Annotated in this window: 62 protein-coding genes and 1 pseudogene (2 of these 63 cut by a window edge); 35 read left to right on the plus strand and 28 right to left on the minus strand. The window is 64.8% G+C overall.

Translation table 11 applies throughout. The annotated features are described in order from the left end of the window. The 7 genes in view from ACQY6T_RS16065 to ACQY6T_RS16095 are tightly spaced (at most 55 nt apart) and all read right to left on the minus strand, a layout consistent with a single transcriptional unit that may run on beyond the window. Window positions 1–634, minus strand: the 5' portion of a protein-coding gene (locus tag ACQY6T_RS16065; protein WP_428632394.1) for a TrmH family RNA methyltransferase. 179 nt of this gene lie to the left of the window's left edge; only the first 634 of its 813 coding nucleotides appear in the window; it begins with the start codon at window positions 632–634; its stop codon lies beyond the left edge, outside the window. A gap of 4 nt (window positions 635–638) precedes the next feature. Then, a complete protein-coding gene (locus ACQY6T_RS16070; protein WP_293841373.1) occupies window positions 639–917 on the minus strand; it encodes an HPr family phosphocarrier protein in 279 nt (92 codons plus the stop codon). Further along, window positions 914–1,318, minus strand: a complete 405-nt coding sequence (locus ACQY6T_RS16075) for a PTS sugar transporter subunit IIA (protein ID WP_428632692.1) — start codon at window positions 1,316–1,318, stop codon at window positions 914–916. Before ACQY6T_RS16075 ends, ACQY6T_RS16070 begins: the two co-directional genes overlap by 4 nt. A 38-nt stretch (window positions 1,319–1,356) precedes the next feature. Continuing rightward, the gene (rapZ, locus tag ACQY6T_RS16080) at window positions 1,357–2,295 is read right to left on the minus strand and encodes an RNase adapter RapZ (protein ID WP_428632396.1); all 939 of its coding nucleotides are present in this window, start codon (window positions 2,293–2,295) and stop codon (window positions 1,357–1,359) included. Further along, the gene (locus ACQY6T_RS16085; RefSeq protein ID WP_428632398.1) at window positions 2,292–2,738 is read right to left on the minus strand and encodes an HPr kinase/phosphorylase; all 447 of its coding nucleotides are present in this window, start codon (window positions 2,736–2,738) and stop codon (window positions 2,292–2,294) included. Before ACQY6T_RS16085 ends, rapZ begins: the two co-directional genes overlap by 4 nt. Window positions 2,739–2,793: 55 nt before the next feature. Then, complete coding sequence (locus ACQY6T_RS16090; protein WP_428632400.1) at window positions 2,794–4,398, minus strand: stimulus-sensing domain-containing protein; 1,605 nt, start codon at window positions 4,396–4,398, stop codon at window positions 2,794–2,796. After that, window positions 4,391–5,101: a response regulator gene (locus ACQY6T_RS16095; protein ID WP_428632402.1), complete on the minus strand. Its 711-nt coding sequence runs from the start codon at window positions 5,099–5,101 to the stop codon at window positions 4,391–4,393. The genes ACQY6T_RS16090 and ACQY6T_RS16095 overlap by 8 nt, the downstream gene beginning before the upstream one ends. Window positions 5,102–5,346: 245 nt before the next feature. On the opposite strand from ACQY6T_RS16095, the gene ACQY6T_RS16100 reads away from it, so the two are divergent. Next, window positions 5,347–6,948, plus strand: a complete 1,602-nt coding sequence (locus ACQY6T_RS16100) for a phosphoenolpyruvate carboxykinase (protein ID WP_428632404.1) — start codon at window positions 5,347–5,349, stop codon at window positions 6,946–6,948. A 48-nt stretch (window positions 6,949–6,996) separates the two neighbouring features. After that, window positions 6,997–7,443 carry a hypothetical protein gene (locus tag ACQY6T_RS16105; RefSeq protein ID WP_428632406.1) on the plus strand — a complete coding sequence of 149 codons (447 nt, stop codon included), beginning with the start codon at window positions 6,997–6,999 and terminating at the stop codon, window positions 7,441–7,443. Between the two features lie 55 nt (window positions 7,444–7,498). Here the strand turns inward: ACQY6T_RS16105 and ACQY6T_RS16110 are convergent, their stop codons facing one another. Both ACQY6T_RS16110 and ACQY6T_RS16115 read right to left on the minus strand, forming a co-directional pair. After that, window positions 7,499–9,373, minus strand: coding sequence for a DUF885 domain-containing protein (locus tag ACQY6T_RS16110; protein ID WP_428632408.1), 1,875 nt, complete (start codon window positions 9,371–9,373; stop codon window positions 7,499–7,501). Between the two features lie 213 nt (window positions 9,374–9,586). Continuing rightward, window positions 9,587–9,994 (minus strand): DUF3597 domain-containing protein, encoded by a 408-nt coding sequence (locus ACQY6T_RS16115; RefSeq protein WP_428632411.1) that lies wholly within the window; start codon window positions 9,992–9,994, stop codon window positions 9,587–9,589. Window positions 9,995–10,168: 174 nt separating this feature from the next. Here ACQY6T_RS16115 and ACQY6T_RS16120 point away from each other — a divergent pair, with 174 nt between their 5' ends. Then, window positions 10,169–10,816, plus strand: coding sequence for a DUF937 domain-containing protein (locus tag ACQY6T_RS16120; protein ID WP_428632413.1), 648 nt, complete (start codon window positions 10,169–10,171; stop codon window positions 10,814–10,816). A 145-nt stretch (window positions 10,817–10,961) separates the two neighbouring features. On the opposite strand, the gene ACQY6T_RS16125 is transcribed toward ACQY6T_RS16120, so the two are convergent. The 3 genes from ACQY6T_RS16125 to rplU all read right to left on the minus strand — a co-directional run bounded on the left by ACQY6T_RS16125 (window position 10,962) and on the right by rplU (window position 12,642). Further along, window positions 10,962–11,558 carry a GNAT family N-acetyltransferase gene (locus tag ACQY6T_RS16125; protein WP_428632414.1) on the minus strand — a complete coding sequence of 199 codons (597 nt, stop codon included), beginning with the start codon at window positions 11,556–11,558 and terminating at the stop codon, window positions 10,962–10,964. A 238-nt stretch (window positions 11,559–11,796) separates the two neighbouring features. Then, window positions 11,797–12,066 (minus strand): 50S ribosomal protein L27, encoded by a 270-nt coding sequence (gene rpmA / locus ACQY6T_RS16130; protein ID WP_088442948.1) that lies wholly within the window; start codon window positions 12,064–12,066, stop codon window positions 11,797–11,799. Window positions 12,067–12,114: 48 nt separating this feature from the next. Next, the gene (gene rplU, locus ACQY6T_RS16135; protein ID WP_428632416.1) at window positions 12,115–12,642 is read right to left on the minus strand and encodes a 50S ribosomal protein L21; all 528 of its coding nucleotides are present in this window, start codon (window positions 12,640–12,642) and stop codon (window positions 12,115–12,117) included. A gap of 229 nt (window positions 12,643–12,871) precedes the next feature. On the opposite strand from rplU, the gene ACQY6T_RS16140 reads away from it, so the two are divergent. Beyond that, window positions 12,872–13,393, plus strand: coding sequence for a hypothetical protein (locus ACQY6T_RS16140; RefSeq protein WP_428632418.1), 522 nt, complete (start codon window positions 12,872–12,874; stop codon window positions 13,391–13,393). 46 nt (window positions 13,394–13,439) lie between these two features. Here ACQY6T_RS16140 and pspF read toward each other — a convergent pair whose 3' ends face one another. Further along, the gene (gene pspF / locus ACQY6T_RS16145) at window positions 13,440–14,471 is read right to left on the minus strand and encodes a phage shock protein operon transcriptional activator (RefSeq protein WP_428632420.1); all 1,032 of its coding nucleotides are present in this window, start codon (window positions 14,469–14,471) and stop codon (window positions 13,440–13,442) included. Between the two features lie 178 nt (window positions 14,472–14,649). On the opposite strand from pspF, the gene ACQY6T_RS16150 reads away from it, so the two are divergent. From ACQY6T_RS16150 to ACQY6T_RS16195, 10 genes are all read left to right on the plus strand, one after another. After that, window positions 14,650–14,820 carry a hypothetical protein gene (locus ACQY6T_RS16150; protein ID WP_428632423.1) on the plus strand — a complete coding sequence of 57 codons (171 nt, stop codon included), beginning with the start codon at window positions 14,650–14,652 and terminating at the stop codon, window positions 14,818–14,820. 92 nt (window positions 14,821–14,912) lie between these two features. Continuing rightward, window positions 14,913–15,578, plus strand: coding sequence for a phage shock protein PspA (pspA, locus tag ACQY6T_RS16155; protein ID WP_428632426.1), 666 nt, complete (start codon window positions 14,913–14,915; stop codon window positions 15,576–15,578). A 12-nt stretch (window positions 15,579–15,590) separates the two neighbouring features. Then, on the plus strand, window positions 15,591–15,866 hold the full coding sequence (gene pspB / locus ACQY6T_RS16160; RefSeq protein ID WP_428632428.1) for an envelope stress response membrane protein PspB: 276 nt from the start codon (window positions 15,591–15,593) through the stop codon (window positions 15,864–15,866). A gap of 1 nt (window position 15,867) precedes the next feature. Beyond that, entirely contained in the window at window positions 15,868–16,248 is a 381-nt protein-coding gene (pspC, locus tag ACQY6T_RS16165; protein ID WP_137754208.1) for an envelope stress response membrane protein PspC, read from the plus strand. Window positions 16,249–16,282: 34 nt separating this feature from the next. Then, a complete protein-coding gene (locus ACQY6T_RS16170) occupies window positions 16,283–16,582 on the plus strand; it encodes a hypothetical protein (RefSeq protein WP_428632431.1) in 300 nt (99 codons plus the stop codon). A gap of 14 nt (window positions 16,583–16,596) precedes the next feature. Further along, window positions 16,597–16,914, plus strand: coding sequence for a hypothetical protein (locus ACQY6T_RS16175; protein WP_428632434.1), 318 nt, complete (start codon window positions 16,597–16,599; stop codon window positions 16,912–16,914). A 13-nt stretch (window positions 16,915–16,927) separates the two neighbouring features. Beyond that, a complete protein-coding gene (locus ACQY6T_RS16180) occupies window positions 16,928–17,176 on the plus strand; it encodes a hypothetical protein (RefSeq protein WP_428632437.1) in 249 nt (82 codons plus the stop codon). A gap of 33 nt (window positions 17,177–17,209) precedes the next feature. Beyond that, the gene (locus ACQY6T_RS16185) at window positions 17,210–17,476 is read left to right on the plus strand and encodes a hypothetical protein (protein ID WP_428632438.1); all 267 of its coding nucleotides are present in this window, start codon (window positions 17,210–17,212) and stop codon (window positions 17,474–17,476) included. Window positions 17,477–17,499: 23 nt separating this feature from the next. Then, complete coding sequence (locus tag ACQY6T_RS16190) at window positions 17,500–17,745, plus strand: hypothetical protein (protein WP_428632441.1); 246 nt, start codon at window positions 17,500–17,502, stop codon at window positions 17,743–17,745. Window positions 17,746–17,889: 144 nt separating this feature from the next. Next, window positions 17,890–18,300, plus strand: coding sequence for a SufE family protein (locus ACQY6T_RS16195; RefSeq protein WP_428632694.1), 411 nt, complete (start codon window positions 17,890–17,892; stop codon window positions 18,298–18,300). Between the two features lie 103 nt (window positions 18,301–18,403). Here ACQY6T_RS16195 and ACQY6T_RS16200 read toward each other — a convergent pair whose 3' ends face one another. From ACQY6T_RS16200 to ACQY6T_RS16230, 7 genes are all read right to left on the minus strand, one after another. Further along, on the minus strand, window positions 18,404–21,853 hold the full coding sequence (locus tag ACQY6T_RS16200) for a TonB-dependent receptor (RefSeq protein ID WP_428632442.1): 3,450 nt from the start codon (window positions 21,851–21,853) through the stop codon (window positions 18,404–18,406). Window positions 21,854–22,132: 279 nt separating this feature from the next. Continuing rightward, entirely contained in the window at window positions 22,133–22,729 is a 597-nt protein-coding gene (locus tag ACQY6T_RS16205; RefSeq protein WP_428632443.1) for a hypothetical protein, read from the minus strand. Further along, window positions 22,729–24,000 (minus strand): ATP-dependent Clp protease ATP-binding subunit ClpX, encoded by a 1,272-nt coding sequence (gene clpX, locus ACQY6T_RS16210; RefSeq protein ID WP_428632446.1) that lies wholly within the window; start codon window positions 23,998–24,000, stop codon window positions 22,729–22,731. Before clpX ends, ACQY6T_RS16205 begins: the two co-directional genes overlap by 1 nt. A gap of 180 nt (window positions 24,001–24,180) precedes the next feature. Next, on the minus strand, window positions 24,181–24,831 hold the full coding sequence (locus ACQY6T_RS16215; RefSeq protein WP_428632448.1) for an ATP-dependent Clp protease proteolytic subunit: 651 nt from the start codon (window positions 24,829–24,831) through the stop codon (window positions 24,181–24,183). Between the two features lie 275 nt (window positions 24,832–25,106). After that, complete coding sequence (gene fdxA / locus ACQY6T_RS16220; RefSeq protein ID WP_428632451.1) at window positions 25,107–25,445, minus strand: ferredoxin FdxA; 339 nt, start codon at window positions 25,443–25,445, stop codon at window positions 25,107–25,109. Between the two features lie 113 nt (window positions 25,446–25,558). Continuing rightward, window positions 25,559–25,918, minus strand: coding sequence for an RNA-binding S4 domain-containing protein (locus tag ACQY6T_RS16225; RefSeq protein ID WP_428632454.1), 360 nt, complete (start codon window positions 25,916–25,918; stop codon window positions 25,559–25,561). Further along, a complete protein-coding gene (locus tag ACQY6T_RS16230; protein WP_428632455.1) occupies window positions 25,918–28,722 on the minus strand; it encodes a helicase-related protein in 2,805 nt (934 codons plus the stop codon). The genes ACQY6T_RS16225 and ACQY6T_RS16230 overlap by 1 nt, the downstream gene beginning before the upstream one ends. 275 nt (window positions 28,723–28,997) lie before the next feature. Between ACQY6T_RS16230 and ACQY6T_RS16235 the strand changes: the two genes are divergently transcribed. The 5 genes from ACQY6T_RS16235 to ACQY6T_RS16255 all read left to right on the plus strand — a co-directional run bounded on the left by ACQY6T_RS16235 (window position 28,998) and on the right by ACQY6T_RS16255 (window position 34,572). Further along, window positions 28,998–30,539, plus strand: a complete 1,542-nt coding sequence (locus tag ACQY6T_RS16235) for a M23 family metallopeptidase (RefSeq protein ID WP_428632456.1) — start codon at window positions 28,998–29,000, stop codon at window positions 30,537–30,539. 213 nt (window positions 30,540–30,752) lie between these two features. After that, window positions 30,753–31,751, plus strand: a complete 999-nt coding sequence (gene hemB, locus ACQY6T_RS16240) for a porphobilinogen synthase (protein WP_428632457.1) — start codon at window positions 30,753–30,755, stop codon at window positions 31,749–31,751. Window positions 31,752–31,769: 18 nt separating this feature from the next. Continuing rightward, window positions 31,770–33,638, plus strand: coding sequence for a hypothetical protein (locus tag ACQY6T_RS16245; RefSeq protein ID WP_428632459.1), 1,869 nt, complete (start codon window positions 31,770–31,772; stop codon window positions 33,636–33,638). Then, window positions 33,557–34,021, plus strand: coding sequence for a hypothetical protein (locus ACQY6T_RS16250; protein ID WP_428632696.1), 465 nt, complete (start codon window positions 33,557–33,559; stop codon window positions 34,019–34,021). Before ACQY6T_RS16245 ends, ACQY6T_RS16250 begins: the two co-directional genes overlap by 82 nt. After that, window positions 34,018–34,572 carry a gamma carbonic anhydrase family protein gene (locus ACQY6T_RS16255; RefSeq protein ID WP_428632460.1) on the plus strand — a complete coding sequence of 185 codons (555 nt, stop codon included), beginning with the start codon at window positions 34,018–34,020 and terminating at the stop codon, window positions 34,570–34,572. Before ACQY6T_RS16250 ends, ACQY6T_RS16255 begins: the two co-directional genes overlap by 4 nt. Before the next feature lie 92 nt (window positions 34,573–34,664). Here the strand turns inward: ACQY6T_RS16255 and ACQY6T_RS16260 are convergent, their stop codons facing one another. The 6 genes from ACQY6T_RS16260 to ACQY6T_RS16285 form a co-directional block, all read right to left on the minus strand. Beyond that, entirely contained in the window at window positions 34,665–35,237 is a 573-nt protein-coding gene (locus ACQY6T_RS16260) for a urate hydroxylase PuuD (protein ID WP_428632462.1), read from the minus strand. An 80-nt stretch (window positions 35,238–35,317) separates the two neighbouring features. Beyond that, complete coding sequence (locus ACQY6T_RS16265; RefSeq protein ID WP_428632464.1) at window positions 35,318–35,989, minus strand: inner membrane-spanning protein YciB; 672 nt, start codon at window positions 35,987–35,989, stop codon at window positions 35,318–35,320. Continuing rightward, window positions 35,986–36,912, minus strand: coding sequence for a signal recognition particle-docking protein FtsY (gene ftsY / locus ACQY6T_RS16270; protein ID WP_428632465.1), 927 nt, complete (start codon window positions 36,910–36,912; stop codon window positions 35,986–35,988). Before ftsY ends, ACQY6T_RS16265 begins: the two co-directional genes overlap by 4 nt. Next, on the minus strand, window positions 36,909–38,201 hold the full coding sequence (locus ACQY6T_RS16275) for a MiaB/RimO family radical SAM methylthiotransferase (protein ID WP_428632466.1): 1,293 nt from the start codon (window positions 38,199–38,201) through the stop codon (window positions 36,909–36,911). Before ACQY6T_RS16275 ends, ftsY begins: the two co-directional genes overlap by 4 nt. After that, entirely contained in the window at window positions 38,198–39,004 is an 807-nt protein-coding gene (gene dapF, locus ACQY6T_RS16280; RefSeq protein WP_428632468.1) for a diaminopimelate epimerase, read from the minus strand. Before dapF ends, ACQY6T_RS16275 begins: the two co-directional genes overlap by 4 nt. Before the next feature lie 80 nt (window positions 39,005–39,084). After that, window positions 39,085–40,728 carry a putative bifunctional diguanylate cyclase/phosphodiesterase gene (locus tag ACQY6T_RS16285; protein ID WP_428632470.1) on the minus strand — a complete coding sequence of 548 codons (1,644 nt, stop codon included), beginning with the start codon at window positions 40,726–40,728 and terminating at the stop codon, window positions 39,085–39,087. A 248-nt stretch (window positions 40,729–40,976) separates the two neighbouring features. Between ACQY6T_RS16285 and ffh the strand changes: the two genes are divergently transcribed. The 3 genes and pseudogenes from ffh to rimM all read left to right on the plus strand — a co-directional run bounded on the left by ffh (window position 40,977) and on the right by rimM (window position 43,652). Then, entirely contained in the window at window positions 40,977–42,413 is a 1,437-nt protein-coding gene (gene ffh / locus ACQY6T_RS16290) for a signal recognition particle protein (protein ID WP_428632472.1), read from the plus strand. A gap of 39 nt (window positions 42,414–42,452) precedes the next feature. Next, window positions 42,453–42,926: pseudogene (rpsP, locus tag ACQY6T_RS16295) on the plus strand (30S ribosomal protein S16); the annotation flags it as partial. Between the two features lie 225 nt (window positions 42,927–43,151). Beyond that, a complete protein-coding gene (gene rimM / locus ACQY6T_RS16300) occupies window positions 43,152–43,652 on the plus strand; it encodes a ribosome maturation factor RimM (protein ID WP_428632475.1) in 501 nt (166 codons plus the stop codon). 6 nt (window positions 43,653–43,658) lie between these two features. Here rimM and ACQY6T_RS16305 read toward each other — a convergent pair whose 3' ends face one another. Beyond that, window positions 43,659–43,988, minus strand: coding sequence for a surface-adhesin E family protein (locus ACQY6T_RS16305; RefSeq protein ID WP_428632476.1), 330 nt, complete (start codon window positions 43,986–43,988; stop codon window positions 43,659–43,661). A gap of 198 nt (window positions 43,989–44,186) precedes the next feature. Between ACQY6T_RS16305 and ACQY6T_RS16310 the strand changes: the two genes are divergently transcribed. Together ACQY6T_RS16310 and ACQY6T_RS16315 are read left to right on the plus strand one after the other, a co-directional pair. Further along, complete coding sequence (locus ACQY6T_RS16310; RefSeq protein WP_428632478.1) at window positions 44,187–45,695, plus strand: serine hydrolase domain-containing protein; 1,509 nt, start codon at window positions 44,187–44,189, stop codon at window positions 45,693–45,695. Between the two features lie 135 nt (window positions 45,696–45,830). Beyond that, window positions 45,831–46,781, plus strand: a complete 951-nt coding sequence (locus ACQY6T_RS16315; protein WP_428632481.1) for a nitrilase-related carbon-nitrogen hydrolase — start codon at window positions 45,831–45,833, stop codon at window positions 46,779–46,781. Here ACQY6T_RS16315 and ACQY6T_RS16320 read toward each other — a convergent pair. After that, window positions 46,744–46,926 (minus strand): hypothetical protein, encoded by a 183-nt coding sequence (locus tag ACQY6T_RS16320; protein WP_428632483.1) that lies wholly within the window; start codon window positions 46,924–46,926, stop codon window positions 46,744–46,746. The genes ACQY6T_RS16315 and ACQY6T_RS16320 overlap by 38 nt on opposite strands. Before the next feature lie 101 nt (window positions 46,927–47,027). Between ACQY6T_RS16320 and ACQY6T_RS16325 the strand changes: the two genes are divergently transcribed. The 11 genes from ACQY6T_RS16325 to ACQY6T_RS16375 form a co-directional block, all read left to right on the plus strand. Further along, the gene (locus tag ACQY6T_RS16325) at window positions 47,028–47,948 is read left to right on the plus strand and encodes a LysR substrate-binding domain-containing protein (RefSeq protein ID WP_428632484.1); all 921 of its coding nucleotides are present in this window, start codon (window positions 47,028–47,030) and stop codon (window positions 47,946–47,948) included. Between the two features lie 46 nt (window positions 47,949–47,994). Further along, the gene (locus ACQY6T_RS16330) at window positions 47,995–48,360 is read left to right on the plus strand and encodes an AbrB/MazE/SpoVT family DNA-binding domain-containing protein (RefSeq protein ID WP_428632487.1); all 366 of its coding nucleotides are present in this window, start codon (window positions 47,995–47,997) and stop codon (window positions 48,358–48,360) included. Further along, window positions 48,357–48,731, plus strand: a complete 375-nt coding sequence (locus tag ACQY6T_RS16335) for a type II toxin-antitoxin system VapC family toxin (RefSeq protein ID WP_428632488.1) — start codon at window positions 48,357–48,359, stop codon at window positions 48,729–48,731. The genes ACQY6T_RS16330 and ACQY6T_RS16335 overlap by 4 nt, the downstream gene beginning before the upstream one ends. 1 nt (window position 48,732) lies before the next feature. Then, window positions 48,733–49,029, plus strand: a complete 297-nt coding sequence (locus tag ACQY6T_RS16340) for a hypothetical protein (protein ID WP_428632490.1) — start codon at window positions 48,733–48,735, stop codon at window positions 49,027–49,029. Between the two features lie 2 nt (window positions 49,030–49,031). Then, window positions 49,032–49,769: a tRNA (guanosine(37)-N1)-methyltransferase TrmD gene (trmD, locus tag ACQY6T_RS16345; RefSeq protein WP_428632493.1), complete on the plus strand. Its 738-nt coding sequence runs from the start codon at window positions 49,032–49,034 to the stop codon at window positions 49,767–49,769. Between the two features lie 5 nt (window positions 49,770–49,774). Next, window positions 49,775–50,152: a 50S ribosomal protein L19 gene (gene rplS / locus ACQY6T_RS16350; protein ID WP_088442879.1), complete on the plus strand. Its 378-nt coding sequence runs from the start codon at window positions 49,775–49,777 to the stop codon at window positions 50,150–50,152. Window positions 50,153–50,266: 114 nt separating this feature from the next. After that, window positions 50,267–51,292, plus strand: a complete 1,026-nt coding sequence (locus tag ACQY6T_RS16355) for an aspartate-semialdehyde dehydrogenase (RefSeq protein WP_428632496.1) — start codon at window positions 50,267–50,269, stop codon at window positions 51,290–51,292. A gap of 2 nt (window positions 51,293–51,294) precedes the next feature. Beyond that, window positions 51,295–51,711: a hypothetical protein gene (locus ACQY6T_RS16360; protein ID WP_428632498.1), complete on the plus strand. Its 417-nt coding sequence runs from the start codon at window positions 51,295–51,297 to the stop codon at window positions 51,709–51,711. Further along, window positions 51,708–52,490, plus strand: a complete 783-nt coding sequence (locus ACQY6T_RS16365) for a dimethylarginine dimethylaminohydrolase family protein (protein ID WP_428632499.1) — start codon at window positions 51,708–51,710, stop codon at window positions 52,488–52,490. The genes ACQY6T_RS16360 and ACQY6T_RS16365 overlap by 4 nt, the downstream gene beginning before the upstream one ends. Window positions 52,491–52,664: 174 nt before the next feature. Beyond that, window positions 52,665–53,294: a DUF2238 domain-containing protein gene (locus ACQY6T_RS16370; RefSeq protein WP_428632502.1), complete on the plus strand. Its 630-nt coding sequence runs from the start codon at window positions 52,665–52,667 to the stop codon at window positions 53,292–53,294. A gap of 3 nt (window positions 53,295–53,297) precedes the next feature. Continuing rightward, window positions 53,298–53,772, plus strand: partial view of a hypothetical protein gene (locus ACQY6T_RS16375; RefSeq protein ID WP_428632505.1) — the 5' portion only. The gene runs 137 nt beyond the window's last position; only the first 475 of its 612 coding nucleotides appear in the window; it begins with the start codon at window positions 53,298–53,300; the stop codon falls past the right edge of the window.

Raw genomic sequence — 53,772 nt, forward strand, 5'->3', positions numbered from 1 at the left:
GCACCGCCTGATAATCCTGCGTGTCGTCGCCGAGCCAGGTCGCGACGAGCTGTCCCGGCCCCTGCCGCAGCCAAGGCAGGAACTCGTCCCAGCGCGCCTGCACCAGCGCCTGCGTAAAAATCGCCCCCATGCTCGCGCGCACCGCCTCGACCGCATAGGGATCGGTGCTCTCGTCGAGCAGGATAAGCCCCCCCGCACCCACGGCATCGCCGGTGCGCAGGGTGGTGCCGAGGTTGCCGGGATCGCGGAGGCGCTCGGCAACCAGCCAGATCGGCGCGGCGTTGCGGTCGAGATCGGCGAGGGTCGTCTTCGGTTCGACGTAGATGCCGACGACGGTCTGGGCATTGTCCTTGCCCGACAATTTCGAAAGGATCGCGGGGGTCGTGTCGATCACCTCGCCGCCCGCCGCGAGCGTGTCGGCGACCAGCGCGGCGGCAAGAGGGTGCTTATCGCCTTCGGGACCGAGGAACAGCCACTGCGGCAATACCCCCGCCTCGCGCGCTTCGGTCGCGATGCGCAGCCCTTCGGCCAGGAACAGCGCCTCGGCGCGGCGATGACGCTTTTCGCGCAGCAGCCGCATCCGCTTGACCAGCGGGTTCGACAGGCTTTCGATTTGAGAACGGCGACCGGTCATCCGGTCAATCCTCGCCGAAGCTGTCCTTGACCAGCCCGACGAGTTTCAGCAGCGCGGCATCGGCGCCGTCGCCGCTGGTGTGGATGGTGATCGTGTCGCCCTTGGCGGCGCCCAGCATCATCAATCCCATGATCGACGTGCCGTTGACCCGCGATCCGCCCTTTTCGACCTCGACCGATACGCTTTCGGGCAAGCGGCTGACGAAGGTCACGAACTTGGCGCTGGCGCGCGCGTGCAGGCCGCGCTGGTTGGTGATCTCTACCGTTTCGGAAATTTCGCTCATGGCCCGACCCCCAGCATTTCGGATGCGACCGAAATATATTTCTGGCCGGCTTCCTTGGCGGCGATCACCGCCGCGCGCAGTTCCATCGATTTGCGCGCGCTCTCCAGCCGGATCAACATCGGCAGATTGACCCCGGCGATCACTTCGGTGCGCCCCGATTCGAGCAGGCTGATCGCCAGGTTCGACGGGGTGCCGCCGAACAGGTCGGTCAGCATGACGACGCCGCGGCCTTCGTCGACGGCGCGAATCGCGTCGGCAATTTCGCGGCGGCGCATTTCCATATTGTCGTTCGGACCGATGCAGACGGTCGCGATCGCGCGCTGCGGCCCGACGACATGCTCCATCGCGCGCACCATTTCCTCGGCGAGACGGCCGTGGGTGACAAGGACCATGCCCAGCAGCGGCAATGCTTTATCGGTGGGCATGAACTGCGAGACCCTTATATCTGGCCGCCGGCCGCGGATGCCGCGGGCGGGGGCCTGCCCTCAAGCCCATCTTGCGGGGCAGAGTCAAGGTTGCGGTGGGTAAGGGTCGGTTCGTGACCGGCCGTACGGAGCGTTTTGGTCACGCGGTCGGCGACATGGACCGAGCGGTGGCGACCGCCGGTACAACCAAAGGCAATGGTGACATAGCTTTTGCCCTCGGCGCGGTAGCGCGGCAGCAGGGTCAGGATCAGCTTTTCGATCTGTGCGACGCTGTCCGCATACGCCGGATCGGCCATCACATAAGCGGCGACGTCGGCATCGAGCCCGGTGCCGGATTTCAGCTTCGCATCCCAATGCGGATTGCGCAGGTAGCGCATGTCGAAAACCAGGTCGGCGTTGCGCGGTAAACCGCGGGCGAAGCCGAAGCTCAATATATTGAGCACCGGTTCGTCTTGGCCGGTCTCGCCAAAGCGCTGGCGGACTTCCTGTTGCAGGTCGTTGCTGCTGTAGTTTGTGGTGTCGATGACGTGCTCGGCCCAGCGGCGCAGCGGGTCCATCATCTCGCGCTCACGCGCGATGCCGTCGGCGGCGGGCCTGTCCTCGGCCATCGGGTGGCGGCGGCGCGTTTCGGAAAAACGCCGTTCGAGTTCGGCGCCGGCGCAATCGAGGAACAAAGTCTGGATGTTGCGCCCGCCGGCCTCGCGCAGCGCCTTGATCCGCTGCACCAACAGTGCGGGGCGAAAACCCCGGCTGCGGCTGTCGATACCGATCGCTAGCGGGCGGCCCACTTCGCCGCGCTTCACTGGCGCATCGATCAATGTTTCGAGCAGCGCGAGCGGCAGATTGTCGACGACTTCCCAGCCCAGATCTTCGAGCACCTTCAGCACCGTCGATTTGCCCGCGCCCGACAGGCCGGTGACCAGCAACAGACGCGGTTCGGCGGCGTCCTTCATTCGCCGGTCGCCAGCCGGTCGAGCGCAAGCAGGATCTTGATCGGCGCCGATGTCTCGAACGCCGACAAGGTCAGCGAGGGCAGCGCGTACCCGGCAATCTGTTCGACCGCGTTTTCGGGTGGCATGCGTTCGTACCGATCGGCCAGGCGCACCGCGAGCGCCAGCGGTACCGGCGCGGTCCACAGCTGATCGACGATGCCCAGCCCGCGCACTTCCAGCTTGCCTGCCAGTTCGGCGGGCGGGCGGCACCACAGGCGTCCGCGCTCGAACCAGATGTCGCAGCGGTCGTCGGCGACCAGCCGCGCGCCGCGATCGATCAGCCGCAGCGCGAGGTCCGATTTGCCGTGCCCTGAAAGACCGAGCAGCAAAATGCCGCGGCTGCCCGCGGCGACACAGCTCGCGTGAATATTGACGATATCGGGTCTGGTCCGGCTGGGCAGCATCGCACAAGGCTTACCGGCGACAATGCTGCGCTGCAAGGCGATAGGCAGCGCTGCGTCAGCTTGCGATTGTCCCACCTTCGGTCGCGGGCAGGGTGATCAGCAGGCTGCCGCCCGGATTGCCATCGTCGCGGTCCTTGGCGTTGATCGTCCCACTATGGCCCTCGATGATCGTTCGCGCGATCGCAAGGCCGAGGCCGCTGTGACGGCCAAACGCCTCGCCGGCGGGCCGTTCGCTGTGGAAACGGCGAAAAATCGCTTCGCGCTGCGAAGGGTCGATGCCGGGGCCGTCGTCATCGACCCGGACATGCACCTCGTCGCCGAGCCGGGTTGCCGCGATGCAGACGAGCCCCGTGGCAGGCGAAAAGCTGATCGCGTTGTCGATGACATTGTCGATCGCGCGCTCGAGCCGGTGGCCGTCGCCCATCACCAAAGTCGTCCCTTTGCGCGGCCGCGCAAAGGCAATGCGCGGGTGCGGCGTATCGGCATCGATGCGGGCCGCGCGCGACGCGAGCATCGATTCGATCATCATGCCGACGTCGATCGCCTCGAACATGGCGCGGGACAGCTGGGCATCGACGCGGCTCGCTTCGCTGATGTCATTGACCAGCCGATCGAGCCGCCGGACATCTTCGTCGGCAATCGCCAGCAGCTGTGCGCGCTGATCATCATTCTTGACGTGGCCAAGCCCCTCAATCGCAGAGCGCACCGACGCGATCGGGTTTTTCAGCTCGTGGGTGACGTCGGCGGCGAAATGTTCGCCGGCGTCGATGCGCTGCCGCAGCGCCTGCGTCATGTCGGACAAGGCGCGCGCGAGCGTCCCGATTTCGTCGCGGCGGCTTGGCAGGCGCGGGACGACGACTTCGCGGGCGCGGCCCAGCTTGACGCGCACGGCGGCGCGGGCCAGCCGCCGCAAGGGGCGCACGATCGTGCGTGCGAGGAACAAGGACAACAGGACCGACGTGATCAGCACCATCGCCACGACGATCGCAAGGCGGAAGCGTTCGGCGCGGACAGTGCGCGTGATATCGCGCGCGTTCAGGGTCATCAGCACCGTCTGCGGCTGTTCGAAATCGACGATGCGCGCCGCGCTGAGCAACGGGGTGCGTTCGGGGGCATAGCGGAAGCGGCTGGCCGCGCGGCCGCTGGTCTGCGCCTCGACGACTTCGGGCCATGACCCGGCCCGGTCGACCGCCGGTTCGTAGAAGTCGGGATAGCTGGGCGCGCCGACGATCCAGTCGATGCCGCGGTCCATCGCGCGCGCCGCATCGCGTTGCCACGCCTGCAAGTCCGGGTCGCGCAACGTATAGGTCGCGGGTCCGGCCGCGAAGCTGTCCGACAACCGCCGCCCGTCGGCGGCGTAAAAACGCAGGCGCGATTCGGTGGCGTCGGTGAATTCGCGAACCAGCTTGGCGCGCTGGTCGGGCCGCGCCGCCTCGAGCGCGCTGTCGAGCATCGCGAGCTGATCCTTCATGACCTCGATCCGCGTATCGACCAATCGGCTGCGATAGGTGTCGAGATAATAAAAGCCGCCCGCAAGCAATGCGACCGCCAGGATGTTGACCGCCAAAATGCGCGTGGTCAGCGACCAGCGTGCCGACCAGACGAGCGGCGATTCCTCCTGCTCGGCGATGCTCGCGTCGGGGTTGAGCGGATCAGGCATCGTCGGCAAACCGGTAACCCGCCCCGTACAGGGTGGCGATCGCATCGAATTCGGGATCGACTTCGCGGAACTTGCGGCGCAGCCGTTTAATGTGACTGTCGATCGTGCGGTCGTCGATATAGACATCGTCCTGATAGGCGGCGTCCATCAACTGGTTGCGGCTGCGCACGATACCGGGGCGCCCCGCCAGCGTTTCGAGGATCAGGAATTCGGTGACGGTCAGCGTCACGTCCTTGCCGTCCCACGCGACCTTGTGCCGCGCCGGGTCCATGCTCAGCCGACCACGGTTGATCGGTTCGGCAACCGCTTCATCATCGCCCTCGGGAGCGTTTTTGTTCAGCTCGACGCGGCGGAGGATCGCGCGAATGCGGGCGATCACCAGCCGTTGGGAAAAGGGTTTGGCGATATAATCGTCGGCGCCCATCGCCAGCCCCAGCGCCTCGTCGATCTCGTCGTCCTTGCTGGTCAGAAAAATGACCGGCAGCTGGCTTTTTTCGCGCAGCCGGCGGAGCAGTTCCAGCCCGTCCATACGCGGCATCTTGACATCGAAGACCGCAAGGTCAGGCGGATTGTCGATCAGCGGCTTCAACGCCGCCTCGCCATCTGAATAGACGCGCGTGACGAAGCCCTCGGCCTGGAGCGCGATGGACAGAGATTGCAGGATGTTGCGGTCGTCGTCGACCAGCGCGATGGTTGCCGTCATGCTCTTTCCGTTGGGCGGGGCTGCGACAGAGTTAGCCGATCCATGACCCACCGACAACCGCCACGGATGGCCGCACCCATGCGCTGGAATCTTTTGACCTCAACCCGCATCCTCGCTAACGCGACCCATAATTTAAGGAATCGGCGTCACGTCGGCACCCATGTCAATGCGGGCCTCTCCTTTTGTGCGGCAGGTTTCGCATACCTATGCAATGGGGCTGCGGCGCGGTTGGGAAAGGCAAGGCTATGACGAAGGTAGTGATCGGCACTGTTGCGGTCGAAACGCAGGCGGAGGTCGCGGAAAACTGGGGGACCTCGGCGCTGATCGAAGACGCGATCCGTCATGGCGAAGGCCTGCTGGCCAAGGACGGCCCGCTGGTCGTCGAAACCGGCAAACACACCGGTCGTTCAGCCAAAGACAAGTTCATCGTCCAGGACGACGAGACGCGCGATACGATCTGGTGGGGCAAGACCAATGTCCCGATGACCCCCGATCATTTCGCGGCGCTCAAGGCCGATTTCCTTGCGCATCTCGCCGCGCGCCCGCGCCTGTTCCGCCAGCAGCTGTTTGGCGGATCGCAGCCGGAGCATCGCGTCGCGGTCCAGGTCGTCACTGAATTCGCCTGGCACAGCCAGTTCATCCGCACTTTGCTCGTCCGCCCGACCGCCGACGAGCTGGCGGCGTTTGCGACCGAATATACGATCATCGACCTGCCCAGCTTCCGCGCCGACCCGGCGCGGCATGGCACGCGGACCGAAACCGTCGTCGCGGTGAATTTCTCCGAAAAGCTCGTACTGATCGGCGGCACCGCTTATGCCGGCGAGATGAAGAAGTCGGTGTTCGGCATCCTCAACTATCTGCTGCCCGTCGATGGCGTGATGCCGATGCATTGTTCGGCGAACATGGGGCCGAACGGCGACACGGCGGTTTTCTTCGGCCTGTCGGGTACCGGCAAGACGACGCTGTCGGCCGACGCGTCACGCACCCTGATCGGCGACGACGAGCATGGCTGGTCGGACACCGCGGTCTTCAATTTCGAGGGCGGCTGCTACGCCAAGATGATCCGCCTGTCGCCCGAAGCCGAGCCCGAGATTTTTGCGACGACGAAGCGCTTCGGCACCGTGCTGGAAAATGTCGTGATCGATCCGGTCACCCGCGAACTCGATTTCGACGACAACAGCCTGGCTGAAAACAGCCGCGGGTCGTACCCGATCGACTTCATTCCGAACACGTCGGAACATAATATGGGGCCGGTGCCCAAGACGGTCATCATGCTGACCGCCGATGCTTATGGCGTGCTGCCCCCGATCGCGAAACTGACCCCCGAGCAGGCGATGTATCATTTCCTGTCGGGCTATACCGCGCGCGTCGCGGGGACCGAAATCGGCGTGACCGAGCCCGAGGCGACCTTCTCGACCTGTTTCGGCGCCCCCTTCATGCCGCGTCACCCGTCGGTCTATGGTAACCTACTCAAGGACCGCATCGCCAAGGGCGGCGTCCAGTGCTGGCTCGTCAACACCGGCTGGACCGGTGGCATGGCGACGATGGACGGCATCAAGCGCATGCCGATCAAGGCCACGCGAGCTCTGTTGAATGCGGCGCTCGACGGCAGCCTGAACGACGCCGAATTCCGCAAGGACCCGAATTTCGGTTTTGAATATCCGGTCGCGGTTCCCGGCGTCGATAGCGCCATCCTCGATCCCCGCAACGCGTGGGCCGACAAGGCCGCCTATGACCGCACCGCGCAAACTTTGGTCCAGCAATTCATCGACAATTTCGCGCAATTTGCGGACCATGTCGACGAAGGCGTCCGCCAGGCCGCACCGCAGGCGGCCGTCGCAGCATAATTGACCCGGATCTCGTCCGGGTGCTCAATCACCCGGAGGAACCGGACAATGACCACCGACCATAAACCGCGCCTCTTTGCGCGCGACTCAGAAATCCGCGCGCTCGGCGAAGGCCTGATGGCCTGCACCCTGCCGCGCGAGGCGTGGACGCACGAGGCGCATCTCGGCGCTTGCCTGTGGCTGCTCAGCGAGCGGCCCGATATCGACATCGATGCCGAGATCGGCGGCATCATCCGCCGCTTCAACGAAAGCGTCGGCGGCATCAACGACGATACGCAGGGGTACCACGACAGCATCACCCGCGCCTATATCGCGGGGGTGCGGCTGTATCTGTCGGACACAGCGGAAACGGGGCTGGCGGCGCGCGTCAATGCGCTGCTGCTTTCCGACGTCGGCCGCCGCGACTGGCCGCTGCGCTTCTACAGCCGCGAGCTACTGTTTTCGGTCGCGGCGCGGCGCGGGTTTGTGGAACCGGACTTGGCGCCATTACCCTGACGGCGAAAGGCAGGCCCCGGGGCGAGCCCGGGGTGACGATGCGGCGAGGGCCGATCTAACCCCTCGCCCCCGCGACATAGTCCGCGACATTCAGCGCCAGCACGTCGAGCGGGACATTGCCGCCCTTCACCACCACATCGTTGAAATCGCGCAGGTCGTATTTCGGCCCCAGCGCGGTTTGCGCCAGCCCGCGCTGCCGCACGATCTCGCTATGCCCGACCTTGTACCCGCACGCCTGCCCGGCCCAGCTGCAATAGCGGTCGACTTCGCTCGCGACCTCAAGCGGGTTCGAGCCGTTTTCCTTGACGAAAAACGCGACGCCCTGTTCGCGCGTCCATCCCTTGGCGTGCAGGCCGGTATCGACGACGAGGCGGCAGGCGCGGAAGGCCAGCGACTGGAGATAACCCAGCCGCCCGACCTCGAAATCATCGTACAGCCCCAGCTCGTCGGCCAGCTGCTCGGCATAGAGCGCCCAGCCTTCGGAATAGGCGTTGAACGCCAGCATGGTGCGGATCAGCGGCATCTGATTGGCATATTCGCCCTGCCACACATGCCCCGGGATCGCCTCGTGCATTGTCAGGTCGGGCAGCGAATATTTGCTGTGGAGTTCGGTGGTGCGCAGGTTGATCCACATCCGGCCGGGGGTCGAACCGTCGATCGATCCGGCACCGCCATAGGCCGCGGGGGCGCCGGGTTCTTCCGCGAGCGGCAGGCGCTTCACCTCGACATTGCCTTTGACCAAGGTGCGGAAAGCGCGCGGCAACTGCGCGCGGATATTGCCGAGCCAGGTCTGGATATAGGCGACGATCTCGGCGCGGCCGGCGTCGTTGTCGGGGAATTTATAACGCGGATCCTTGGCCAGCGCGTTCATCCGGTCGCCGACCGATCCTTGCGTGTAGCCAAGCTTTTTCAGGATCGGGTCCATCCGGCCATGGAGCTCTGCCAGCTCGGCGCGGCCCATCGCATGCACTTCGTCGGGGGTCATCCGGGTTGTTGTGCTTGCGCGCAGTCCCCACGCATACCAGGCATCGCCGCCGGGCCGGGCGCCGATACCGGCGTCCATCGTCGCCTTCGGTCGCTGCGCTTTGAGTTCGGCGAGCTGGCGTTCGAGTGCGGGAACGACGGCGCCCTTGGTGATGCGTTCGGCGCGCGGTCCCCAGTCACCGGCAATTTTCGCGTCGCGGGTGCGCTTGGCCAGGCTGTCGACCAGCCCACCGCCGGCGCGCGCATCGGCCAGGCTCGCCTCCATCTGCTTGACCGCCTTGTCGATCAGAAAGGCGGGGGCGATCAATCCCTGGCTGCCCGCGGCCTTGAGCCGGTCGGTCTCGCCGTCGAGGACACTGGGATAAGCGTTGAGGCGCGACAGATAGGCTTCGGCATCGGCGGCCGTCTTGACCGGGTGATCGCTGTCGAGAAACTTGGGGACGTCGAGATAGGCGCCGACATTCTGGCTCACGACATAGGGCGTGTTGCGCCACCCGCCGACCGCGACATCGCCGTAGGGCAAGGCAAAGCCGTCGAGCGCGACGCCATAGGCGCTTTCGACGACCGCGAGGCTGGTGCGCGTCTTGTGATCGAGGCCGGCTTTGTCGAACGCGCGCACGCGTGCGACGTCGGCCTTCAGTGTGTCGGCGACCGCCCTTTGTCCCGCTGCCGACCGATCGGAAAGCTTGCCGCGCTCGGCGGCGCGCGCGCCGGTGTCGATGCCGAGTGAGGTGGCGCCTTCGGGTGACAGCGCGAGGAGATTGTCGGCGACCGAGGAGAGCAGCGCTTCGGCCCCGGCTTGTCCCGTCGCCGCGGGCGGCGGGGCGGGCGCCGCGATACCGGCGGGACCGCGGCCGCACGCGGTCAGTGCAAGGCTCGCCGCGCCCGTGCCGAGCGTGGCGATCGTCTGGCGGCGGGTGAACGGGGTGGACAGGCGGTGATGCACGCGGCGGCTCCCTTGCGACTTTGTTTCTGCTGAAACCTGTCTAGGCGGGCGAACGCGTCGGTCAATGGCCGGAACAAAAGCCCCTCCCCTTGGGGGAGGGGTTCGGGTGGGGGCTGTCAGGTTGGCGCTAGGCCGATGGCCCCCACCCGCTGCGACATAGCCAGCAAGCTGGCAAGTCTCGCTGCCCTCCGCTGAAGGGGAGGGTGAGGTAGGTCAGTCGGTCAGGTCGGCGGGTACTTTGCCGCCGTTTGCGGCGAGTTCACGCATCACCGCCTTGATCAGCCAGACGTTCATTTCGGCGCTGCCGTCGAGCGCGCCGGTGTAACCCAGTTCTGTCGCCAGTTCCTTGCGGTTGGCGAGACTTGAATCGAGACCGAGCAGCTTCATCAGGTCGACAATCGAGGTCCGCCAGTTGAGATCCTGGCCGGCTTTTGCGGCTTCGGCGGTCAGGATCGCTTCGACATCGACTTCACCAATCGGGGCCGGGGTTGCCGCGGCAGCGGCCATTGCGCTGGTCGCGGCGTCGAGCGCGCTACCAACCGGGTTCGGTGCGGCGGCGGGTTCGGCGGCGACAGCCTTCTTGCCAAAAATCGCGTCTTTGATGCTGCTGAAAATGCCCATGAATTTACTCCCACTATGGCGCGGCCCAACCCGGAAAGGGTGAGTCGGTTGGCCGCAGGCTAGGACTATGCATCTGGAAATGACAGCCAAATGAACGACTCGTCCTCCGCCCGTCCGCTGCTATACTCGGTCCGTCGGCGCGGTCCGGTCCGCGCCCGAGCGGGAGCTATATCAATGAACCTCACCGACATTTTGGCGCAAGCCGGCGGCATCGAATCGATGGCGAAGGAGCTGGGCGTACCGCCCGCGGTCGCCAAGCAAGGCGCCGATGCATTGCTGCCCGCGATCCTCGGCGGGTTCAAGAAACAGGCGCAATCGGGCGGCATCGAGGGGCTCGGCGGCCTGCTCGGCCAGCTTGGCGGCGGCGGCCTGCTCGATTCGGTCCTCGGATCGCAGCCCACTCCGGTCGATCAGGGCAATGACGTGCTCGGCCAGATTTTCGGATCGAAAGATGTCAGCCGCACCGTGGCGGGACAAGCGGCCACCCAGACCGGGCTTGATTCGGGCCTGCTCAAAAAGATGCTGCCGATCCTGGCGATGATGGTCGCAGGTTATATGGCGAAGCAAGGCGGCACGTCCGAGGGCGGTGGCGGCGGATTGGGCGGTATGCTTGGCGGCCTGCTCGGCGGTTCGGGCGGCGGGGCAGGCGGCCTTGGCGGCATGCTCGGCAATGTGCTCGGCGGCGCGGTCGGTGGCGGCGCGGCGCCGTCGGCCGGCGGCGCGTCCGGCGGTTTGGGCAGCCTCGTCAACATGCTCGACCTCAACGGCGACGGCAATCCGCTCGACGACATCATGGGCATGGCGGGCAAGCTGCGGGGGTAACCTCTTTTCCCTCCCGCCTGCGGGAGGGGCAGCGAGACTTGCGAACTTGTTCGCTAGTCGCAGCGGGGTGGGCATGTGCGAGGTCAGATGCTCGCTACGCTCGCGCCCACCCCCAACCCCTCCCGCAGGCGGGAGGGGCGTTTTATCAAGCCGCCATCAACCGCAATTCCTCGCGGAAATCCTCGTCCACCCCGATGCGGCTTCGCATCGGGGTGACGGTAGCATCGGCGCCCGCTTCACCCTCTTCGAACAGCGCCACCGCGGCATCGCCGCCGCGCGCCAGGCTGAAGCGCTGCGCAACGCGGCCGGTCGGCTTGAAACCCAGCTTACGCAGCACCGCGCCGGATGCCGGATTATCGACGAAATGGCCCGCCGACAATTTTGGCAGGTGCATCGCGCGCGCGATGTGGATCAGCTGGCGCCCGGCCTCGGTCGCAAAGCCCAGACCCCAATAGGGACGCGCGATCCAATATCCCATTTCGAGTCCGTCATCGGGGCTCGGCGAAATGCCGCAGCCGCCGACGAGGCGCGGGGCGCCGCCGGTGCGGGCAAAGATCAGGAAGCGCGGCTGCGTCGGGTCGAGCGGTTTGCTCAGAAACTCGCGCGCTTCGCTTTCGCCATAGGGCCAGGGCGCGGTTGCCAAATTGCGGACGACGGCTTCCTCGCCGATCGCCCGGGCCAGCGCCGGGGCGTCTTCCTGCCAGCCGGGCCGCAGCAACAGTCTTTCGGTACGCGCAAACATTGTCTTCACTCCCAATTGCCTGTCGCCGTGGCGTCAGATGGTGACGCTTTGACGACAATCGATATGGAGGGAGATGGATGGCCCGATTTTCACGCCTGTCCGCTAGCACACGGTTTTCAGACAAGAAAAAAGGGAGCCCGGGGTGACCCGTCTCCCTCTTTTCGAACTTTGTTTCCGCCTCAAGCGGAAAGGACCGTCCCGGGTCATCCCTTGGTGGGCGACCCGTGCAGATCGTCCTTTATTCGGCGGCTTCCGCCATAACGTCGACCGACACAAATTTGCGGCCAAGCTTGCCATCATGGAATCGGACATGGCCTTCGGCGGTGGCGAACAGCGTATGGTCCTTGCCCATGCCGACATTGGCACCCGGGTAAACCTTGGTACCGCGCTGACGCACGATGATGTTGCCGCCGATCACTTCCTGACCGCCGAACTTTTTCACGCCAAGGCGGCGGCCGGCTGAGTCGCGACCGTTGCGCGATGAACCGCCTGCTTTTTTATGTGCCATGACTGATGCTCCTTAATTCGTTTCAGGGGCCGAGCCGCGTTGCCGCGCTCAGGCGTCCTTCTTGGGGGCTGCCTTCTTGGCAGCGGGCTTCTTGGCAGGTGCAGCCTTCTCGGCGGCAGCTTCCTTTTTGGGCGCAGCAGCCTTCGGGGCAGCGGCGGCCTTCGGCGCAGCAGCCTTTTTCGGTGCGGCTTCCTTGGCAGGTGCAGCGGCCTTGGCTTCGGTCGCCGGAGCGGCCTCTGCCTTCGCAGCGGCTTCCTTCTTCGGCGCGGCCTTCTTGGCTTCGCCGACGGCCAGGATGCGCAGCAGCGTCAGCGACTGGCGATGACCGTTGCGACGGCGGTAGTTGTGCCGGCGGCGCTTCTTGAAAACGATGACCTTTTCGCCGCGCGTCTGGGCAATGATTTCGGCCGAAACGACGAGGCCGTCGGCGCTCTTCACTTCGCCGCCGTCACCGGCCAGCAGGATGTCGCCCAGCGACACGGTGTCGCCAGCTTCGCCGTCGATCTTTTCAACGGCGATCTTGTCTCCGGCGGCGACGCGATACTGCTTGCCGCCCGTGCGCACGATTGCGAACATGGTCTTCCATCCAATCAAAAAACTAAGTCACCCGCGCACCAATCCCCCACCGAGGCGAGCGATTTTTCCGGCATGCGGGAAAGTCAGCGCCACTAGCGAGCCAGCGCTTCGCTGTCAACCGCCAAATCCCGTGCTTTTCGCTCGAAAAGAGGGTCTGGCACCGATTGCGTAGGTGCTCCGCCGATTCGGCACTTGCTGCGCCGCCTGCGCGCCCATATCAGGGTCGGCGATGAAGCGCACTCTTCTTGTCCTGCCGCTGGCTCTTGCCGCATCGTTGTCGTTTTCGGTCTCTGCCGCAGCGCAGAAAACGGCCGCGCCCTCGCTCGCCAAACGATCGGTCGAGGGACGCTTCGACGTTGCGCCGCCCGCGGTGGTCGTGGCCCCGCCGGGCCCGCTGCCCGCCGACCTTGGCGGACGGCTGGCACGGTGGGAAGCGGACGCCGCCGGGGCGCAGCAGGCTTTCGCTGCCGAACGCAATACGACAGCGTCGCTGGTGTCAGCGGCGGCGGGTGCGCCGGTCGCCAGCGAGCGCTGGGTCGTCGCGCAGCAGGCGATTTCGCGCCTGACTGCGACGCGCGCGCCGCTCACCGCGGCGCTGGCTGACATCGACCGGCTCTATCTCGATCGCAGCGTGGATGACGCGATCGACGGCCTCCCCGACATTTACGCGCTGCGCGACCGGCTGGCCGAAACGGTGTCGACGCAGGATGCGCTGCTGGAGGCGCTAAGCAGTCAGCTGCCGGGGCAGTAATTGCCCGTTGCCTCCGCGAGCGGCCCCGCCTTGGCAGCGGCGACAGTTACTGATTCAACCCATGCTTCTTCAACGCGTGGCGGATCTGGTCATAACTCAGCCCCAACGCTTCGGCGGCAACCTTCTGGTTGAAGCGGCAGCGGGCCATCGTGTCGGACAAGATCTGCCGTTCATACGCGTCGACCGCGGCGCGCATGTCGCCCACCGGGCCGGACGGCGGCGCCATCGGCGCGGGCGCGGCGTCGGCGGTCGCTGCGGGTGCGCCGCCCTCCGTCCGCGCCTGCGTCTGGCGCACCACGGGCTGCCACGGGCTGGCAAAGGGATCGAAGTTCACCGCGTCAACGGGTTTTTCGGGATCGGCCCAGCGATAGATGGCGCGTTCGATGACGTTGCGCAGTTCGCGGACATTGCCCGGCCAGTCATGCCCCTCCATCGCCGCGAGCGCGCGCGGTCCGAACCCCGGCCATTCTTCCCAGCCAAGAATCGCGGCCATACGCTGGCCGAAATAGGTGGCGAGCACCTCGATGTCCCCCTCGCGAGCGCGCAGCGGGGGCAGGGTGATCACCTCGAACGACAGCCGGTCGAGCAAGTCGGCGCGAAAACGGCCCGCATCGACCAGGGCGGGCAGATGCTCGTTGGTCGCCGCTACGATGCGGACATCGACGCGAATCGGGCGCGACGAGCCAACGCGGGTGACCTCGCCATATTCGACCGCGCGGAGCAGCCGTTCCTGCGCGCCCATCGACATCGTCGCCAGCTCGTCGAGGAAAAGCGTGCCGCCGTCGGCCTCTTCAAAGCGTCCGGCGCGGGTCCGCGTCGCGCCGGTAAAGGCGCCTGCCTCATGCCCGAACAATTCCGACTCGATCAGCGTTTCGGGCATCGCAGCACAGTTCAAGATGACATAGGGCCGGTCCCAGCGCGTCGATAGCCGGTGCAGGCGTTCGGCGATCAATTCCTTGCCGGTGCCGCGCTCGCCGATCACCAGCACCGGGCGGTCGAGCGATGCCGCCAAGCTGGCGCGTTCAACCGCGTCCTGAAACGCCGCCGATTGGCCGATAAATTGAGTCTCGGGCTCCATTCCCAATCATTGGCAAATTTCCCCGCTGATTGGCAAGTCAAATCGAGGAGCGCCGCAATCCAGGACCAAATTTACTCGGTTTTGCGCCGCTTTGCGCAATTGGCACGGTGTCTGCATCGTTTCTGACGAACCGGCGCAAATCGCACCGGTGCAGCGAAAAGCCAAGGAAGGTTGAACCATGAAGTCGATGTATGCCCAAGCCGCCACTTTCGTGCTGAGCACGGCCGGAGCGCTGGCCATCCTCGTCGGCGTGATCGACCAGCCGCAGGTCGCTGCCAGTGTTTCCGGCAATCTCGCCGGCCCGCTGGTCGCCGCTGTCATGTCCCCGGCGGTCAGCCATATGGCCTGACCGGCACTGGTGCCGGGGCACTCTCCCCCCTTGCCCCGCCCCGGCACCAGCCTTTCTTCAAGTCTCAAAGATTTCGACAGGAGTTTAGTCAAATGGGTATTTTTTCACGCACCCGCGACATCATCGCCGCCAATGTCACCGACCTGCTCGACCGGGCCGAAGATCCCGAAAAGATGATCCGCCAGATCATCTTCGAGATGAACGAAACGCTCGTCGAAGTTCGCGCTTCCGCCGCCCGCACGATTGCGGATCAAAAGGAAATGCGCCGTCACATCGCCAAGCTGGAAAATCTGCAGGACAGCTGGAAGGAAAAGGCCGAACTCGCGCTGTCGAAAGACCGCGAAGACCTGGCCACCGCGGCGCTGGTCGAAAAGCAGAAGGCTGGCGATATGGCCGAACGCCTGAAGAGCGAAATCTCGGTGCTCGACGACGCGCTGAAGGGTTATGAAAGCGACATCGCCAAGCTGCAGAAGAAGCTCAGCGAAGCGCGTGCCCGCCAGTCGAACGTCTCGACCCGCCTCGAAAGCGCCGAGAACAAGTATAAGCTGCGCGAAATGACCAATGGCGACCGCGTCGAAGATGCCTTCTCGCGCTTCGACATCCTCGAACGCCGCGTCGACGAAGCTGAAGGGCGCGCCGATGCGCTGAACCTGGGCTATAAGAAGTCGCTCGACGAAGAGATCGCCGAGCTCCAGGCCGCCGACAAGGTCGCCGACGAACTCGCCGCGCTCAAGGCTGCTCACGCCAGCAAGCAATAAGGAGCCAGACCGATGGAAGAAATCATCATCGTCCCGATCGTCATCGGAACGCTCTTCCTCGGTCTGCCCTGGCTGATCCTCCACTACATCACCAAGTGGAAACAGGCCAAGACGCTGACCGGAGAAGACGAACAGCTGCTCGACGAACTGTACGACACCGCGCGCCGGCTTGAGGGCCGCCTGCACACCGTCGAACGCATCATCAGCGCCGACCATCCCGACTTCCGCCCCGCGGTGCGTAGCGATGAAGACCTGGCGCAACTTGAAAACACAAGCCGGAGGAACTGAGATGTCTGCCAGCCGCACAAAATTCTACCTCGACAAGCAGAACGCCAAATGGAGCGGCGTGTGCGCCGGGATCGCGGACTATAGCGGTGTCGACGTCCTCTGGGTCCGCGTCGGCGCGGTGCTGCTGACGCTGATGGGGGGCTTTCCCTGGACGCTGATCGCTTACTGGATGGTCGCCTGGATGGGCACGCCCAAGCCCTTCGCGCTCTATGGTTCGAGAGAGGAAGCGAAATTCTGGCAGGGCGTGCGCAGCAACCCCACCGCGTCGACCCGTGACATCAAGTCGCGCTTCCGCGACATCGACCGCCGCCTTGCCGACATCGAGCAATATTACACCAGCCACAACCGCCGCCTCGCCGACGAGATCGACGCGCTGCGCTAAGCCGGGCGGGCTGGAAGCAACAGGGAGAAGTTAGATGAATTTCGGTGGTACCGGTTTTGTCCTCGCCATTATCGCATTGTCGATCGGCGGCTGGATGTTCACCACCTGGATCCGCGCCAAGCACGGCTATCCGGTGGAAAATGAATGGGGTGGCACGGTTCACCGAACCGACCCCGACGCTGATCGAAAAATTGCGCTGCTGACCGACGACAATGCCAAATTGGCGGGCCAGGTCAGCCGGCTGGAGAAACGGATTTCGGTGCTAGAACGCATCGCGACCGAAACCAACGGCCAGGCGGCGCAGCTTGCCGACCAGATCGACCGTCTGCGCTGAGAGGGAATAGACTGATGAATCTCGATGTCCTGAATACCATTGCCCCCGTTGCCGCCGTTGTCGGTCTGGCCGGGGTCGGCGGTTGGGTCTTCACCACCTGGCTGCGCGTCAAGAACGGCTATCCGCTCGAAAACAGCTGGGGCAAGGCGGTCTATCCGAAGACCGGCGACGAAGCGATGGAACGCATCAAGCTGATCAGCCAGGAAAATGCCCAGCTGCGTGCCGAACTCGGCTCGGTGAAGGATCGCCTGGCGGTGGTCGAGCGCATCGTCACCGACGAGGGCAGCCGCTTGAGCCACGAGATCGAGGCGCTGCGGCGCCCGGCCAATTGAGGAGATAGGTGTCATGGGTGACGCAATCTGGATTTTGATCCCTCTGGCTCCCTTCCTGCTCGGCGGCTTTGCCATCTGGTCGAAGCATCAGCAGAAGATGATCGAAAAGCAGTCCGAAATGACCGCCGAAAAGGCCGCCCAATATGCGGCGCATACCGAGCGGCTGGAAGCGCGGGTGCGCGTTCTTGAACGGATCGCCACCGACCGCGGCGTCGATGTCGCCGAAGAGATCGAAAAGCTGCGCGACGCGCCGCTGAACTGAAGCAACGATAAAAGATAGTCGGAAGGATTCCTCATGAACCCGTTTGAAATGGTGATCGGCATCGTCCTGATCGTGACGATCGGCAGCGTGGTCCGCGCCAAATATGGCGTTCGCCGCGACCGCAAGGGCAATGAGTTTTACGCCGCCCCCGCCGATACCGGCGAGACCAAGGTGCTGCAGGCCGAAATCCGCGCGCTCAAGGACCGCATCCAGGTGCTCGAACGCATCGCCACCGACAACAACCGCGCCGTCACGCTCGATGAGGAAATCGAGAAGCTGCGCGATCGTTCGAAAATCTGATCGTCGATAAAGGAGCCACGCTCATGGCCATCGTCACCCCCGATCTCACCGCCGCCGCCGTCGCGCTGTTGGCGCTGACCATCGTCAGCCTGGCCGGACTGCGCGGCTGGCGCGACTGGATCCAGCTCAAGCGCGAGGAGATGAACAGCGGTCATGCTGCCCTGGCGCACGACCCCGGTGTGCCGCACGCCGGCTCGCGGATCGAGATTGCCGACCTCAAGGAACGGCTGCGCAAGCTGGAAGCGATCGCGGCCGGGGTCGATCTGTAGGTCAGGAAACCCGTTCGCATCGAGCGTAGTCGAGATGCCCCTCGGCGCGGCGCAAGCTCGATGGGTGTCTCGACTTCGCTCGACACGAACGGCGATAAGAGCGGCCACTTCACACCGCCCCCCAAATATGTCACTGGCCCAGCCATGCGCAGCCTGACCGACATCCACGACGAATATGAATTCCTCGACGGCGACGATCGTTATCGCCTGCTGATCGAACTTGGCCGTACGCTCGAGCCGATGCCCGACGCGCTGAAGACCGACGCGACGCTGGTCCGCGGCTGTTCAGCGAGCGTCTGGGTCTATCCGGTACCGCAGGAGGGCGGCGCCTTGCACTTTCTGGCCGACAGCAATGCCGCGATCACCAAGGGCATCGTCGCGCTGGTGCTGGCGGCGGTGCAGGACAAGCCCGCCGCCGAGGTTGCCGCGATGGACGTCGCCGCCGCGCTCGCGCCGTTCGACCTGACCCGCCAACTGTCGTCGAACCGTACCCAGGGCGTCCCCAACATGATCGCGCTGGTCCAGGACACCGCGCGCCGCATTGCCGCGGGCTGAGCGGCCGACGCCGGCGCGGGCCGCACCGTGCTTTTCCACACAGGCATGAAAAAGGGCGCGGGAGTTGCCCCCCGCGCCCCAATTTCTTGCGTCTGTGCCGAGATCAGAACTCGTACGACACGCCAACCTTCAGGCGCCACACCGACGAGCTGACGTTGACCAGATTGTCGGCGTCGAACGTCGTGCTGCCCGCGGCGCTGGTAAAGATGTACCGGCCCTGCGCGTCGACGCCGCTGACGTTGGCGATGTCCTGACGACCCGCGAAATCGCGGCGGCGCTGGACGTTCCAGTCCTGGTCGAGGAAGTTCAGGAAGTTGTCCATCGTCGCATAGAGCTTGATCTTGTCCTTCTTGCCAAAGAAGCGGCCCGGTCCGGGCAGTTCCTGCGAGAAGGACAGATCGACGTCGAAGTACCAGTCGTTCGAGCACGTGTTACGATCGATCGTGCGGCCGATATATTTCTTGGCGCAGCCCAGATTGCTCGCGAAATCGGCGATGGTCTGAGCGACTCCCGCGGTCGAAGAGGGCGAGACGTTCGGATCGGTGGCACCCGTCGGGATATAGGCCAGCGCGTTGTCCGAACCCGAGGCGCTGTCGCCGAATACGCCCGAACCCGTGAAGGTCAGGCTGTACGGACGGCCCGAGCGGGCAACTGCGGTGAACCCAAAGCGCGTGCCGAGATCGCCGAAGAAGGTTTCCTCGAACGACGTTGACAGCGTGATGTTGTGACGGCTGTTGAAGAAGCCACGCGAGGCGGCCGGATTCTGGCGATCGAACGCGGCGGTCTGGTCATAGTTCGACCCCGCGGTCGAATTGTACATGTTGCGACGATCCTGCGAGTCCGAATAGGCATAACCGAGGCTGAAGTAAGCCGAACCATCGTCGGTGAACATGCCGCCGTCGAAGTTCTTCGACAGCACGAACGACGCCGAATGGCTGCGGAAGCTGCCGCCATTGGTCAGCATCAGTTCGTCTTCACGTGCCGTGGTATAGCAAGCCGTATTGACGCCGGTGTACACCGGGGTGGGGTTGATGTCGGTCAGCTTGGCGGTGCAACCCGCATTCAGCGGATCGATCGTCGAATAAACCGGACGACCATCGATGGCGAAGCCGTTCAGGCCGCGACGAATGTCGGGAACCTGGCTCAGGTCGACGATGGTATAGGCATCACGATATTTGCTGTAGATATAGTCGAGGTTCAGGTTCCAGCCACTGAAGAAGCCGCTGGGCGCGAAGTTCAGTTCCGACGAGAAGCCGATGTTGGCGCGCAACACCGACGGGATCTTGATGTCGGGATCGATCGACTGCGTGAAGCCTTGGCCGAGCGAAGCGGTATTCGATGCCGCCTGCTGGAAGCAGGTCGGAACACCGGTGAACTGACCATTGGTCAAGACACTGATCTGCCCCGTGGGGCAACCGGTTGCCTGCGTCGAACCCAATGCAAACGCGCTGCCGTCGTTCTGGAAGGCGTTGCCGAACCAAACGAGCGGATCGCCGCCCGAGAAGATACCGACGCCGCCGCGCAGCTGTGCGCGGCTGAATACGGCAAAGTCGTTCATGTCGTACGTCAGCGCCAGGCGCGGCATCACGATCGGGGCCAGATTGCTGAACCCGGTCGCATTGGTGATGCCGTAACGCCGTTGGAAAACCGGGTTATACTCAGGGCGACCGCCGTCATACCAATCGACGCGCACACCTGCGACGGCGCTCAGCGCATCGTTGATCTGCCATTCGTCCTGCGCAAAGACCGAGTAGAGGTTGCGGCTGAACTGCGCAGCGGCGCTGTTGATGTCGCCCGTTGCCGTGACGTTTCCGAACGCGCCTTCGGTTTGACCGCCGACGACGTTGACCGGCGTGGTCGACGTCTGGTTGTTGCCGAGGCCCGGCGACAGCAGGCCGGCGCGAAGGTCGGCGATGCTGCGGAACACCAGCGTACCGGTCGCATTCTGAACGAACAGGTTGAACAGATCGGCGCGGTTGAGCTCGGCGCCAACCTTCAATGTGTGGGCGCCCCGCTCCAGCTTGGCGACGGCGCGATACTGGTCGATGTTCGTCCGCAGGTCATTGGCCGAGCGCGAGGTGCCGGGTCCGGCGAGAACGCTGCCGTTGATTCCCGACCCGTTGCTGCCGGGGGCTCCTACGGCGTTGTTGATGCCGACGATGATGCGCGGGATCGGGTTCGCCGATTGGGCTTCGCCGCCGCCGACCGGATCCTGAAGATCCCGTACTTCCGAGCGCGAATAACGCAATTCGGTCGAGAGGCTGTCGTTCCACTGCGAATAGAGGCGCCCCGAATAATAGTTCGACTTGGTGCCGCTATTATAGAAAGTGTTGAGGCCGACCGCCTGCGGCGAGGTGCCGGTGAACAGATCGTCGGGACGGATCACCGACTCTTCGAGCCGCTGATAGGTCGCCTCGAGGCGATGCTGGTCGTTGATCTGCCAGTCGGCGCGAACGAAATACCGGTCGTTCGTGTAAGGGCGGTTGGTCACCAGCGGGCCGGTATCGACGCCATAGACGTCGCTCAAAACCTGCGAAATCTCGTTGAACTGGGTGACCGAGATGCCGGCTTGCGAGTTGGCATAGCCTGCACCCGACGGGCCGTCGTCCTGCGATTGACCGGCTTCCTGATGCTCATAGGCACCGAAGATGAACAGGCGATCCTTGATGATCGGTGCACCCAGCCAGGCGCCCCAGCGCTTGTCGGGTTTGATCGGCGCGACGGCCACGCCGCGGACGCTGTCGCCGCGCATGCCGTTGTCCGAATATTCGAAGAAGCCACCGAATTGATAATCGTTGGTACCCGATTTCGTCACGACATTGACCGCGCAGCCCGTGAACTGGCCGTAATCGACGTCGAACGGTGCGAACTGGACCTGGGTTTCGCGGACCGCATCATAGGGCAGCGGGGTCGAACTGCGCGACGAGAAGCCGGTGTCGTTCAGGCCATAGACGTCGCCTTGGCTGATGCCGTCGACGGTGAAGGCGTTACCGCGGTCGTTGGCGCCAAGGCACGAGATGCGGTCGACGCCCGAGCCACCGTCGTCGCGGTCGAGGCTGACGCGCGGGTCGAGGCGGATGATGTCGCGGATGTCGCGGTTAAAGCTCGGGGCGTTTGCCAGCACTTCGGCGCTAAAGCTTGTGCCAGGACCGACTGCGAGCTGCGTCACGCGAACGCGCGAACCAGTAACGACGATGTCGCCGCCGCCCGATGCGAGCTGGAAGCGCAGGTCGGTGGCGCCCTGAAGCGTGGTGGTGACGTCCTGAAGCGTCTGACCTTCGAAGCCATCGGCGGTCACGGCGATCGTGTAGGGTCCACCCGTGACGAGACCGGTGGCAGCGAAGCGGCCGTCGGCGGCTGTGACGATCGTGCGCGCAGAGCCGGTGCGGGTGTCGGTGATGGTGACCGTCGCGTTGCCGATCGACGCGCCGGCGTCGTCGCTGACCTGGCCCTGGATGCCGGTCGTGATCTGCTGCGCGGCGGCTGGCGCGGCGACAACGGTTGCGACGCTGATAGCCATCAGGCTAGCGGCGACCGAATAACGAAGTTTCATGGATGTCCCCTTTGGTGGTGCATTTGTCAGGCACACATATTGGGGCGCACCTGACCTGCGAGCGCCCCTGAAGCCCGCATGTGGCACGATTGTGACAGCAAATGTGACAGCGCAAGCGGCGCGCGCAGAAAGGTTCCCCAAAAGCTGAAAAAAACACCGATTTGCGTGGCGAGGCGCAAGTTATCCACAGGCTGAATTGCGTTTTTTCCGGCAACTGTTGCTGCAATGCAACAAACTTCGGATGTCGCGGCCGTCGAGTCGCCGCCGACCGGCCTCGTTTCAGCGTCCGGCGGGCAACGGCCCCATGTTGACGGCCCCGATCGCAGCGGCGACGCGCGACAGCATGGTTGGGGCTGGCGGCGAGGGCAGGGTGGCGCGTATCTTGACCAGCCAGTCGCCACGCTTGACGACATAATAGCCCGTCTTGAGGCTACGATCGCCCAACTGACCGTCGAACCAGCCGCTTTGCAGGCCGGCGCCGCGAACCGTCATGCCGGCGGGCGCCAGTGCCGGGCTGGCCGTAAAGGTTTTGGTGATCGCCGACACGATATCGGCCGCGGTTTCTTCGACCGTCCAGTCATCCGCGGGATAGACATAGACATCGACCCACGCATCACCCGCCGCGCCGCCGTTCACCGTATATTGGACCGAAACGTCGCCCGGGCCGAATATCGTGACCTTGCGCGCCGGCATGTCGCCAAGGCTGCTGGGAAAGACATAGCTCGACCCCACGTGCCGGAAGCGTTCGCCATCGCGTTGAACGTCCGCCGAATCGACGACCTCGGCAACTGGCATGGTCACCGGATCGGCGTGCGCCGGCGCAGCGGTGAACAGGGCAACCCCGACCGCGAAGGCCAGCGGCAGCGCCCGGTGCATCAAGCGGCGTCGCCTGCCGCTTCTTTCGCCTTGTCGGCATAGACCCGGACTGGGTCCTTGCGGCCCTCGACGACATCCTTGTCGACGACGATCTCGACCACATCGGTCAGGTCGGGCAGGTCGAACATCGTGTCGAGCAGGATCGCCTCGACGATCGAGCGCAGCCCGCGCGCGCCGGTTTTGCGTTCGATCGCCTTCTTGGCGACCGCAACCAGCGCATCGTCGGTAAAGGTCAGCACGACCTCTTCCAGATCGAACAGCTTGCGATACTGCTTCACCAGCGCGTTCTTGGGCTCGCCCAGAATCTTGACCAGCGCGTCGATGTCGAGATCCTCGAGTGTCGCGATGACCGGCAGGCGGCCGACGAATTCGGGGATCAGGCCGAATTTCAGCAGATCCTCGGGCTCGATGCTTTTCAGCACTTCGCCCATGCGGCGTTCGTCGGGGCCGGCGACGTGCGCGCCGAAGCCGATCGATTTGCCCTGCAGGCGGTCGCCGATGATCTTTTCCAGCCCGCTGAACGCACCGCCAGCGATGAACAGGATGTTCGTCGTGTCGACCTGCAGGAATTCCTGCTGCGGATGCTTGCGGCCGCCCTGCGGCGGAACGCTCGCGGTCGTGCCTTCCATCAGCTTGAGCAGCGCCTGCTGGACGCCTTCGCCTGACACGTCGCGGGTGATCGACGGATTTTCGGCCTTGCGGCTGATCTTGTCGATCTCGTCAATGTAAACGATGCCGCGCTGCGCCTTTTCGACGTTGTAGTCGGACGACTGGAGCAGCTTGAGGATGATGTTCTCGACGTCCTCGCCGACATAGCCCGCCTCGGTCAGCGTCGTCGCATCGGCCATGGTGAACGGCACGTCGAGGAAGCGCGCGAGCGTCTGGGCCAGCAGCGTCTTGCCGCTGCCGGTCGGGCCGACAAGCAGGATGTTCGATTTCGCCAGTTCGACATCATCGCCGCGGCCGCTGTTCGCGAGGCGCTTATAATGATTGTGCACCGCGACCGACAATACGCGCTTGGCCTTGTTCTGGCCGATCACATAGGCGTCGAGATGCTGACAGATTTCCAGCGGCGTCGGTACCGCGCCGTCCTTGCGTGCGGCAACCCCGCCCTTGATCTCTTCGCGGATGATGTCGTTGCACAGCTCGACGCACTCGTCGCAGATGAACACGGTCGGCCCGGCGATCAGCTTGCGAACTTCGTGCTGCGACTTGCCGCAGAAGGAGCAATACAGGGTGCTCTTGCTGTCCGAGCCGCTCAATTTCGTCATAAAACTTCCTCTGACAGACGCCGAAATGGCGGTGCCGTCCTTATCCTAGCCCGCGGTCACCCAATTACAATATGGCAATTGGGTGACATCGCGGCAATGTCCCGCCTAGCATCAAGGCGCCAAGCGGGCGTCAACAAATGCGGTTAAGCTCTTGGGGGATCGGCCCGCAACCGGATCGAATCAGGGCGTCGGGCCTTCGCTGATATCCTTCGGCGCGTCGTCGCCCGGGGCGCCGGGACGGCGGTCGAACACCTGATCGACCAGGCCGAACGCCTTGGCTTCATCGGCCTCGAGGAAGGTGTCGCGGTCCATCGCTTTTTCAATCTCTTTCAGCGACTTGCCGGTATATTTGACATATAGATCGTTCATCCGCTTGCGAATACGCAGGATTTCGCGGGCCTGGATTTCGATGTCCGACGCCATGCCGCGGGCGCCGCCCGACGGCTGGTGGACCATCACGCGGGCATTGGTCAGCGCGACGCGCATCCCGGGCTCGCCGGCCGCGAGCAGGAAGCTGCCCATCGATGCTGCCTGGCCGACGCATACGGTGCCGACGCGGGGGCGAATATATTGCATCGTATCGTGGATCGCCATGCCCGCCGTGACGACGCCGCCCGGCGAGTTGATATACATGTAAATGTCCTTCTTCGGATTTTCCGATTCGAGGAACAGCAACTGGGCAGTGATCAGCGAGGCCATATTGTCCTCCACCTCGCCGGTGACAAAGATGATCCGTTCGCGCAGCAGGCGGGAGAAGATGTCAAAGCTGCGTTCGCCGCGGCTCGTCTGTTCGACGACGACGGGGACTAGGGCGGCGAGCGGGTCGATCATGGGGAATGCGTCCTTCGTAATTCGGGATGCCGCACCGAGAACCGGCGGGCCAGCCCCTCCATCGCCCTACATCGTCGCCGCGCGCGATGGATTCAAGGGGGGAAAATTGGGCGCGCTTCCCAATCTCGTCACCCCGGACTTGATCCGGGGTTCCGCCTGGCGACGATGAATAGCTGGACCCCGGATCAAGTCCGGGGTGACGATGGCGGGATGTCGCGCGGTCAAAAAGATAGGGGCGGGAAAGTCCCGCCCCTATCCGATCGCCTAATTTCGGATCAGTCGCCCTCGCCGGGTTCCGGCGAAAACAGCGTCTCGAACTTGCCTTCGACGCCCTTATATTCGTCGGCGTCGGCGGGGCTTTCTTTCTTCACCGTGATGTTTGGCCATTCGGCGCTGAACTTGGTGTTCACTTCCAGCCATTTTTCAAGGCCGCTCTCGGTGTCGGGCAGGATCGCTTCGGCGGGGCACTCGGGCTCGCAAACGCCGCAATCGATGCACTCGTTCGGATTGATGACGAGCATATTCTCGCCCTCATAGAAACAGTCGACGGGGCACACCTCGACGCAGTCCATATATTTGCACCGGACGCAGGCATCGGTGACGACATAGGTCATGGTTTCAGGCTCCCTCAGGTGACGGCAACCGGGCCGTCAATCTCTCTCTTGGCTCGCCTCTATGCCGCCGGGCGGCGGTGCGTCAACGTCTAGCGAGCAGTTGCGAATCACTCTCAATGGTTAGCGTCGGATGTCTGATTTGGATGCACAGCTTTTCCATCGTCGCTGATAGCAGCGTTACCGGCGCCGCGCGGCGCGGGATCGAGACTGTGGTAGCAAGCCTGCGCCTCGGCCGCGGCGCCGCGGCGGACGGGTAGGGTAAGCAGTCGCACCACTTCGATGCGTTCGCCGACGGGCAGCACCAATGTCTGTCCGACATGCACCGCGCATGACGAGCGGGTGACGCGGCGCCCGTCGAGCCGGATATGTCCCGCCTCTACCATCGCCTGGGCCAGGCTGCGCGAGCGCGCGAATCGCAAGAACCAAAGCAGCTTGTCCAACCGGATGCTGCCTGCGGCGCCGGGGCTCGCCATCAATCTTTGCGCGCGTCCGCGAGGAGAGCCGCCAGTCCCGCGAACGGGCTGTTGGGCGACGGGCTGCGCCGCGCCGGACGGTCGGGACGCGGCGGACGCGGCGCGTCGGTACGCGGCTTGTCGGGCTTACCGCGCTTGCCCTTTGCCAAACGGGCGGGCGCCGGGTGGGCGGGCGCCGAATGGGCGGGCGGACGCCGGATATCGCCGTTGGCGGCGATGCGCGGCGGGGTGTCTGCACCCTTGCGCGGCGGCTTGCGGCGCGGTCGCTTGTCCGGCTTGCGCAGTCCCAACCAGCGCCACCGTTGCAGTACGGGTTCGCCGACGCTGCGGAACCCGAAGCTGCCCAGCAGCCCGCGCCGCGTTTCCTCGTCGAGCCCGAGTGAGGTGGCGAGCGCGGGATCGATCACAAAGCCCGGCGGCGGCGCCGCGGCAACCCCATCGGCCTCGTCGCTCGCCCCATGATCGTCGTCATGACGGTGGTCGCTGCCGGCGATCGGCGCGGTCGGCGGCGCCGATGCCTGCATCCGTGCGGCATGCGCCTGCCGCGCCAGCTTTTCCGCCATGTCGATGCGCAGCCAGCCGGTGGCGCAGCGGCGAAAACCCGCGATCGTCAGCCCGGCATGGCTGCCCGCTTTTTGCAGCACCGCGCCGTGGGGCGGCAGCGCGGGTACCGGCGATCCTTGCTGCGCCGCGATCAGCGCTGCGCGCCAACGTACTGCCTCAGGCTTCAGCAGCGTCGGATGGAAGATGTCGAGCGAGCCGATTGTAAAGCCCAGCTTGCGCAGCTGCGGTCGCTCGTCGGTGGCCAGCGCGTTCAGCTGCTCCTCGACTGCGGCGCGGCCGATCATGCCGCTGTTGTCGGTCAGCGCGGCAAGCAGGGCGCGGACGCGCGGCGGGGTGAACAGGTCTCCCGCCGCCTCGCCCATCGCGGCCAGCGGTCCGGCGTGGCGCGCCAGTTGCGCGGCGATGAAGCGGTGCAGTCGCTCGGTAATCGCCTGCACCTGGCTCGGTTCCAGCCGCCGCAGCGACGGATCGATCTGGATCGACGGCTGGACCAGCGTCGGACCCTTGGCGAGCGTTGCGATCGCATGGCCGTGCCAGGCGAGCCGCGGCGGCGCGCCCGGTTCGGCGATCAGCGACAAGGCGCTGTCGTCGCCTTCGGCCAGCGCGGTCGCGCGGCGCGCTAGCTCGGCGCGCAGATGTTTTTCGGCGGCGGCGAGCAGCATCCGGTGGTCGCTCGCCTTGGCGACCGGATCGACCTTGAACTGAAACCCTTTCAGCGTGCCGATCGCCTCGCCATCAACCGCGACGGTGCCGTCGGGACCGACCGCGACCGGCAGCGCGGCGTTGCGCTGTCCGGCATCGCGGAGCAGCAGCGCGAGGCGCCGATCGACGAAGCGCTGCGCGAGCGCCGCATGCAGCGCGTCGGACAGGCGCGATTCGAGCGCTTGAGTCTGTTCCGTCCACCCTGCCGCGCCCGCGATCCAATCGCCGCGCTGGGCGATGAAGCACAGGGTGCGGACCGCGGCGATGCGGCTTGCGAGCTGATCGATGTCACCCTCGACATCGTTCAGCTTGGCCAGCCGCCGCGCGAACCAGTCGGGGTCGATCATCCCGTCGCCGCTGGTCCGCCATTGCCAGAGTTTCAGGATCGTCCGGCTGTGATGCTCGGCGCCCAATTGCTCAAAATCGGGCAGCCCGCAAATATCCCACAGGCGCTGGACCGCATCGAAATCGCCGCCGCGCGCGCGCACCTCCATATCGCCCGCCAGATGCCGGAGCACCGCGATGTCGACGGCTTCGGGCGCGGGACGCAGTTCCGGCTGCATCGGCGGCTGCGCCAGGTCGGCGAGCAGCTGGTCGAGCGAGCCGAAGCCGGGGGTCGGATTGCGCCAGAACAGGCTGGATAGCGGCGGGAAATGATGCCCCTCGATCGCGACGATTTCCTCGGGGGTAAATCCGCCCTGCGGCAGGCCGACGGTACCGAAACTGCCGTCCTGCTGGTGCCGCCCGGCGCGGCCGGCGATCTGCGCCATTTCGGAAATCGTCAGACGCCGCAGCCGCCGTCCGTCAAATTTCTGCAGGCTGGCAAAGGCGACATGCTGGACGTCGAGGTTGAGCCCCATGCCGATCGCGTCGGTGGCGACCAGATAGTCGACCTCGCCCGCCTCGAACATCGCGACCTGGGCATTGCGTGTGCGAGGACTGAGCGCGCCCATGACCACCGCCGCCCCGCCCGAAAAACGGCGCAGCATTTCGGCAATCGCATAAACTTCCTCTGCCGAAAACGCGACAATCGCCGACCGTTTGGGCAGCCGCGACAGTTTTGACGATCCGGCATAGCTGAGCGTCGAGAAGCGCGGGCGGGTGATGATCTCGGCGTGGGGGACCAGGTCGCGCACCAGTCCGCGGATGCTCGCCGAACCCAGGATCATCGTTTCCTCACGCCCGCGCGCGCGCAGCAGGCGGTCGGTAAAGACATGGCCGCGCTCGGGGTCGGCGCCCAGCTGCGCCTCGTCGATGCCGACGAACGCCACGTCGCGTTCAATCGGCAGCGCCTCCATCGTTCCCAGCAGGTAGCGCGCGGAGGGCGGAATGATCCTTTCTTCGCCGGTGACCAGGGCGACCTGGGCTGCACCCTTGATCGCAACAACGCGCTCGTAAACCTCGCGCGCCAGCAAGCGGAGCGGAAAGCCGATCATCCCGCTCGAATGAGCGGTCAAACGCTCGACCGCCAAATGGGTTTTGCCGGTGTTGGTGGGGCCAAGGACAGCCTTGACCGGCTGGGAAGAGGATGACGTCATTTTCTTAGGAGCCAAGCTGGCATGGCCGCGGGCGCCGCGCAACAGGCGATCGTCGAACCGGGGGCAGGGGGGGTGACTTTTCTTTCGGCGCCGCATCATGTCCCGGCCTCGCCACGACTTGCCGCAACCTTCGGCGGCAAATTCCCCATTAAATTGACTTTAACGACCTTTCTTTACAGACAATGGTTCGAAAACATCATTCGGCAGCCGGGAATTGCGCGGCTGGCCGAGCGGGGGTTGCAAATTTGTTTCAGCGTCACGAACCCATCGCGGGAATGTCGGGCAATGCGGCCGCGCTCACGATGTCGCAAGCGATCCCGCTGCGCCGCGCCGCTGCCGATTCGGAATCGCTCGGTTGGCGCGACCGACTGGCCGCGCTCGACCTTGTCCCGGACCTTGGCAACAACATCGGGTCGGCCGAATGGTGGCGCGGGCTCGCGACATTAACCCTGCTCTGCGGCACGGCGATCGCAACCTTCCCCGGCATCCAGCCGCTGGCTGTCGGCGGAACCCCCGCGCTCGACGCCGCTGATTTCAACGAAGCGCGTGCCCAGATGATCGTCCCGCTGGCACTGGGTGGTGATACCGGGCGGCACATGGCGGCGACCGACGCGGTGCGTCCGCTGACCCAGACCCCTGAACGCCCGCAGATCGAACTCACCGCCACGCTGGGCAGCGGCGACAGCTTCGCCCGTCTGCTCGAACGCTCGGGCGTCGGCAGCGGCGAGTCGCAGGCGCTGGCGAACCAGGTCGCGGCGGCGGTGCCGCTCGCCGACATCGCGCCCGGGACGCGGATCGACCTGATCCTCGGTCGCCGCGCCGCGCGCACGATGCCGCGCCCGGTCGAGGCGCTGGCGATGCGCGCGCGCTTTGACCTGCGCATCGAAATGGAGCGTGAGGGCGACCGTCTGGTGATGCGGCGGATCCCGATTGCGGTCGACACCACCCCGCTGCGCATCCGCGGCCGGGTCGGCGACAGCCTGTATCGTTCAGCACGCGCCGCCGGGGCGCCTGCCACCGCAATCCAGTCGTATCTCCGCGTGATCGGCCGCCAGATTTCGGTCGGCAGCGACATTCGCGCCAACGATGAATATGATATCATCGTGGATTATCGCCGCGCCGAGACCGGCGAGAGCGAAACCGGCAAGCTGCTCTATGCCGGGCTGATCCGCGGCGGAAAGCCCAGACTATCGATGCTCGAATGGAACGTCGATGGCCGGGTGCAATGGTTCGAGGCATCGGGCGTCGGTGAACAACGCGGCGGCATGGCACGCCCCAGCAATGGCCGCGTCACATCGACTTTTGGCATGCGGCGTCACCCGATCCTGGGGTATCGGCGGATGCACAGCGGGATGGATTTCGGCGGCGGCTATGGTGCGCCGATTTATGCCGTGACCGACGGCGTCGTGACGATCGCCGGCCGCCACGGCGGCTTCGGCAATTATGTAAAGCTCAACCACGGCAATGGCCTCGGGACCGGATATGGCCATATGAGCCGCATCGCGGTGCGCCCCGGTCAGCGCGTCACGCGCGGCCAGGTTATCGGCTACATTGGCTCGACCGGCCTGTCGACCGGTCCGCACCTTCACTATGAGCTTTATCGCAACGGCCGCGCGGTGAACCCGGCGTCGGTGACCTTCGTCACCCGCGCGCTGCTCGATGGCAAGGCGCTCACCGATTTCCGCGCCCGCATCCGCGCGCTGACATCGACCGCGCCGGGCGCCGCGCTGACCCCGATCGCGCCGAAACAGGTCGAAACGCCAAAGCTGGGTAGCCTAGCCGATGTCGCTTCGAAACGCGCCGAGGGTGGTATCTGAGGATTTTATCCCCTCCCCTTCAGGGGAGGGGCAGCGAGACTTGCGAACTTGTTCGCTAGTCGCAGCGGGGTGGGCCATGACACTCCGCGCCCTACCCACCCCGCTGCGACTAACCGGTAAACCGGCAAGTCTCGCTGCCCCTCCCGCAAGCGGGAGGGGAGGGTTCGGCCAATATCCATTTGCCCCGCGCCCGCACCCCGCTATGCACCCCGCATGACCCAAGCCGCTTTTCCCGACCTGCGCCTGCGCCGCACCCGCCGTACTGGCTGGAGCCGTGCGATGGTGCGCGAAACGACGCTGTCGCCATCGAACCTCATCTGGCCGCTCTTCGTTTGCGATGGATCGAACGCCGAGGAGCCGATCGCCAGCCTGCCCGGCGTGTCGCGCTGGTCGGTCGATCGGATCGTCGATCGCGCGCGTGATGCGGTGGCCGCGGGCATTCCGTGCCTCGCGCTATTTCCTTACACGCAGTCCGACCGGCGCAGCGCGGAGGGCGACGAGGCGCTCAATCCCGACAATCTGATGTGCCGCGCGGTCGCCGCGGTCAAGCAAGCGCTCGGCGACGACATTGGCGTCCTCACCGACGTCGCGCTCGATCCCTACACCAGCCACGGGCAGGACGGGCTGATCGACGATAGCGGTTATGTGCTGAACGATGAAACGGTCGATGTGCTGGTCGGGCAGGCGCTCAACCAAGCGCGCGCCGGCGCCGACATCATCGCGCCCAGCGACATGATGGACGGCCGCATCGGTGCGATCCGCGAAGCGCTGGAGGTCGAGGGTTTCGGCCATGTCCAGATCATGAGCTATGCTGCGAAATATGCCTCGGCCTTTTACGGTCCGTTCCGCGACGCGGTCGGCTCGCGCGGGCTGCTGAAGGGGGACAAGAAGACCTATCAGATGGACCCCGCCAACGCCGAAGAGGCGCTGCGCGAAGTCGCGCAGGATCTCGCCGAAGGCGCCGACAGCGTGATGGTCAAGCCGGGGCTGCCCTATCTCGATATTGTCGCCGCGGTGAAGGCGAATTTTGCGGTGCCCGTCTATGCGTATCAGGTGTCGGGCGAATATGCGATGATCGAGGCTGCCGCGGCGGCGGGCGCGGGCGACCGCGACGCACTGGTGCTCGAAACGTTGCTGGCCTTCCGACGCGCTGGGGCATCGGGGGTTTTGAGTTACCACGCGCTGGATGCAGCGCGGCTGCTGGGCCAATAATCGACAAGGGTGGACTTTATGACTGCGTTCCCGCGGCGCTGGCTTTTCGTGCTGACAATCCTGGTCGGCAGCTTCCTGCTGTTTCAGGTCCAGCCGATGGTGGCGCGAATGGTGCTGCCCAAGCTGGGCGGGGCACCCGCGGTATGGAACAGCGCGATGCTCGTCTATCAGGCGTTGCTGCTCGGCGGCTATGCCTATGCGCATTGGCTGGGCCGCTTCGACGTGCGGCGCCAGGCGATCATCCATGTCGCGCTGTTCCTCGTCGCCGCGCTGTGGCTCCCTATCGGCATCGCACAGATCGCGCCGCCGGGTCCGGGGCAGGAGGCGCTTTGGGTGCCGTTGCTGCTGCTCGCGTCGATCGGTCCCGTCTTCTTTGTCGTCTCGGCGCAAGCGCCGCTGATGCAGCGCTGGTTCGCTGCTGATGCGCGCGCGGGCGATCCCTATTATCTCTATGCGGCGTCGAACCTCGGCAGCTTCGCGGGGCTGATCAGCTATCCGGCGCTCGTCGAACCGGCGCTGCCCCTTGCCGCGCAAAGCTGGGGCTGGACCGCGGGTTACGCGCTGCTCGTCCTGCTCGTCGCGGCGAGTGCCGCGGCGCGCTGGCATGGCGGCGCGGAAGCGCATGAGGAGGCGGTGGCATCCGCCGAACCGCGTCCGACCAAGCGGCGTCAGCTCCACTGGCTGCTGATCGCCGCGGTGCCGTCGGGGTTGATGCTGTCGACGACGACGCATCTCACCACCGATATCGTCGCGATGCCCTTGCTCTGGGTGCTGCCGCTCGGGCTCTATCTGCTCAGCTTCGTGATCGCCTTTTCGACGATGGAGCGGCTGACCGAAGTCATTACGTTTATCGCGCCAGCGGTGTTGCTGGCGGTCGGCGGGCTGGCGCTGCTCAGTTCGGGGGGCGGGTCGATGATGGTCGCACTCGCCAGCCTCGCGATGCTATTCGTCGTCGCAACCGCGCTGCACGGCTATCTTTATCGCCTTCGCCCCGCACCGCAGCATCTGACCCTATTCTATCTCATCATGTCGGCGGGCGGCGTGCTCGGTGGCTTGTTCGCGGCCTTGTTCGCCCCGTTGCTGTTCGACTGGGTATATGAACATCCGCTGCTCGTCCTCGCGGCCGCCGCGCTCCTGCCGCTTCCTGCGCTGCTGCCGTGGGACAATTGGCTGCGCCTGTCGCCGATCCACGCGCGGATTGCAGCCGCAGTGCTCGTCGCCATCGCGACGTTTGCCTGCTGGCGCATGGTCGAGGGCTGGGGCGGCGTTCTGGAGGGATCGACGGCGGCTTGGGGTATTGCGATTTTTACAATCGGCCTGCTCGTCATCGGCTGGCGCTGGGCCTTTGTGACGGTTCTCGCACTGCTGATGATCGGTGTCGGTGGCTGGGACACGGTGCAGGAAAGCTTTACCGGCGCACGCGTGCGCAGCTATTTCGGGGTCTATACCGTCACCGATTATCCCGCCCAGCAGCAGCGCCGGCTGGCGCATGGCACAACGCTGCACGGACTGCAGCGCACCGATCCGGCGCACCGCCGCGAGCCGACGACCTATTATGGTCCCAAATCTGGCGTCGGCCTGACGCTGGGCAAGGCCGGGGCGCTGGCGGGGCCGAATGCCTCGATCGGCATCGTCGGGCTGGGGGCAGGGACACTCGCCCTGTTATCGCCAGCCGGGACAGCAATGGACGATCTTCGAAATCGACCCGGTGATGGTCGACATTGCGCGTGGATCCCGCCAAATTCACCTTCCTGTCCGATTGCGCCGGCGACACGCCGATCGTCATCGGCGATGCGCGGTTACAGATCGCCCAGCAGCCGGCGGGCCGGTTCGACATCCTTGTCATCGACGCCTTTTCGTCCGACGCAATCCCGCTGCACTTGCTGACCAAGGAAGCGATCGGCATCTACAAACGCGCGCTCAAACCCGATGGCATTTTGCTGGTTCATATCTCGAATCGGTTTTTCGGGCTCGAACCGGTACTTGCGGCAGAGGCCGGTGCGCGCGGCTGGACGGCGGCGATCCGGCTCGATCCGGGGCCATCCGTAGAGGGTATCGACGATCTGACCGGGTCGAACTGGGTCGCGCTGACCGCGACGCCGCAGCGAATGGCACAATTGACCGGTCGCCTGCGCCCGCGCAAGGACGCGGCCGAGGATGGCGCTTGGGTTCCGCTCGAAGCGCGCAAAGGTTTCGAACGGTGGACCGACGATTATGCCTCGACGTTGCCGGTCCTGCTTTGGGGCCATCTGATCGGAAAGCGCGAATGACCTATACCGACGTCAGTATCATCACCGTCAACGGCAAGACGCCGCAGATCGACCCCAGCGCGTTTATTGCGCCGGGGTGCCGGATCATCGGCGATGTGACGATCGGCCCCGACGTCAGCATTTGGTATAATTGCGTGCTGCGCGCCGATGTCAGCCGCATCGTCGTCGGCGCACGCTCGAACATCCAGGACTGCAGCATCGTCCATTGCGACGGCCCGATGCCGCATCGACCCGAAGGCTTTCCGACGATCATCGGCGAAGATGTACTGATCGGCCATATGGCGATGGTGCACGGCTGCGTGCTGGCGGACCGGGCCTTTGTCGGTCTGAAAGCGACGGTGATGAACGGCTGCCGCATCGGCAGCGACGCGATGCTCGCGGCGGGCGCGTTGCTGACCGAGAACAAGGAAATTCCCGACCGAGAACTCTGGGCCGGCGCCCCGGCACGGCGAGTGCGCGATATCGACGATGCGCAGGCGGCGGGCATGCAGCTGGGCGTTTCGCATTATGTGACGAACGGCCGGATTCACAAGGCGGCGATCGAGGGATAAGCTGATATCCCCTCCCGCAGGCGGGAGCGGGACAAGGAAAAAGGGCGCCCCGGTTTCCCCGAGCGCCCTTTCGATAACCGTTACCAGCCAGCTTAGCTGAAGTTCACCATCGCATATAGCATCGGGATCGACAGCAAGGTGTTGGTCCGCGAAAAGATCATCGCGGTCTTCGCGGCCTTGGCCTTCGTCGCGTCGTCGGCCTCGACGATGCCCAGCGCCTTTTTCTGGTTCGGCCAGATCACGAACCACACGTTGAACGCCATGATCAGCCCCAGCCACATGCCGACCCCGATCAGCTTATACGGGTCTTGCAGCCCGAGCGCGGGGGCCAGATACTTCGCGTGACCCGCGATCGCCAGACCCAGCACGACCGTTGCAGCGGCAGCCCAGCGGAACCAGAACAGCGCAGCGGGGGCGATATGCTTGCCGACCGCGGGTTTCAGCTCGGCCGGGATTTTCGGCATCGTCGGAATCTGGACGAAGTTGAAATAGTAAAGCAGGCCGATCCACAGCACGCCAAAGAAGGTGTGCAGCCAGCGCATAACCGCATTGGCGGCGGAGATGCCGTCCTCGAAATTCTGGCCGTTCAGGCACAGCATCAATATGATCGCGAGCACGAGGCCCGCACCCAACACGGCGTGCAGGTTTCCGAAAAATTTATCCATGGCAGTTCCCCCTGTTTTTTACGGCACGGGAAGCGACCCGGTGCCGAACGCCATCGCTATGCCAGCGTCGGGGGCCGGACTCAACTTTTGTCGGTTGCTGCCTCGTCGGGGATCGCGAGGCCGTTCTTCAGCATCACCGGCACTTGCGCGAAGGTGAAGAGGAACGACAGCGCGGTGACGCCCCACACCTTGATCGTCAGCCACAGGTCGAAACTCATCTGCTTTGCCTGGATCATCTCGTACATGATGTGATTGGCGATCCCGAGCACGCCAAAGAACAGCCCCCAGTTGCGCGACAGCAGCAACCAGCCGCGGTCGGTCAGCCCTTCCAGCGCCGATTGCAGCAGATATTTCAGCATCGGCTTGCCGAACCACCAGCCGCCGAGCAGCAGGACCGAGAAAGCGGCATAGATGATCGTCGGCTTCATCACGATAAAGCGTTCGTCGTGGAACCAGATGGTCAGCGCGCCAAAGCCAAGGACGAGGACGCTCGACATCCACAGCATCGGCGAAATCTTGCCGAGCTTCCATTTGGACACCGCCATCGCGATAACGATCGCCACCATGAAGGCGATGGTTCCCTTGATCGCCGCGGTCGTCGCCGCAAATGCGCCGTCGCCGCCCGAAGAGAGTTTATAGGCGATGAAAAAGATCAGCAGCGGCGCGTAATCGATCGCGTAATTCAGCCAGCCGTTCTTGGCGGGCGGAAGGGCGGTGACCGGCTCGGGGCCACCGGGAAGCACGTCACTCATCGAATATTTCCTGCAATAATGCCCGCGATCTCGTCCGCGTCAAAGGGACGTAGATCCTCTATCGTTTCGCCGATGCCGATCGCATGGATGGGAAGCCCGTGGCGTTCGGCGGCGGCGACCAGCACCCCGCCGCGCGCGGTGCCGTCGAGTTTGGTCATCACCAGCCCGGTGACGCCCGCGACCTCGCGGAACACGTCGATCTGCGCCAGCGCATTCTGCCCCGTCGTCGCGTCGAGCACGAGTACGACATCGTGCGGCGCTGCAGGGTTAAGCCGCCCGAGCACGCGCTTGATCTTGGCTAGCTCGTCCATCAGCTCGCGCTTGTTCTGAAGCCGTCCCGCCGTATCGACGATCAGCACGTCGATGCCCGTCGCGGTCGCCTGTTTCACCGCGTCGAACACGATGCCCGCGCTGTCGCCGCCCTCGGGCCCCGCCATGATCGGGACGCCCAGCCGCTCGGCCCACACTCTCAGCTGGCCGATCGCCGCGGCGCGAAAGGTGTCGCCCGCGACCAGCATCACGCCATAATCCTGTTCCTGGAACAGATGCGCCAGCTTGGCGATCGTGGTCGTCTTGCCCGATCCGTTGACCCCGATCACCAAAATGACCTGCGGGCGCGGAAAGGCGTCGATGTCGAGCGGCTGCGCAACCGGGCGCAGCACCGCGGCGATTTCCTCGCCAACGATCTTGCGCAGTTCCTCGACCCCGCCAGCGACCGCATCGCGCCGCGCGGTAAGGCGCTCTCGGATGCGGCCCGCCATGGCGGGACCCAGGTCGGCGGTGATCAGCGCTTCCTCGATGCGATCGAGATCATCGTCCCCCAAGCGCGCCTTGCCGGTCAGGCCCGCGAGATTTTCGCCCAGCCGCTCCGACGTGCGCTTGAAACCGCCGAGCAGTCGGTCGCTCCAACTGGTGCCGCTCATGCTGCCTGCTCCGCCGTCATGCGGTCGCCGTCGCGCGTGCCGATCCGCACCGGCACGATCGATCCGGCGGTTGCTGTAGTGGTCAGCGTCAGCGCGGCAAAATTCTCGGCATGGCCGGTCCGCCCGTCGCGCTCGACCAGCATGTTCGTCATTCGGCCGATCTGTGCGTCCATCCATACATCGCGACGGCGCGAATTGGCTTCGCGCAGCGCCGCTGCGCGCTCGCGAGCGACTGCACGGCCGGCCTGCGGCATGCGCGCGGCGGGAGTCCCGGCGCGGGGGCTGTAGGGAAAGATATGGCCAAAGACGATGTCGCAATCGTCGATCAGGGCCAGTGAATTGGCGAACATCATCTCGTCCTCGGTCGGAAATCCGGCGATCAGGTCGGCGCCGATCGCAATCTCGGGTCGTGCCGTCTTCAGCCGCGTTACCAGCGCGACGGCATCGGTGCGGCGGTGGCGGCGCTTCATGCGCGTCAGCACCATGTCGTCGCCCGCCTGCAGCGACAGGTGGACGTGGGGCATCACCCGCGCTTCTTGCGTCAGCAGCGCAAACAGATGGTCGTGGATGCGGTTCGGGTCGAGCGACGAGAGGCGCAGGCGTTCGATCGGCAGCGCGAGCAGGGCTTCGACGAGCGTTGCCAGCGTCGTACCGCTATCGTCGCCATAGCTGGCGAGATCGACCCCGGTCAGGATGATCTCGCGCTGACCGCGGTCCAGCGCGATCCGCGCGGTTTCCGTAACCGCTTCGACAGTCGCCGACCGCGCGGTTCCGCGCGCGAGCACCGTCGCGCAGAAGGTGCAGCTGTGCGAGCAACCCGTCTGGACGCCCAGAAAGGCGCGGGCATGGTCGGCGCCGGAGAGGGCGGGGGTGTAGGGTGACCTGTTCCCCTGCGAAGGCAGGGGTCCATCACCGGTCGGTCCCATGTCGCGACCACCGGAGATGGGTCCCTGCCTTCGCAGGGACACCGCGCCGGGATCATAGCTATGTGCCAGTCCTTTGGCGTCGTTGCGCACGACCCGCGCGCCCATGTCAGCGAACCGCTCCGCCTCCAGCTCCGCCGCGCATCCGGTGACGATAACCTCGACCCCCGGCCGTTCGCGCAGCGCCCGCCGCACCGCCTGCCGTGCCTGCCGAACCGCTTCGTCGGTCACCGCGCAGCTGTTGAAGACGATGGCGTCGCGCGCGCCAGCCTCGGCCGCCGCCGCGCGGATCGCCTCGCCCTCGGCGATGTTCAGCCGGCAGCCGAAGTTGACGACCTCCGGGCCGTCCGCAACTTTCACGCTCATCCGAACTGCGCCCAGTCGGTCTCGCCGTCATAAACACGGGTCGCCGCGCCGCTCATCACGATCGGTTCGCCCGGCGCCCAGCGGATGATCAGGTCGCCGCCGGGCAGCGCGATGGTAACGGGTGATTGTACCAGCCCGGCGCGGATCGCCGCGACCGCGGTGGCGCAGGCGCCGGTGCCGCAGGCCTGGGTCAGCCCGACGCCGCGCTCCCACACGCGCAGCTGCAACTGGTTGTCGCCGTCCAGGCTGGCGACATTGACGTTGACGCGTTCGGGAAACAGCGGATCGGTCTCGATCCGCGGGCCGAGTTCGTCGAGCGCGACGGCATCGGCCTCGGGAACGAAAAAAACGATATGCGGATTGCCGACGTTGACCGCCGTGCCATGCTCCAGTTCGTCCCAGGCAACCGGCATGTCGCGGGTGTCCATCGGCATCGCGAGCGGGATCAGTTCCCAGTCGAACGACGGCTCGCCCAGCACAACTTCGGCGCCGCCGTCGGCCGGGGTCACGCGCAGCATGCCGCCCAATGTCTCGATCACTGCAGGCTGGCCGATCAGCGTCGCGACGCAGCGCGTCGCGTTGCCGCATGCCTCGACCTCGCCCCCATCGGCGTTGAAAATGCGCATCTTCACATCGGCGCTCGCCGACGGTTCGAGCAGGATCAGCTGGTCGCACCCGATGCCATGGCGCCGGTCAGCGATCGCATGCGCGCGCGCCGGCGTCATCTCGACGGCGCTTATCCGCGCGTCGATGACGACAAAATCATTGCCCAGCCCGTGCATCTTGGTGAAGCGGTCCGCCATGATCGCGCATGTAAGGGGGCTAGGCAGGGAAGTCTAGCGATGCGGCCAGCACCGTCGCCCCCGCGGAGGGGACGACTAAATCACGCCGTCTTGCGCAGTGGCTCAGCGCCCGCCGTGTCCGAACCCGTATCGGGGCTCTTCGGCGGCAGTATCGGTGCGCGGAGCAACCCGCGGTCGGCGAGCAGGCGTTCGGTGTCGGCGGCGGACGCGGCGCGGCCGAAATACCACCCCTGACCCTTGGCGCAGCCGAGCCGCGTCAGTTCGATCGCGGTCGCCTCGTCCTCGACCCCTTCGGCGGTGATCGGCATCGCCAGGCTTTCGCCCAGCCGGACGATCGCAACGATGATCGCCTGCGCGTCTGGGCTGCCGCGCATCGCGGCGACGAAGCTGCGATCGATTTTGATCCGGTCGAACGGTAGCGCGCGCAGGTGCGACAGCGAGCTGTAACCAGTGCCGAAATCGTCGAGACTGAGCGATACGCCCTGATTCTTCAGGCTGGTGACGATCGAACGGACCAGCGGCAGATTTTCGAACAACGAACTTTCGGTGATTTCGACCTCGAGCTGGCTCGCGGGAAATCCAACCTCGACCAGCAGCTTCGTCAGCTTCTGGCTGAACCAAGGGTCTTTCAGTTGCTGCGGCGAGATGTTCACCGCGAGCAGGATCGAGGGATCCCAACGCTTGGCGCTTTCCATCGCGGCGCGGATCACCTGCAACGACAATTCGCCGATCAGCCCGCTTTCCTCGGCGACCGGGATAAAGCGTTCGGGAGGGATCATGCCATATTCGGGCGATTCCCAGCGCATCAGCATTTCGAAACCGACCAGCCGGCCGCTGGCGATATCGACCTGCGGTTCGAAATGCGGCACGAATTCGCCGCGCGGCATGCCTTCGCGGATGCCGGTTTCGATCTGGTTGCGGACCTGCACCGCCATTTCCATACCGGGTTCGAACCAGCAGAAGCGGTTTCGACCTTCGTCCTTGCAATGATACATCGCGATATCCGCTTGGCGGACCATGGTTTCCATCGTCACGCTGGCATCGTCGGCGAGCGAAATGCCGAGCGATGCGCCGATGCGGATCTGCTGCGCGTCGTGCATGACAGAATTTTCGAGCGCCGCGACCAGTTCCGCCGCAAGCGCGTCGATGGTCGCGCGGGCCGACGGTTCGAATGCGAGCATCGCAACAAATTCGTCGCCGCCCAGCCGCGCCTTGGTAGCGTTCGGCGGCAGGATCGCCGAAATGCGCTCGGCCGCGACCTGCAACACGCGGTCGCCTGCGGCATGACCATGGATGTCGTTGACGGTCTTGAAATGGTCGAGATCGAGCAGGAACAGCGCAACTTGCCGTTTGCCCGCGACCGCGTAGGCGATCTGCTGCTGACCGGTCGCCAGCAGCGAGCGGCGGTTGAGAAAGCCGGTCAGCGGATCGGTGTCGGCCAGATAGCGCGCCCGCTGTTCGGCCTCGGTCCGCTCGCGGATTTCGCGGTTCAGGTCTTCATAGCGGCGCCAGCCGAACAGGATCAGCGCGACATTGAGCACCGTTGCGGCGGCGAGCGCACGGTCCGGGCCGCCGCCGATGCCGATCAGCGTGTGGACAACCGCCTGCAAAACCGTGCTGCCGGTGCCGACGAACAGCAGGATCGCCGCGACGACGATGCCGCCGGCGACGATGTCGCGTTTCGCGCCAGTGCTGCGATCGACCTGCTGCGACGTCACGTTCATGTCATCATTCCCCACCATCCGCGCCATATTGCCCGCAAAGCGGTGAAATTTGGGTTAAGTGGCCCGACGGCGCGGTGACTTGCCTTTGCGGACCGCTTTGTGTATTGGCGCCCCGTTCGGACGCATCTTGCGAACGAGCGATCGATGTCCGCGACGAAAGTTATGTCCACGGATAACCGCTGGTTGGCGAGGTTTCGCTCACCGGCGTGTTTTGCGTTGCGGGCGTCGAAACGAAGGATTTGTGGCCCATGTTCGACAGTCTGAGCAATCGGCTTGGCGATGTTTTCGGAAAGCTCCGCGGCCGCGGTGCGCTGACCGAGGCCGACGTGCGCGCCGCGATGCGCGAAGTGCGAATCGCGCTGCTCGAGGCCGATGTGGCGCTGCCCGTCGTGCGCAGCTTCGTCGATCAGGTCACCGACCTTGCGATCGGTCAGAACGTCCTGCGGTCGGTCACCCCGGGGCAACAGGTCGTCAAGATCGTCAGCGACGCGCTCACCGAAATGCTCGGGTCGGAAACCGCCGAGCTCGACCTCAACGTCACCCCGCCTGCGGTCATCATGATGGTCGGCCTGCAGGGCTCGGGTAAAACCACCACCACCGCAAAGATCGCCAAGCGGCTCAAGGAAAAAGACGGCAAAAAGGTGCTGATGGCGTCGCTCGACGTCAATCGCCCTGCCGCGCAGGAACAGCTTGCGGTCCTTGGACAGCAGATCGACGTCGCGACCTTGCCGATCGTCGCCGGCCAGGGGCCGGTCGAGATCGCGAAGCGCGCGATGCAGGCGGGCAAGCTTCAGGGCTATGACGTCCTGATGCTCGATACCGCGGGTCGGCTCCACGTCGATCAGCAATTGATGGACGAAATGCAGGCGGTGTCGCGCGCCTCGACCCCGGCCGAAATCCTGCTCGTCGTCGACAGCCTGACCGGTCAGGACGCGGTGCAGGTCGCGCAGCGCTTTACCGACCAGGTGCCGCTGACCGGCGTCGTGCTGACCCGCATGGACGGCGATGCGCGCGGCGGTGCCGCGCTCTCGATGCGCGCCGTCACCGGCAAGCCGATCAAATTCGCGGGCACCGGCGAAAAGCTCGACGGACTGGAGTTGTTCCAACCCTCGCGTATCGCGGGCCGCATCCTCGGCATGGGCGACGTCGTCAGCCTGGTTGAGCGCGCCGCCGAAACCATCCAGGCCGACGAGGCCGAGGCGATGGCCGCGAAGATGGCCAAGGGTCAGTTCGACCTCAACGACCTGCGCACCCAGCTCAACCAGATGCGCCGCATGGGCGGCCTCGGCGCGCTCGCGGGGATGATCCCGGGCATGAAAAAGGCGCAGGTCGCGGCGGCGCAAAGCGGCGCCGACGACAAGACGCTGGTCCATTTCGACGCGATCATGGGATCGATGACCCCCAAGGAACGCGCCAAGCCCGAAATCCTGACCGCGAAGCGCAAGATCCGCGTCGCCAACGGATCGGGCACGACGGTGCAGCAGGTCAACAAGGTGCTCAAGATGCACCAGGAAATGGCCAGCGCGATGAAGAAGATCCGCAAGATGGGTGGGCTAAAGGGGCTCGGCGCGCTGTTCGGCAAGGGCGGCGGCATTCCCGGCATGGGTGGCGGCGGAGGCCTTCCCGGTCTCGGCGGCGGCTCGATCCCGCCCGAACTCGCGAATTTGATGAATAAAAAGAAATAATCCGATCAGACTTACAACGTTAAACCAAAGGAAAATATCATGGCTACTGCTATTCGTCTCGCCCGCGGCGGTTCTAAAAAGCGTCCTTATTACAAGATCGTCGTCGCCGATTCGCGCAGCCCGCGCGATGGCCGCTTCATCGAGCGCATCGGCAGCTACAATCCGCTGCTCGCCAAGGACAATCCCGAGCGCGTCCAGCTCGACGCCGACCGTGCGAAGCATTGGCTGAGCGTCGGCGCCCAGCCGAGCGACCGCGTCGCCCGCTTCCTCGACGCCGCGGGTGTCCAGGAACGCGCCGCGCGGAGCAACCCGAACAAGGCGGTCCCAGGCGAAAAGGCCAAGGAACGCGCCGAAGAAAAGGCGCAGAAGCTGGTTGATGCCGAAGAAGCCGCTGCCGCTGCAGCCGCTGCTCCGGCGCCTGAACCCGAAGTCGTTGCAGAGGCCGCTCCCGAAGTGGCCGCCGAAGAAGCGCCTGCCGCTGAAGAAGCCGCCGCTCCCGAAGCGGCAGAATCGGATGCAACCGGTTCGGTCAAGAGCGAAGAAACCGCTCAAGCTGTGGCCGAAGCCGTGGCCGACGAAGTCCCGGCCGAAACCCCGGCCGAAGACGCGGCTGCGATGGCCGAACAGGCTGCCGAAGGTGGCCCGGCCGAAGACGCTCCGGCTGCAGCTGCTGAAGAAGCTGCCACCGAAGAAGCGCCTGCTGAAGAAGCCGGCGAAGAAAAGGCCGAAGGCTAAGTCTTGGCCCACGCCGACCGCCCTGTCACCCTTGCCGCCATCGCCGGCGCGCACGGGGTGCGGGGCGAGGTGCGTCTCAAGCTGTTCGGCGAAGGCGCGGAGACTCTCCGCGCCTTTTCCGCGTTTGAAGCGGGCGACCGCAAGCTGACGTTGACATCAGTTCGGCCCGCCAATCAGGGCGCGGTGGCGACCTTTGCCGAAATCACCGACCGCAGCGGCGCCGAGGCGCTGCGCGGAACGCTGCTGACCGTGCCGCGTTCAGCGCTGCCGCCGCTCGCCGACGGTGAATATTATCACCACGACCTGCTCGGCCTGCCGTGCGTCGCCACGGATGGCGATGCGCTCGGCCATGTCGCGGCCATCGAGAATTTCGGCGCGGGCGACGTCGTCGAGATCGAGCGGCCGAACGGCAAGCGCTTCATGGTGCCGATGCGTCCCGAAGCGGTACCCGAATGGGATAGCGAGCGGCTGATCGTCACCCGCGCCTTCGCCGACGCGAACTGACTCGCTTTATTTGCAGACGATGGCGCGTTTGTCCGACGCGACCGTGCTGGGCCCGATGTCGTTCCACACGATCTCGGCGGTAAAATCGTATCGCTCCACCTCCTGAAACATTTCGTCGCGATCGATGATCTGGATCACCCTCAGCCGGCCGGCCGCGCAGTCGATTTCCTCAAGAGCGTCGCTCACTAGCGGATAATCATCCTCGACATCGGCATTGGTCGCGTCCTCGCGCGACCAGAACTGGACCATGGCGCCCATCCGTTTCACGCTCGCCTTGTCATAATAATGGTCCGACCCTGCGTCGCTTGAGGTGATGTAAGACCAGTCGGCTGCCATCGCGGGCGCGGACGCCCCAAACATGCCGGCGATCGCCAGCGCTCCCCATATTGACCGCATTTTTTGGTCCCCGTTATCGCCTACCCTCTCACCCTGCTCCTGCGCGATCGAAAAGCAAGCCCGAACCTTTTTTGGGTCGCTCGGTTGTCATCGTCCCGCGCCATGCTAGCTTGGGGCGAACGGCAAGGGGGGGATAAGATGCGCAACACTCTGGTCATCGCTATGATCGTCGCGCTAGCCGCTCCGCTTCCCACGCGGGCGCAGGAGGCCGCGCCCAAAACCCTCGCGCAGCTCACCCCCGAAATCGACGCGATCTTCGCCAAGTTCCAGGCCGACGCGCACGTCCCGGGCATGGTCTATGGAATCGTGAAGGACGGCAAGCTTGCCTATGTAAAGGGCATCGGCGTCCAGAACCTTCAGGACAAGCGCCCGGTCGATGCCGACAGCCTGTTTCGCATCGCTTCCATGACCAAGGCTTTTACCGCCCTGTCGATCCTCCACCTGCGCGATCAGGGTAAGCTGCGCCTCGACGACCTCGCCGAACAATATGTGCCGGAAATGAAGGCCTGGACCTATCCGACGACGGACAGCCCGCGCATCCGGGTCCGCGACCTGCTTCACCATGTCGGCGGCCTCGTCACCGACGATCCGTGGGGCGACCGCCAACAGGTGCTGCCGCAGGAGGATTTCACAAAAATGATCGCCGCAGGAGTGCCGTTCAGTCGTGCTCCGCAAAGCCAACATGAATATTCGAACTTCGGTTATGCGCTGCTCGGCCGGATTGTCGCTAATGCTTCGGGCATGGCTTATACCGACTATGTCGGCCAAACGATCCTGACCCCTCTCGGTATGACCAGCAGCGGTTATGATGCGGTCAACGCGCCGAAAGCGCATTACGCGCGCGGCTACCGCTGGGAAAATGATGCCTGGGCCGCCGAACCCGAAATGGTCGATGGCGCGTTCAACAGCATGGGCGGGCTGCAGGTCAGCGCGAACGACTATGCGAAATGGGTCGCGTTCCTGCTCTCGGCCTGGCCGGCGCGCAACGACGCTGATGACGGTCCGATCAAACGCGCGACGGTGCGCGAAATCGCGCAGGGGCTGAATTTCACGTCGGTCCAGAACCGCACCGGCGCCAGCGGCGCCGACGCGTGCAAGCTTTCGGGCGCTTATGGCATGGGCTGGCGCGTCGCGCAGGACTGCGACTTGGGCCTGACGCTGGCGCATGGCGGCGGCTATCCGGGCTACGGCAGCCATGTCATGCTGATGCCCGACCGGGGCGTCGGGGTGTTTGCGCTCGCCAACCGGACCTATGCCGGGCCGTCGGCGCCGGCATGGGACACCGCGGTCGCGATGGATAAGGCCGGGTTGCTCGCCTGGCGCGATACGCCAGTCTCGCCCGCGGTCGCCGAGATGTTTGCGGCGACGCGAACCGCTTATGCCGCCGGCAGCTTGAAGCCGCTGGACGGCAAGCTCGCGATGAATTTCCTGCTCGACCGCTCGGCCGAAAACTGGACTGCCGAACTCGCAAAGCTCAAAGCCCAGCTCGGCGCCTGCCCGACGGCCGAACCGCTAGCGCCGACCGGCGCCATGTCGAGCGCCTTCCGCCTGAATTGCGAAAAGGGCCATCTCGATGGCAATCTGCTGCTTGCGCCGACCAATCCTGTCACCATCCAGGCATGGCGTCTGCGGGCGGTCGCTGATTAGGCCGCAACGAGACACCAATCGGTCGCGGCCGCTTTTCTTGACGGTGTAGCGGTTGATGTCGGACGACGTCATCGCCGCGTATCCCGCGCACCCGCTCGCTTGCCTTCTTGAGCGGGGACGCCGAAGAAGAGGCGTATGACCCCGCTGCATGCCACCATCGTCCAGGCCGCACCGATTCCGCTGGCGATATCCGACGGCATTGTCGCCGCGACTGACCATGCGCGCCGCGCCATTGCCGATGGCGCCCGGATCGTGGCGTTCGGCGAGACCTTTCTGGGCGGCTATCCCCTCTGGCTCGACGAAGCGCCCGGCGCGGCCCTATGGGATCATCCGGGAACGCGTGCGCTCCACCGCATCTTGCTTGAGCAAGCGGTGACCGCAAACGACCCGCGCTTTGCGCCGCTTCAGCAATTGGTCGATGACAGCGGCGCACTGGTGTCGATCGGCGCGCACGAACGGGTGCGATCCAGCCTGACCAACACGCAGTTTCTGTTTCGCCCGCACGCGGCGCCGTTGCTCCACCGCAAATTGGTGCCGACGCATGGCGAGCGCTTGCTGTGGGCGCGCGGCGACGGGTCGACGCTGGGCGTTCACACCGCCGACTGGGGTGCGGTGGGCAGCTTGATTTGTTGGGAACATTGGATGCCGCTGGTGCGCGCGGCGATGCACAACCAGGCCGAACTGGTCCATGTCGCGGCTTGGCCGACGGTACGCGACACCTATGCGATTGCGTCGCGTCACTATGCGTTTGAGGGGCGCTGTTTCGTGCTGGCGGCGGGGCTGGTCCAGCATCGCGCCGATCTGCTCGACGGCCTCGCCCGCGTCGGCGGCGATGCGGAGGCTGCTGCACTGCTGCGCGCCATGCCCGATGCGATATTAAATGCGGGCAGCAGCCTGATCGCCGGCCCCGCTGGCGCGATTATGGCGCAGGCGGGTGCGGGCGAGGAGCATCTTTCCGCCGCGCTCGACCTTGGCGCGGCGCGCGAAGCCCTCGCCGCGCTGGATACCGACGGCCATTACAGCCGGCCCGATATTTTTTCGCTGCGCGTCAGCACGGCGTCGCAGGCGGGAGTGGACTGGGACTGACCGGGGCTTCACGCACCGCCGTCTGGGCGCGGCGCTGAAATAAAGCGGCGATCCGGCCGGTCGAGGCCGTCACGACCTTGTCGAGATCGCTCGAAAAACGCACATGGCCATCATTCCAGCCGCGCATCCACATTTCGTCTTGCATCGTCTTTTTCCTTTCGTCGATAGCGCAAGAATGGGCCTGCCGGCCAAAAGGCGCCAACAAAAGGCGTGGACCATATTATAAGGTCAGCTTATATATAGGCGATGCCCAAGCTCCCGCCCCTGGCCGCGATTCGGACCTTCGAAGCCGCCGGACGACTGCAGAATTTCTCGCGCGCGGCGGAAGAGCTGGGCCTGACGCAGGCGGCGGTCAGCTATCAGGTCCGCCAATTAGAGGATCGACTCGGGCGCGCGCTGTTCGTGCGCGAAAAGGGGCGGGTGCGTTTGTCCGAAACCGGGCAGCGGTTGCTCCCCGCGATCAGCAACGCCTTCGCTTCGATGGGCGACGCCTTCGCCGCGCTCGGCAACGACGAGACCGACGTGCTGACGATCAGCGCGATGACAACCTTTGGCGGCACCTGGCTCAGCGCGCGGATCGGCGGGTTTCAGCTCGCGTTCCCCGACCTTGCGGTTCGCATGTTGCTGGGCAACGATCTGATCGATTTCGATGCGACGAACGTCGATGTCGCGATTCGCGTCGGTGGCGGCAATTGGGGCGGCCTGCGCGCTGACTTTCTGTATCGCAGTCATGTCACCCCGATCTGCGCGCCCTCCTTTCTCGAGGTGAACCGCATTGCGGAACCCGCGGACCTGCTGAACGTCGACCGGCTGGCGCCCAATGACCCCTGGTGGACAGGCTGGTTCGCCGCAGCGGGCGTGGTGAGCGGCCCGCTGCCACAGCGCCGGGGTATCGAACTCGACAGCCAGTTGCAGGAAGCGAGCGCGGTGCAGGGTGGCTATGGCATCGCGATGATGACACCGCTGCTATGGCGCGCCGAACTGGACGCCGGCCGGCTGGTGCAACCCTTCGACGCCCTCTACCAGCCCGGCACCGCGCATTACCTCGTCCACCGCGACAATCGCGTCGGGGTGCGCAAGATCGAACGCTTCCGCGAATGGCTGCACGCCGAAATGGACAAGGATCGCCACCTGTTGCCCGGTGAACTTTGGGAGCCGCTGGCTTGACGCCGATCGGTCATGTATATACGCCATGTATATACTGGAGTGAGACATGACGAAGCGGAATGAAATGAACGAAGACCGACGCACATTCGCCTTGAATCGCGTGTTCGGCTCCGCCCCTTGGTTGAAGCCGTCCGACAAAACCCGCCACAAGGTAAAGGTCTTCAAATCGGGCAACTCGCTGGCAGTGCGAATTCCCGCGGGCACAAAATTGGTGGCAGGAACCGAAATGGAGTTGATTGTCGAACACGGCCAGTTTCTTTGCTACGAGCCTGCCAATCAACCCAAACGCAAATTCAACATCGCGAAGGTGGCGGGTTCCGCCACTGACCTGCACCTGCTCGCGCCGGAAGACAGGCTGTTCGAGGATCGGGTTCTGTTGACCGGCAAGGCCGACGGGAACGATGGCGCGTGAAATATCTGCTGGATAGCAACGCGATCATCACGCTTGTCATGAACCTCGACACCCGACTGGTGGTGCGGGCGGGCGAGTGCGACGAAGGCGACCTGGTCACGTCCGCGATTGCTTATGCCGAGGTCGCCCATGGTTCGACGCGCGGCAAAGCGCCTGCCTTTGATCAGTTGCAAGCCTTCGTCGAAGAGGTGCCGGTGCTCGATTTCGACTATAAGGCTGCGCAGGTTTATGCGGCGTTGCCGTTCAGGCGAGGCAGCTACGACCGGTTGATCGCCGCGCACGCCCTCTCCCAAGGCGTCGCCCTCGTCACCGCAAACGAAGCCGACTTCGCCGACGTGCCGGGGTTGACGGTCGAAAACTGGACGCTGTGACATGATTTTCGTTATTCTGTTCGTTCAGCTTGTCGTGATGCTCCTTTACAGGGCGTCCCTCCGCCGCGCTGGCAAGGGAGGCGTGGGATTTCGCGAAGCAGCGATTGTTGCTCCTGCCATTATTCCGATGTTGTTGATGGTTCTCGCGTTCATCGGGCTTTGGGACTATGCAACCGTCTATAGCTGGACGCGCGCGATTTCCTTTTTGTGGTGGGGGCCGGTCGGCGCAATTCTGGCCTGGTTGCTGGGGCATGTATTGATCCGATGGACATTGCGCCAGATTTCGGATGAAGGCTGACCATGACCTTCATCGCCGTCCCCCTTACCCTCTACCCCGACATGTTCCCTGGACCGCTCGGCCACAGCATGGCGGGGCGCGCGCTCGAAAGCGGCACCTGGTCCTGTGCGCCGGTGCAGATCCGCGATTTTGCGACCGATAAGCATCGCACCGTCGACGATACGCCTGCGGGGGGCGGCGCGGGGATGGTGCTCAAGGCGGATGTGCTGGCGGCGGCGGTTGACCATGCGGTCGCGGCGAATCCGGGCCTCCCGATCCTCGCGATGACCCCGCGAGGGACGCAGATCACGCAAGCCCGTATCCGTCAGCTTGCGGCGGGTCCGGGGGCGATCATCCTCTGCGGCCGGTTCGAAGGATTCGACGAACGCATCTTCGACGCCCGACCGATCGAGCAAGTGTCGATGGGCGACATCATCTTGTCGGGCGGCGAGATGGGGGCGCTGCTGTTGCTCGACGCTTGCATTCGGCTGCTTCCCGGCGTAATGGGCGCGGCTTCTAGCGGTGACGATGAGTCGTTTGAAAACGGCTTGCTCGAATATCCGCACTATACCCGGCCCGTAGAATGGGAAGGGCGCACGATCCCCGAAGTGCTGCGATCGGGGGATCATGCGAAGATCGCGGCCTGGCGGAAACTCCAGGCAGAAGATCACACACGGTTACGCAGGCCGGACCTTTGGGAGCGTCATATCGATGCTCGGGCCCGACCTGCCTCTGGCGCGCGGCGAAAAGAAAAGGACTAGAGGACATGAACCTCATCCAGACGATCGAAGCCGAAGAAATTGCCAAAGCGGCAAAGACCATTCCGACCTTTCGCCCTGGCGACACGCTGAAAGTCGGCGTGAAGGTGGTCGAAGGCGAACGCACCCGCGTCCAGAATTTCGAAGGCGTGTGCATCGCCCGCTCGAACAAGGGCATGGGCTCCAACTTCACCGTGCGCAAAATGTCGTTCGGCGAAGGTGTCGAGCGCGTGTTCCCGCTCTATTCGCCCAACCTCGACAGCATTACCGTCATCCGCAAGGGTGCCGTGCGTCGTGCGAAGCTTTACTATCTTCGCGGCCGTACTGGTAAATCGGCGCGTATTGCGGAGCGCCGCGACTACCGGCCGGAAGCCAGCGAGGGCTAAGGGAGACTTTCCCGACCCCAAGCGAAAACAGCTTTCCAAAACGACCGGTTCCGCCAAAGCGCAGAACCGGTCGTTTTTCGTTTCAGCACATCATTTTCAGAACGGGATTTCATCATGGGTTATCGGATCGTTGTCGCCGGTGCGACGGGCAATGTCGGGCGCGAAGTGCTCGCTATCCTGACCGAGCGCGAATTCCCGATCGAGGAACTGGCGCTGGTCGCCTCGTCGCGCAGCCAGGGGCTCGACGTCGAAATCGGTGACACCGGCCGCACGCTGAAATGCCAGAATATCGACAATTTCGACTGGGCTGGCTGGGACATGGCGATCTTTGCGATCGGCAGCGAAGCGACCAAGATCCACGCGCCAAAGGCCGCCGCGGCGGGCTGCGTCGTCATCGACAACTCGTCGCTGTACCGCATGGACCCCGACGTGCCGCTGATCGTGCCCGAGGTGAATCCCGACGCGATCGATGGCTATACCAAGCGCAACATCATCGCCAACCCGAATTGCTCGACCGCGCAGATGGTCGTCGCGCTGAAGCCGCTTCACGACGCGGCGAAGATCACGCGCGTCGTTGTTTCCACCTATCAGTCGGTGTCGGGCGCGGGCAAGGCGGGCATGGACGAGCTGTGGAACCAGACGCGCCAGATCTTCGTCGGCGACGAAAAGGACATCCAGCTGTTCACCAAGCAGATCGCCTTCAACGTCATCCCGCACATCGACAGCTTCCTCGACGACGGGTCGACCAAGGAAGAGTGGAAGATGGTGGTCGAGACCAAGAAGATCCTCGATCCCAAGATCAAGGTCACCGCGACCTGCGTCCGCGTGCCGGTGTTCGTCGGCCATTCGGAAGCCATCAACATCGAGATGGAACGCGAACTGTCGGCCGAGGACGCCCAGCGCATCCTGCGCGAGGCGCCGGGCGTCGTGCTTCACGACAAGCGCGAAGATGGCGGCTACATTACCCCGGTCGAATGCGTCGGCGACTTCGCGACCTTCGTCAGCCGTGTGCGCGAGGATCCGACGGTCGAGAACGGCTTGAACCTGTGGTGCGTTTCGGACAACCTCCGCAAGGGTGCGGCGCTGAACGCCGTGCAGATCGCCGAACTGCTGGGACGGCGGCATCTGAAAAAGGGCTGAACATGGCGCGGCGGATGGTGATGATCTTAGTAACGCTGGCGCTGGCCGCGTTCGCTGTCCCGTCCGCCGCGGCCGAGCCGCCGCTCGCGCCATCCTTCGGCGATCTTGCGGTCGCGCCCGACGCGATTCTCGGGATCTGGAAGATGGTCGGCGAAAAATGCGAAGAAGGCGAAACGCCGAGCACAAAGCAGGTCGATGCGCTCATCCGCTTCGAGCGAGATTTCGGATATGAACTGACGGTCGAAGGCTGGACGTCGCGCGGTCGTTATCGTGTCGAACAGATGCGCGACGCGCCGCTTCGTATCCAGCTCGCCGATGTTCTGTACGAATTCGATCTCGTCGACGGCCGCCTTGAAAACTGGAGCGAAGGCGAGGCCGTCTTCTTGTGCGGCCGCATCTTTGAACGCGTGACCGGATGACCGGCAATCCCTCGCACTTCACCCACGCCCTCTGCCGCGCCCCGGCACCCTCCGCCATCCACGGCATCCGCGCCGACGGCGGCCCCGATCCCGATTTCGCGGGGCTTGCGGCCGAACATGACGCCTATGTCGCCGCGCTCTGCGACCTCGGCCTGACCGTCGAAGTCCTCGCGCCGCTCGACGATTTCCCCGACGCGCTCTTCACGGAAGATGTCGCGCTGACCTTTCCCGAGGGCGCGATCCTGCTCCGCCCCGGCGCGCAAGCCCGCGCGGGCGAGGTTGCGCATATCCGCGATGCGCTCGCCGCGCACCACGCCCGCCTGCTCGAAATGACCGGCCCGGGATACGCCGACGGCGGCGACATTCTGCGCCTCGCCGACCGTGTGATCATCGGCCTGTCGGCGCGCACCGATCGCGCCGGTGCCGACGAACTTGCCAAGCTCCTCGGCCAACTCGGTTATCGCGCCGAGATTGCCGAAACCCCGCCTGGCGTCCTGCATTTCAAGACCGGCTGCGGCCTGATCGACGCGCACACCATATTGGCGGTGCCCGAACTGGCGACCTGTCCGCAATTCGCCGGGCTGGAGGTGGTGCTCACCCCGCTTGGCGAAGATGGCGCTGCTAACATCCTGCGCGTTCGGGACACGGTGCTGGTCGGTGACCGCTGGCTCGCCACGCGCGCGATGCTGGCCGCGCGCGGCATTGAAGCCCGCGCGCTCCCAACCGACCAGATCGCGCATATCGATGCGGGGCTCAGCTGCATGTCGCTACGCTGGTGACCGCCGTCAAACTTTCGCGCCGCTCTCAAATTCCGTTCGCATCGAGCCCTTCGACTGCCTTGGCAGGCGCTCAGCATAAACTTCATCCAAGGGATGAAGTCGAGATGCCCACCGGTCGTGCGCGCCTTCACTGTGTCTCGACTTCGCTCGACACGAACGGATAAGGGGTAGTCGATGACCGACACCCCCACCGCCTCGCCCGCTCAGCGTCGCCTGTTCGGCCTTCTCCTGATCCTGCTGCTGCTCGCGCAGATCGATCAGCCTTATCCCGAAATCGCGCTGCTTCAGCATATCCCGACGATGCTGCTGATCGTCGCCGGACCGCTGCTGCTGCGCCGTTGGCCGCTGTCGACCCCGGCGCTCGCCTGCATCGTCGCCTTCTTCGCGATCCACACGCTGGGCGGGCGCTACGCTTACAGCAGCGTTCCCTATGACGACTGGGCGCGCGTGCTGACCGGCACCAGCCTGTCGGACGCGTTCGGTTGGCAGCGCAATCATTATGACCGGCTCGCCCACTTCGCGTTCGGCGCCCTTTCGGTGGTTCCTGTTGCCGAGATCGCGCGGCGCTGGGGCGGCCTGGGCCGACGCGGCGCGGCATTTACCGTGCTTGGTTGGGTATTGGCCATTTCTTGCCTGTACGAAATCTTCGAATGGCTGCTGACCATCGTCGCGGCGGGCGAAACCGCCGATCGCTATAATGGCCAGCAAGGCGATATCTGGGACGCGCAAAAGGATATGGCGCTCGCGGTACTGGGCGCGCTTATGATATTGGTGGCCCAGACGGCAACCAGGGGCAGGAGATAGGCGATGCGCAAGTTGATAACCCTCGCGACGATCGGATTGCTCGCCGCGTGCAAACCCACCCCGGAAAAAGCCGCGCCGGGCGACGATAGCCTGCCGAAAGCCGAGCCGATGCCCGAGGCAAAGTCCGACGGCCCCGCCGCCGCAACCACCGCGGTCAGCCTCGACGGCGAAGGGCTGCGCTTCATCGACAAGAGCAGCGGCAAGGCCAGCCTGCTCGCCTTCGGCATCCCGCGCGCTCAGGCCGAAACCGCGCTCGCCAATGTCGCGGGCAAGGAAGACGACCGCAGCGCGAACGAGGAATGCGGCGCCGGCCCGATGGAATTCACCCGCTACGACGCGATGACGCTGAATTTTCAGGACGGCAAATTCGTCGGCTGGTTTCTCGGCAACGAACCCGGCGCCGCGGCCTATTCGACGATGAGCGGTATCGGCATCGGCACGACGCGCGCCAAGGCGGCCGAATCTGTGTCGATCGTCG

The organism is Sphingopyxis sp. (assembly GCF_965279725.1).
Taxonomy (GTDB): domain Bacteria; phylum Pseudomonadota; class Alphaproteobacteria; order Sphingomonadales; family Sphingomonadaceae; genus Sphingopyxis.

Coding starts and splice junctions, on each gene's coding strand:
- ACQY6T_RS16100 (WP_428632404.1), top strand. CDS start 5,347: ATGACGAAGGTAGTGATCGGCACTGTTGCGGTCGAAACGCAGGCGGAG.
- ACQY6T_RS16205 (WP_428632443.1), bottom strand. CDS start 22,729: ATGCACCGGGCGCTGCCGCTGGCCTTCGCGGTCGGGGTTGCCCTGTTC.
- trmD (WP_428632493.1), top strand. CDS start 49,032: ATGACCTTCATCGCCGTCCCCCTTACCCTCTACCCCGACATGTTCCCT.
- ACQY6T_RS16365 (WP_428632499.1), top strand. CDS start 51,708: ATGACCGGCAATCCCTCGCACTTCACCCACGCCCTCTGCCGCGCCCCG.
- ACQY6T_RS16090 (WP_428632400.1), bottom strand. CDS start 4,398: ATGCCTGATCCGCTCAACCCCGACGCGAGCATCGCCGAGCAGGAGGAA.
- rplU (WP_428632416.1), bottom strand. CDS start 12,642: ATGTTCGCAATCGTGCGCACGGGCGGCAAGCAGTATCGCGTCGCCGCC.
- ACQY6T_RS16265 (WP_428632464.1), bottom strand. CDS start 35,989: ATGAGTGACGTGCTTCCCGGTGGCCCCGAGCCGGTCACCGCCCTTCCG.
- ACQY6T_RS16180 (WP_428632437.1), top strand. CDS start 16,928: ATGGGTGACGCAATCTGGATTTTGATCCCTCTGGCTCCCTTCCTGCTC.
- ffh (WP_428632472.1), top strand. CDS start 40,977: ATGTTCGACAGTCTGAGCAATCGGCTTGGCGATGTTTTCGGAAAGCTC.
- ACQY6T_RS16190 (WP_428632441.1), top strand. CDS start 17,500: ATGGCCATCGTCACCCCCGATCTCACCGCCGCCGCCGTCGCGCTGTTG.
- ACQY6T_RS16215 (WP_428632448.1), bottom strand. CDS start 24,831: ATGATCGACCCGCTCGCCGCCCTAGTCCCCGTCGTCGTCGAACAGACG.
- ACQY6T_RS16330 (WP_428632487.1), top strand. CDS start 47,995: ATGACGAAGCGGAATGAAATGAACGAAGACCGACGCACATTCGCCTTG.
- ACQY6T_RS16195 (WP_428632694.1), top strand. CDS start 17,890: ATGCGCAGCCTGACCGACATCCACGACGAATATGAATTCCTCGACGGC.
- pspC (WP_137754208.1), top strand. CDS start 15,868: ATGTCTGCCAGCCGCACAAAATTCTACCTCGACAAGCAGAACGCCAAA.
- ACQY6T_RS16225 (WP_428632454.1), bottom strand. CDS start 25,918: ATGGCGAGCCCCGGCGCCGCAGGCAGCATCCGGTTGGACAAGCTGCTT.
- ACQY6T_RS16140 (WP_428632418.1), top strand. CDS start 12,872: ATGAAGCGCACTCTTCTTGTCCTGCCGCTGGCTCTTGCCGCATCGTTG.
- rapZ (WP_428632396.1), bottom strand. CDS start 2,295: ATGAAGGACGCCGCCGAACCGCGTCTGTTGCTGGTCACCGGCCTGTCG.
- ACQY6T_RS16305 (WP_428632476.1), bottom strand. CDS start 43,988: ATGGCAGCCGACTGGTCTTACATCACCTCAAGCGACGCAGGGTCGGAC.
- pspB (WP_428632428.1), top strand. CDS start 15,591: ATGGAAGAAATCATCATCGTCCCGATCGTCATCGGAACGCTCTTCCTC.
- clpX (WP_428632446.1), bottom strand. CDS start 24,000: ATGACGAAATTGAGCGGCTCGGACAGCAAGAGCACCCTGTATTGCTCC.
- rpmA (WP_088442948.1), bottom strand. CDS start 12,066: ATGGCACATAAAAAAGCAGGCGGTTCATCGCGCAACGGTCGCGACTCA.
- ACQY6T_RS16170 (WP_428632431.1), top strand. CDS start 16,283: ATGAATTTCGGTGGTACCGGTTTTGTCCTCGCCATTATCGCATTGTCG.
- ACQY6T_RS16085 (WP_428632398.1), bottom strand. CDS start 2,738: ATGCTGCCCAGCCGGACCAGACCCGATATCGTCAATATTCACGCGAGC.
- hemB (WP_428632457.1), top strand. CDS start 30,753: ATGACCCAAGCCGCTTTTCCCGACCTGCGCCTGCGCCGCACCCGCCGT.
- ACQY6T_RS16200 (WP_428632442.1), bottom strand. CDS start 21,853: ATGAAACTTCGTTATTCGGTCGCCGCTAGCCTGATGGCTATCAGCGTC.
- ACQY6T_RS16120 (WP_428632413.1), top strand. CDS start 10,169: ATGAACCTCACCGACATTTTGGCGCAAGCCGGCGGCATCGAATCGATG.
- ACQY6T_RS16255 (WP_428632460.1), top strand. CDS start 34,018: ATGACCTATACCGACGTCAGTATCATCACCGTCAACGGCAAGACGCCG.
- fdxA (WP_428632451.1), bottom strand. CDS start 25,445: ATGACCTATGTCGTCACCGATGCCTGCGTCCGGTGCAAATATATGGAC.
- ACQY6T_RS16185 (WP_428632438.1), top strand. CDS start 17,210: ATGAACCCGTTTGAAATGGTGATCGGCATCGTCCTGATCGTGACGATC.
- ACQY6T_RS16235 (WP_428632456.1), top strand. CDS start 28,998: ATGTCGGGCAATGCGGCCGCGCTCACGATGTCGCAAGCGATCCCGCTG.
- ACQY6T_RS16355 (WP_428632496.1), top strand. CDS start 50,267: ATGGGTTATCGGATCGTTGTCGCCGGTGCGACGGGCAATGTCGGGCGC.
- ACQY6T_RS16325 (WP_428632484.1), top strand. CDS start 47,028: ATGCCCAAGCTCCCGCCCCTGGCCGCGATTCGGACCTTCGAAGCCGCC.
- ACQY6T_RS16230 (WP_428632455.1), bottom strand. CDS start 28,722: ATGACGTCATCCTCTTCCCAGCCGGTCAAGGCTGTCCTTGGCCCCACC.
- ACQY6T_RS16275 (WP_428632466.1), bottom strand. CDS start 38,201: ATGAGCGTGAAAGTTGCGGACGGCCCGGAGGTCGTCAACTTCGGCTGC.
- rplS (WP_088442879.1), top strand. CDS start 49,775: ATGAACCTCATCCAGACGATCGAAGCCGAAGAAATTGCCAAAGCGGCA.
- ACQY6T_RS16245 (WP_428632459.1), top strand. CDS start 31,770: ATGACTGCGTTCCCGCGGCGCTGGCTTTTCGTGCTGACAATCCTGGTC.
- dapF (WP_428632468.1), bottom strand. CDS start 39,004: ATGGCGGACCGCTTCACCAAGATGCACGGGCTGGGCAATGATTTTGTC.
- ACQY6T_RS16095 (WP_428632402.1), bottom strand. CDS start 5,101: ATGACGGCAACCATCGCGCTGGTCGACGACGACCGCAACATCCTGCAA.
- ACQY6T_RS16320 (WP_428632483.1), bottom strand. CDS start 46,926: ATGCAAGACGAAATGTGGATGCGCGGCTGGAATGATGGCCATGTGCGT.
- ACQY6T_RS16125 (WP_428632414.1), bottom strand. CDS start 11,558: ATGTTTGCGCGTACCGAAAGACTGTTGCTGCGGCCCGGCTGGCAGGAA.
- ACQY6T_RS16175 (WP_428632434.1), top strand. CDS start 16,597: ATGAATCTCGATGTCCTGAATACCATTGCCCCCGTTGCCGCCGTTGTC.
- ACQY6T_RS16315 (WP_428632481.1), top strand. CDS start 45,831: ATGACCCCGCTGCATGCCACCATCGTCCAGGCCGCACCGATTCCGCTG.
- ACQY6T_RS16360 (WP_428632498.1), top strand. CDS start 51,295: ATGGCGCGGCGGATGGTGATGATCTTAGTAACGCTGGCGCTGGCCGCG.
- pspA (WP_428632426.1), top strand. CDS start 14,913: ATGGGTATTTTTTCACGCACCCGCGACATCATCGCCGCCAATGTCACC.
- ACQY6T_RS16150 (WP_428632423.1), top strand. CDS start 14,650: ATGAAGTCGATGTATGCCCAAGCCGCCACTTTCGTGCTGAGCACGGCC.
- ACQY6T_RS16340 (WP_428632490.1), top strand. CDS start 48,733: ATGATTTTCGTTATTCTGTTCGTTCAGCTTGTCGTGATGCTCCTTTAC.
- ftsY (WP_428632465.1), bottom strand. CDS start 36,912: ATGAGCGGCACCAGTTGGAGCGACCGACTGCTCGGCGGTTTCAAGCGC.
- ACQY6T_RS16105 (WP_428632406.1), top strand. CDS start 6,997: ATGACCACCGACCATAAACCGCGCCTCTTTGCGCGCGACTCAGAAATC.
- ACQY6T_RS16370 (WP_428632502.1), top strand. CDS start 52,665: ATGACCGACACCCCCACCGCCTCGCCCGCTCAGCGTCGCCTGTTCGGC.
- ACQY6T_RS16115 (WP_428632411.1), bottom strand. CDS start 9,994: ATGGGCATTTTCAGCAGCATCAAAGACGCGATTTTTGGCAAGAAGGCT.
- ACQY6T_RS16285 (WP_428632470.1), bottom strand. CDS start 40,728: ATGAACGTGACGTCGCAGCAGGTCGATCGCAGCACTGGCGCGAAACGC.
- pspF (WP_428632420.1), bottom strand. CDS start 14,471: ATGGAGCCCGAGACTCAATTTATCGGCCAATCGGCGGCGTTTCAGGAC.
- ACQY6T_RS16310 (WP_428632478.1), top strand. CDS start 44,187: ATGCGCAACACTCTGGTCATCGCTATGATCGTCGCGCTAGCCGCTCCG.
- ACQY6T_RS16070 (WP_293841373.1), bottom strand. CDS start 917: ATGAGCGAAATTTCCGAAACGGTAGAGATCACCAACCAGCGCGGCCTG.
- ACQY6T_RS16260 (WP_428632462.1), bottom strand. CDS start 35,237: ATGGATAAATTTTTCGGAAACCTGCACGCCGTGTTGGGTGCGGGCCTC.